At 67.2% G+C, this 45,185-nt stretch carries 51 protein-coding genes; 20 read left to right on the plus strand and 31 right to left on the minus strand.

The genetic code is table 11. The features are described 5' to 3' along the window. Nucleotides 1-95 precede the first annotated feature (95 nt). Nucleotides 96-650 carry an SMI1/KNR4 family protein gene (locus tag DXK21_RS11745; protein ID WP_114817966.1) on the plus strand — a complete coding sequence of 185 codons (555 nt, stop codon included), beginning with the start codon at nt 96-98 and terminating at the stop codon, nt 648-650. Nucleotides 651-762: 112 nt separating this feature from the next. Here DXK21_RS11745 and DXK21_RS11750 read toward each other — a convergent pair whose 3' ends face one another. Both DXK21_RS11750 and DXK21_RS11755 read right to left on the minus strand, forming a co-directional pair. Then, on the minus strand, nt 763-1,407 hold the full coding sequence (locus DXK21_RS11750) for a YoaK family protein (RefSeq protein WP_114818012.1): 645 nt from the start codon (nt 1,405-1,407) through the stop codon (nt 763-765). Between the two features lie 53 nt (nt 1,408-1,460). Next, nucleotides 1,461-1,952 (minus strand): winged helix-turn-helix transcriptional regulator, encoded by a 492-nt coding sequence (locus tag DXK21_RS11755; protein ID WP_114817967.1) that lies wholly within the window; start codon nt 1,950-1,952, stop codon nt 1,461-1,463. A 180-nt stretch (nt 1,953-2,132) separates the two neighbouring features. Here DXK21_RS11755 and DXK21_RS11760 point away from each other — a divergent pair, with 180 nt between their 5' ends. The 4 genes from DXK21_RS11760 (at nt 2,133) to DXK21_RS11775 (ending at nt 5,351) form a co-directional block, all read left to right on the plus strand. Beyond that, nucleotides 2,133-2,960 (plus strand): acyl-CoA thioesterase, encoded by an 828-nt coding sequence (locus tag DXK21_RS11760; protein WP_114817968.1) that lies wholly within the window; start codon nt 2,133-2,135, stop codon nt 2,958-2,960. Nucleotides 2,961-3,041: 81 nt separating this feature from the next. Then, entirely contained in the window at nt 3,042-4,232 is a 1,191-nt protein-coding gene (locus DXK21_RS11765; RefSeq protein ID WP_114817969.1) for a thiolase family protein, read from the plus strand. Between the two features lie 46 nt (nt 4,233-4,278). Further along, a complete protein-coding gene (gene eco, locus DXK21_RS11770; protein ID WP_114817970.1) occupies nt 4,279-4,791 on the plus strand; it encodes a serine protease inhibitor ecotin in 513 nt (170 codons plus the stop codon). A gap of 227 nt (nt 4,792-5,018) precedes the next feature. Next, entirely contained in the window at nt 5,019-5,351 is a 333-nt protein-coding gene (locus tag DXK21_RS11775; protein WP_114817971.1) for a VOC family protein, read from the plus strand. 8 nt (nt 5,352-5,359) lie between these two features. On the opposite strand, the gene DXK21_RS16800 is transcribed toward DXK21_RS11775, so the two are convergent. The 3 genes from DXK21_RS16800 to thiE form a co-directional block, all read right to left on the minus strand. Further along, nucleotides 5,360-6,130: a hypothetical protein gene (locus DXK21_RS16800; protein ID WP_162790656.1), complete on the minus strand. Its 771-nt coding sequence runs from the start codon at nt 6,128-6,130 to the stop codon at nt 5,360-5,362. A gap of 32 nt (nt 6,131-6,162) precedes the next feature. Then, on the minus strand, nt 6,163-7,839 hold the full coding sequence (locus DXK21_RS11790) for a sensor histidine kinase (RefSeq protein WP_114817974.1): 1,677 nt from the start codon (nt 7,837-7,839) through the stop codon (nt 6,163-6,165). A gap of 64 nt (nt 7,840-7,903) precedes the next feature. After that, entirely contained in the window at nt 7,904-8,563 is a 660-nt protein-coding gene (thiE, locus tag DXK21_RS11795; RefSeq protein ID WP_114817975.1) for a thiamine phosphate synthase, read from the minus strand. Nucleotides 8,564-8,685: 122 nt separating this feature from the next. Here thiE and DXK21_RS11800 point away from each other — a divergent pair, with 122 nt between their 5' ends. Beyond that, on the plus strand, nt 8,686-8,871 hold the full coding sequence (locus tag DXK21_RS11800) for a (2Fe-2S)-binding protein (RefSeq protein ID WP_114817976.1): 186 nt from the start codon (nt 8,686-8,688) through the stop codon (nt 8,869-8,871). Between the two features lie 167 nt (nt 8,872-9,038). Continuing rightward, the gene (gene bfr / locus DXK21_RS11805) at nt 9,039-9,539 is read left to right on the plus strand and encodes a bacterioferritin (protein ID WP_114817977.1); all 501 of its coding nucleotides are present in this window, start codon (nt 9,039-9,041) and stop codon (nt 9,537-9,539) included. 64 nt (nt 9,540-9,603) lie between these two features. On the opposite strand, the gene DXK21_RS11810 is transcribed toward bfr, so the two are convergent. Both DXK21_RS11810 and DXK21_RS11815 read right to left on the minus strand, forming a co-directional pair. Further along, nucleotides 9,604-10,329, minus strand: coding sequence for an ABC transporter permease (locus DXK21_RS11810; protein ID WP_114817978.1), 726 nt, complete (start codon nt 10,327-10,329; stop codon nt 9,604-9,606). Further along, the gene (locus DXK21_RS11815) at nt 10,329-11,264 is read right to left on the minus strand and encodes an ABC transporter ATP-binding protein (protein ID WP_114817979.1); all 936 of its coding nucleotides are present in this window, start codon (nt 11,262-11,264) and stop codon (nt 10,329-10,331) included. Before DXK21_RS11815 ends, DXK21_RS11810 begins: the two co-directional genes overlap by 1 nt. A 92-nt stretch (nt 11,265-11,356) precedes the next feature. Here DXK21_RS11815 and DXK21_RS11820 point away from each other — a divergent pair, with 92 nt between their 5' ends. The 5 genes from DXK21_RS11820 to DXK21_RS11840 all read left to right on the plus strand — a co-directional run bounded on the left by DXK21_RS11820 (nt 11,357) and on the right by DXK21_RS11840 (nt 14,335). Next, nucleotides 11,357-11,854: a DUF2975 domain-containing protein gene (locus DXK21_RS11820; RefSeq protein ID WP_114817980.1), complete on the plus strand. Its 498-nt coding sequence runs from the start codon at nt 11,357-11,359 to the stop codon at nt 11,852-11,854. Beyond that, nucleotides 11,854-12,099 carry a helix-turn-helix domain-containing protein gene (locus DXK21_RS11825; protein ID WP_114817981.1) on the plus strand — a complete coding sequence of 82 codons (246 nt, stop codon included), beginning with the start codon at nt 11,854-11,856 and terminating at the stop codon, nt 12,097-12,099. Before DXK21_RS11820 ends, DXK21_RS11825 begins: the two co-directional genes overlap by 1 nt. Nucleotides 12,100-12,153: 54 nt before the next feature. Next, complete coding sequence (locus DXK21_RS11830) at nt 12,154-12,699, plus strand: TspO protein (RefSeq protein WP_114817982.1); 546 nt, start codon at nt 12,154-12,156, stop codon at nt 12,697-12,699. 127 nt (nt 12,700-12,826) lie between these two features. Beyond that, nucleotides 12,827-13,393, plus strand: coding sequence for an elongation factor P (gene efp, locus DXK21_RS11835; protein ID WP_114817983.1), 567 nt, complete (start codon nt 12,827-12,829; stop codon nt 13,391-13,393). 135 nt (nt 13,394-13,528) lie between these two features. Beyond that, entirely contained in the window at nt 13,529-14,335 is an 807-nt protein-coding gene (locus DXK21_RS11840; protein WP_114817984.1) for an inositol monophosphatase family protein, read from the plus strand. A gap of 42 nt (nt 14,336-14,377) precedes the next feature. Here DXK21_RS11840 and phoB read toward each other — a convergent pair whose 3' ends face one another. From phoB to DXK21_RS11870, 6 genes are all read right to left on the minus strand, one after another. Further along, on the minus strand, nt 14,378-15,067 hold the full coding sequence (gene phoB, locus DXK21_RS11845) for a phosphate regulon transcriptional regulator PhoB (protein WP_114817985.1): 690 nt from the start codon (nt 15,065-15,067) through the stop codon (nt 14,378-14,380). Nucleotides 15,068-15,110: 43 nt separating this feature from the next. After that, nucleotides 15,111-15,860 carry a phosphate signaling complex protein PhoU gene (phoU, locus tag DXK21_RS11850; protein WP_114817986.1) on the minus strand — a complete coding sequence of 250 codons (750 nt, stop codon included), beginning with the start codon at nt 15,858-15,860 and terminating at the stop codon, nt 15,111-15,113. Nucleotides 15,861-15,870: 10 nt separating this feature from the next. Further along, nucleotides 15,871-16,701, minus strand: coding sequence for a phosphate ABC transporter ATP-binding protein PstB (pstB, locus tag DXK21_RS11855; protein ID WP_114818013.1), 831 nt, complete (start codon nt 16,699-16,701; stop codon nt 15,871-15,873). An 85-nt stretch (nt 16,702-16,786) separates the two neighbouring features. Next, nucleotides 16,787-18,094: a phosphate ABC transporter permease PstA gene (pstA, locus tag DXK21_RS11860; protein WP_114817987.1), complete on the minus strand. Its 1,308-nt coding sequence runs from the start codon at nt 18,092-18,094 to the stop codon at nt 16,787-16,789. Further along, nucleotides 18,087-19,517 carry a phosphate ABC transporter permease subunit PstC gene (gene pstC / locus DXK21_RS11865; RefSeq protein ID WP_114817988.1) on the minus strand — a complete coding sequence of 477 codons (1,431 nt, stop codon included), beginning with the start codon at nt 19,515-19,517 and terminating at the stop codon, nt 18,087-18,089. Before pstC ends, pstA begins: the two co-directional genes overlap by 8 nt. 138 nt (nt 19,518-19,655) lie before the next feature. Continuing rightward, nucleotides 19,656-21,077: a sensor histidine kinase gene (locus tag DXK21_RS11870; protein ID WP_114817989.1), complete on the minus strand. Its 1,422-nt coding sequence runs from the start codon at nt 21,075-21,077 to the stop codon at nt 19,656-19,658. A 147-nt stretch (nt 21,078-21,224) separates the two neighbouring features. Between DXK21_RS11870 and DXK21_RS11875 the strand changes: the two genes are divergently transcribed. Next, nucleotides 21,225-23,513: an ATP-binding protein gene (locus DXK21_RS11875; protein ID WP_114817990.1), complete on the plus strand. Its 2,289-nt coding sequence runs from the start codon at nt 21,225-21,227 to the stop codon at nt 23,511-23,513. A gap of 13 nt (nt 23,514-23,526) precedes the next feature. On the opposite strand, the gene DXK21_RS11880 is transcribed toward DXK21_RS11875, so the two are convergent. Beyond that, nucleotides 23,527-23,736 carry a hypothetical protein gene (locus tag DXK21_RS11880; RefSeq protein ID WP_114817991.1) on the minus strand — a complete coding sequence of 70 codons (210 nt, stop codon included), beginning with the start codon at nt 23,734-23,736 and terminating at the stop codon, nt 23,527-23,529. A 15-nt stretch (nt 23,737-23,751) separates the two neighbouring features. Then, complete coding sequence (gene aceA, locus DXK21_RS11885; protein WP_114818014.1) at nt 23,752-25,029, minus strand: isocitrate lyase; 1,278 nt, start codon at nt 25,027-25,029, stop codon at nt 23,752-23,754. Between the two features lie 153 nt (nt 25,030-25,182). On the opposite strand from aceA, the gene DXK21_RS11890 reads away from it, so the two are divergent. Continuing rightward, nucleotides 25,183-26,628, plus strand: coding sequence for a helix-turn-helix domain-containing protein (locus DXK21_RS11890; RefSeq protein ID WP_114817992.1), 1,446 nt, complete (start codon nt 25,183-25,185; stop codon nt 26,626-26,628). Between the two features lie 146 nt (nt 26,629-26,774). On the opposite strand, the gene DXK21_RS11895 is transcribed toward DXK21_RS11890, so the two are convergent. From DXK21_RS11895 to DXK21_RS11905, 3 genes are all read right to left on the minus strand, one after another. Further along, the gene (locus DXK21_RS11895) at nt 26,775-27,608 is read right to left on the minus strand and encodes a universal stress protein (RefSeq protein WP_114817993.1); all 834 of its coding nucleotides are present in this window, start codon (nt 27,606-27,608) and stop codon (nt 26,775-26,777) included. A gap of 77 nt (nt 27,609-27,685) precedes the next feature. After that, nucleotides 27,686-29,119, minus strand: a complete 1,434-nt coding sequence (locus DXK21_RS11900; RefSeq protein WP_114817994.1) for a hypothetical protein — start codon at nt 29,117-29,119, stop codon at nt 27,686-27,688. Nucleotides 29,120-29,186: 67 nt separating this feature from the next. Then, nucleotides 29,187-30,176, minus strand: a complete 990-nt coding sequence (locus DXK21_RS11905; RefSeq protein ID WP_245945201.1) for a helix-turn-helix transcriptional regulator — start codon at nt 30,174-30,176, stop codon at nt 29,187-29,189. Nucleotides 30,177-30,269: 93 nt separating this feature from the next. Between DXK21_RS11905 and DXK21_RS11910 the strand changes: the two genes are divergently transcribed. Next, a complete protein-coding gene (locus DXK21_RS11910; RefSeq protein WP_114817995.1) occupies nt 30,270-30,518 on the plus strand; it encodes a hypothetical protein in 249 nt (82 codons plus the stop codon). Between the two features lie 71 nt (nt 30,519-30,589). Further along, complete coding sequence (locus DXK21_RS11915) at nt 30,590-31,168, plus strand: HdeD family acid-resistance protein (RefSeq protein WP_114818016.1); 579 nt, start codon at nt 30,590-30,592, stop codon at nt 31,166-31,168. A gap of 30 nt (nt 31,169-31,198) precedes the next feature. Here the strand turns inward: DXK21_RS11915 and DXK21_RS11920 are convergent, their stop codons facing one another. The 12 genes from DXK21_RS11920 to DXK21_RS11975 form a co-directional block, all read right to left on the minus strand. Then, nucleotides 31,199-31,615 carry a DUF1801 domain-containing protein gene (locus DXK21_RS11920; RefSeq protein WP_114817996.1) on the minus strand — a complete coding sequence of 139 codons (417 nt, stop codon included), beginning with the start codon at nt 31,613-31,615 and terminating at the stop codon, nt 31,199-31,201. After that, nucleotides 31,608-32,018: a cupin domain-containing protein gene (locus DXK21_RS11925; RefSeq protein WP_114817997.1), complete on the minus strand. Its 411-nt coding sequence runs from the start codon at nt 32,016-32,018 to the stop codon at nt 31,608-31,610. The genes DXK21_RS11920 and DXK21_RS11925 overlap by 8 nt, the downstream gene beginning before the upstream one ends. A 52-nt stretch (nt 32,019-32,070) precedes the next feature. After that, on the minus strand, nt 32,071-32,472 hold the full coding sequence (locus DXK21_RS11930) for a hypothetical protein (protein ID WP_162790657.1): 402 nt from the start codon (nt 32,470-32,472) through the stop codon (nt 32,071-32,073). A 42-nt stretch (nt 32,473-32,514) separates the two neighbouring features. Next, on the minus strand, nt 32,515-33,249 hold the full coding sequence (locus DXK21_RS11935; RefSeq protein ID WP_114817999.1) for a hypothetical protein: 735 nt from the start codon (nt 33,247-33,249) through the stop codon (nt 32,515-32,517). 68 nt (nt 33,250-33,317) lie between these two features. Next, nucleotides 33,318-34,739 (minus strand): NAD(P)(+) transhydrogenase (Re/Si-specific) subunit beta, encoded by a 1,422-nt coding sequence (locus DXK21_RS11940; protein WP_114818000.1) that lies wholly within the window; start codon nt 34,737-34,739, stop codon nt 33,318-33,320. Nucleotides 34,740-34,781: 42 nt separating this feature from the next. Continuing rightward, nucleotides 34,782-35,159, minus strand: coding sequence for a hypothetical protein (locus tag DXK21_RS11945; protein WP_114818001.1), 378 nt, complete (start codon nt 35,157-35,159; stop codon nt 34,782-34,784). A gap of 11 nt (nt 35,160-35,170) precedes the next feature. Continuing rightward, nucleotides 35,171-35,455, minus strand: a complete 285-nt coding sequence (locus DXK21_RS11950; protein ID WP_114818002.1) for a hypothetical protein — start codon at nt 35,453-35,455, stop codon at nt 35,171-35,173. Further along, nucleotides 35,452-35,778 carry an NAD(P) transhydrogenase subunit alpha part 2 gene (locus tag DXK21_RS11955; RefSeq protein WP_114818003.1) on the minus strand — a complete coding sequence of 109 codons (327 nt, stop codon included), beginning with the start codon at nt 35,776-35,778 and terminating at the stop codon, nt 35,452-35,454. The genes DXK21_RS11950 and DXK21_RS11955 overlap by 4 nt, the downstream gene beginning before the upstream one ends. A 2-nt stretch (nt 35,779-35,780) precedes the next feature. After that, a complete protein-coding gene (locus DXK21_RS11960; protein WP_162790658.1) occupies nt 35,781-36,254 on the minus strand; it encodes an endonuclease domain-containing protein in 474 nt (157 codons plus the stop codon). 53 nt (nt 36,255-36,307) lie between these two features. After that, nucleotides 36,308-37,441 (minus strand): Re/Si-specific NAD(P)(+) transhydrogenase subunit alpha, encoded by a 1,134-nt coding sequence (locus DXK21_RS11965; RefSeq protein WP_114818005.1) that lies wholly within the window; start codon nt 37,439-37,441, stop codon nt 36,308-36,310. A gap of 229 nt (nt 37,442-37,670) precedes the next feature. Continuing rightward, nucleotides 37,671-37,919, minus strand: a complete 249-nt coding sequence (locus tag DXK21_RS11970; RefSeq protein WP_114818006.1) for an aa3-type cytochrome c oxidase subunit IV — start codon at nt 37,917-37,919, stop codon at nt 37,671-37,673. Nucleotides 37,920-38,007: 88 nt separating this feature from the next. Then, nucleotides 38,008-39,816 (minus strand): M3 family oligoendopeptidase, encoded by a 1,809-nt coding sequence (locus DXK21_RS11975; RefSeq protein WP_114818007.1) that lies wholly within the window; start codon nt 39,814-39,816, stop codon nt 38,008-38,010. Between the two features lie 325 nt (nt 39,817-40,141). On the opposite strand from DXK21_RS11975, the gene DXK21_RS11980 reads away from it, so the two are divergent. The 4 genes from DXK21_RS11980 (at nt 40,142) to DXK21_RS11995 (ending at nt 44,580) form a co-directional block, all read left to right on the plus strand. After that, nucleotides 40,142-41,944, plus strand: a complete 1,803-nt coding sequence (locus tag DXK21_RS11980; RefSeq protein WP_114818008.1) for a DUF4153 domain-containing protein — start codon at nt 40,142-40,144, stop codon at nt 41,942-41,944. A 114-nt stretch (nt 41,945-42,058) separates the two neighbouring features. Further along, on the plus strand, nt 42,059-43,516 hold the full coding sequence (locus DXK21_RS11985; protein ID WP_114818009.1) for a sigma-54-dependent transcriptional regulator: 1,458 nt from the start codon (nt 42,059-42,061) through the stop codon (nt 43,514-43,516). A 69-nt stretch (nt 43,517-43,585) separates the two neighbouring features. Beyond that, nucleotides 43,586-44,353 (plus strand): 7-alpha-hydroxysteroid dehydrogenase, encoded by a 768-nt coding sequence (gene hdhA / locus DXK21_RS11990; RefSeq protein ID WP_114818017.1) that lies wholly within the window; start codon nt 43,586-43,588, stop codon nt 44,351-44,353. Nucleotides 44,354-44,385: 32 nt separating this feature from the next. Then, nucleotides 44,386-44,580 (plus strand): hypothetical protein, encoded by a 195-nt coding sequence (locus tag DXK21_RS11995; RefSeq protein WP_114818010.1) that lies wholly within the window; start codon nt 44,386-44,388, stop codon nt 44,578-44,580. Nucleotides 44,581-44,647: 67 nt separating this feature from the next. On the opposite strand, the gene DXK21_RS12000 is transcribed toward DXK21_RS11995, so the two are convergent. Continuing rightward, complete coding sequence (locus DXK21_RS12000; protein WP_114818011.1) at nt 44,648-45,091, minus strand: acetyltransferase; 444 nt, start codon at nt 45,089-45,091, stop codon at nt 44,648-44,650. Between the last annotated feature and the right edge of the window lie 94 nt (nt 45,092-45,185).

Below are 45,185 nucleotides of genomic sequence, written 5' to 3' on the forward strand. Positions count from 1 at the left end.
GACCTCAGAAGGCTAACCTAATTCGCTCGAGCTGGAGGCGTTTTCACACAGCCTCTACCCATTGCAGACATTGCTTGCGCGGCTAGGATCAAGGCATGCGCCTTCCCTCATCGCTTGCGGCCGTCCTAATTGTGGGCATGACTGCGCTGTCTCCCGTGGACGCAGCAAGCTGTGAGGTGGCTATGAAAAATGATCCAGCGGCTTGGCTTGGCGCTTTTAGTCAACGCTGGTCTCACGAGGACTATCCACCAGTTGAGGTGCGCCCGGTCGCCCTGGAACAGGCGGAGAAGGCTTTGTCCTACACCTATCCTGACTCCTATCGCAGCGCGGTCCTAGCCATCGGCCTGCCGAGACCGACCACCGAACTATGGGACGCAATAGACGAGAGATCGGATCTTCCGCACCTGGGCGACTTCCTGACACCAGACGAGGCTGTCGAGGCTACCAGAGATTGGAGGCCGCTCGGTTATCCTGATGATCTGGCCCCTTTCGCGACCGATAGCTCGGGCAACCTACTCTCGTTTCGCATGAGAGATCGCAGTGACGCCGTCTACATTTGGGATCATGATTTCGACACGGTCGAGCAGGTCGCTCCGTCCTTTGCTGCATTGCTGGAGGCCTATTGCCGCCTACCAGAGAGTACGGAGTAGGACCGCAAACCACCCTTTGCTGCCGTTAACAGCATCCCGCTAGCCGGCCTGAAAGCCAATCTCGGCTCGGCGCCAAAGCCAGAACTGAAATCGGTCGGTTGCGGACCCAAGCTTATCGGAGCCTGCCTCTGTCGGCCGCAATGGAGGCCATGGTCAGCAGCAGCATCGCCACGACAGCCGCCGCCAAGGCGCTGGGGCCAAAACGGGCGAAGGTCAGCGCGCCCAGGATTGCGCCGGTCAACAGCCCCGCCCACAGCAGAAGATAGGGAAGCCACCCCAAAGGCGGGCCGCCCCACAGCGAGGCTGTCAGCCGCTTGCCGAACTTGACCAATGTGCCGGTCATGTAGGTCAGGCCCACTCTGACTTCGCCGTTTTCCGCGAAGACCGTGTTCTGCGCTCCCATGGCCAGAGCCAGCGGAAGGACGGCCCACACGCCCAGGCCGAGCCCATGCATCACAAGGGCCAGCGCCAGAAGGCCGGTCACAAGGGCCAGAATAGCCGGTTCCTTGTGCGCCTTTGCGAGGCGACCGACGCTAGCGCCCAAGACCACGCCCGCCATGAAGGTGAGGATCAGGCCGCCGGCGACGCCGACAGTCGAACTTCCTTCGGCGATGCCGACGCCCAGTCTTGTCGAATTCCCGCTCATGAACGAGACGAAAAATCCGCCGGTCATCAGGAAGCCGACAACATCAACAAAGCCTGCCACCGCCGAAAAGCAGGCGGCGAGCATCTTGGTTCTTAGGTCGAGCTGGACCATCATCTCTCATGAAACCCGAGCCAACCGGCCCGGTGACGAGCAGGCCGCCCGCCTTAAGCCGCGTCTTCCTTGGGCATCATGTCGCCGACGGTGGGCCGGTTCTCGGCCCAGGTGACTTCGATGTCGCGGGGTTTGACGATCTCGTTGCAGTGGCCGCAGGCGATGCGGGGTTTCAGGTCGTGGCCGCAGGTCTTGTGGATCATGGCGACGCCGCTGTCGGCCTCGCCATAGACGTGTTTCTCGCCCCAGGCGTGCAGCGTCACCAGGACCCCGTACAGGTCCTTGCCCTTGGGCGTCAGGACGTATTCGTTGCGCGGCGGACGTTCGGAATAGAGCTGCGGCTCCAGCACTCCGTGCTGCACCAGCGACTTCAGCCGCGCGGCCAGGACGTTGCGGGCCACGCCCAGCCGCTCCTGCCACTGTTCGAACCGGCGCACGCCGTTGAAGGCGTCGCGGATGACCAGCAGGGTCCACGGATCGCCGATCACCTCCAGCGTGGCGGCGATCGAGCAGCTCTGGCGGCTATAGTCGGCGGTGCGTCCCATGCAGCGGAAAGTGACCCCGCGTCAGGCTTTTGACAAGTGGGTTGCCAATCGCGACGCAGTTTGTCAGTTTCTTTAGGCAACGAACTAGCGGCTCCCCCGTGGTTCCTGCATCCCTCGACTTGCGGGCGGCGACGCTTCAGTTTCCGCCCGCGCCTCTTTCGCCTGCTGTTGCGTGGACCGATGACCGAAGCCGACCTGCTGCACGACGCCCTGACTCTGACGCCCGACGAGCAAGGTCTCGCCGCCCACCTGTCGGGCGAATTTTCCAACGGTCCCATCGTCGCCCCGCCCGAGGCGGGCTTTCCCTTCGGCGGTCTGCTGGCGGCCCTGTGCGCCGGGGCCATGCGTCAGGGCCTGGACCTCAAGGCGCCCTTACGCAGCCTGACCGTCCAGTATCTGGCCGCCGCCAAATACGGCCAGCCGATCCATTTTCGCCCGCGTCTGCTGCGCGGCGGCCGCAACGTCGCCTATGCCGTGGTCGAGGGCGGGCAAGGCGCGCGCCTGACCCACCACGCCAGCGCCACCTATGGCGCAGACGGCGACAGTGTCGAAACTCTCAGCCCGCTGCTCGCCCCGCCGCCCGTGCTGGACAGCGACGCGCCGGGCCTCAGCGGCCCCATGGCCCCGCGCTTCTCGCAGCATGTCGATTATCGCTTCGACGGCGGCCCCAATATCCTGGGCGGCAATGAAGGCAAGCCCGTCATCGAGCGAGTCTGGATGCGCACCCGCGACGGCGCGCCCCTGGACGAGCTGCGGCTGGCCTACCTGCTGGACGCCCTCTATCCGCCTGCCTGGACCGCCTTCAAGGCGCCGCCGATGATGACCAGCGTCGATCTGCGCTACGACTTCATCAACGATCCGACGCCCGAGACCGCGCCCGACGGCTGGGCCTTTTTCGAATACCGGCTGCTGGATCACGGCCTCGGCTGGTCGATGGACGAGGCTGTCGCCTGGGGCGTGGACGGTCGCCCCTTGGCCCTGGCCCGGCAGCGCCGCAAACTGCTCTGACCCCTCTTCGCTGGCTATGCTTGCCAGCGGCCCCTCGCCTCCCCTAATCCCCCCGAAACGATCCATACTGGAAACGCCCTCATGACCGCCGCATCCGATCCCGTCGTCATCGTCTCCTTCGCCCGCACGCCCATGGGCGGCTTCCAGGGCGCCCTGTCCACGGTCAAGGCCACCGACCTGGGCGCCGCCGCGGTCAAGGCCGCCGTCGAGCGCGCCGGCCTCGCCCCTGAAAAGGTCGAGCAGATCTACATGGGCTGCGTCCTGCCCGCCGGTCTGGGCCAGGCCCCGGCGCGTCAGGCCGCCATCGGCGCAGGCCTGGGCAAGCACGTCGAGGCGACGACCGTGAACAAGATGTGCGGCTCTGGCCTCCAGGCCGCCATGATGGCGCATGACGCCCTTCTGGCCGGCACCGCCGAGGTCATCGTCGCCGGCGGCATGGAGTCGATGACCGGCGCCCCCTACCTGATGAACAAGCACCGCGGCGGCGCCCGCATCGGCCACGACATCATCGTCGACAGCATGATGATGGACGGTCTGGAAGACGCCTATTCCCCCGGCAAGGCCATGGGCGTCTTCGCCGAGGACACCGCCGCCCAGTACCAGTTCACCCGTGAACAGATGGACGAATACGCCATCGAAAGCCTGACCCGCGCCAAGGCCGCCATCGCCTCGGGCGCCTTCAAGGCCGAAATCGTCCCGGTCGAGGTCGCCACCCGCAAGGGCCCCGTCACGGTCAGCGAAGACGAGCAGCCCGGCAAGGCCGACCCGGCCAAGATCCCCACCCTGCGCCCCGCCTTCACCAAGGACGGCGGCATCACCGCCGCCAACGCCTCCTCGATCTCAGATGGAGCCGCAGCCCTGGTCATGACCCGCGAAAGCACGGCCAAGGCCCTGGGCCTGCCCATCGTCGCCCGCGTCGTCGCCCACGCCGCCCACGCCCATGAGCCGGGCCTGTTCACCACCGCCCCCGTCCCGGCCATGCAGAAGGCGCTGAAGAAGGCCGGCTGGTCGGTCGAGGACGTGGACCTGTGGGAGATCAACGAAGCCTTCGCCGTCGTCGCCATGATCGCGCAACAGGAACTGGGCATCGACCGCGCCAAGCTGAACGTCAACGGCGGCGCCACGGCGCTGGGCCACCCCATCGGGGCGTCGGGCGCGCGCATCCTGTCCACCCTGCTGGCGGCGCTTCAGGCGCGCGGCGGCAAGAAGGGCGTGGCCTCGCTGTGCATCGGCGGCGGCGAAGCCGTGGCCATGGCCGTGGAACTGCCCTGAAGCTGTGGCGTTCTCCACGGTCACGCTAATCTTGGCCGTGGAGACTATGCCTTTGAAAATCCTCCCCTCCCTCTTCGCCGGCGTCGCCGCCCTGACCCTGGCGGCCTGCGCCACCGCTCAGGCGGGAAGCCCTATGGCCGACAGCACGCCCAGCGCCCAGACCAGCGACGCCCTTAAGGCCTTCCCCGCCGCCAGCGCGGGTCAGACGCGCCACGTCATCACCCTGCCGGCCCAGGCCGACGAAAGCGCGCTGAAGGTCGAGTTGATCTTGGGCAAGACCCAGACGGTGGACTGCAACCGCCAGTTCTTCGGCGGTCGACTGGAGACTCGCACAGCCGAGGGTTGGGGCTATGACTATTATGTCCTGCCGGCCCTGGGGAACGCCGCCAGCACGATGATGGGCTGCCCTCCCGGCTCTGAGCGCCAGGCCTTCGTCACCACGCAGGAACAGCCGCTGATCCGCTACAACTCGCGTCTGCCGGTGGTGGTCTACGCCCCGTCGGACGTCGAGGTGCGCTATCGCGTGTGGCGTGCGGGCGAGACCCAAACGGCGCGCTGATCGCCGTCATTGATGGACACCAGACGCGGGCGTCGGTCGTTTTCGACCGGCGCCCGTTTCGTTTCCCGCCCCGCGCATCGCTCCGCGTCGCGCATGAGCGAAGCCAGCGAGGCGCATCCGGCGCTCAGGACGATCATGGGCCGACTCCTGCATTTGCGAACCATTTGCAGATTTGCGCAGGATCGTCCGTCGTGCAAGCGTCCGCCTCCATTTTCTGGAGAGTCGCCATGCGCGAAGACGGCAAGCTGGACTACCTCGAACTGCCCGCCACCGACATGGCGGCGCACAAGGCCTTCTATGCCTCAGCCTTTGGCTGGGTGTTCCAGGATTACGGCCCTGATTATGCGGCGTTTGGCGAAGGGCTGGACGGCGGCTTCACCACCGAGGCGATGACGCCAAAGCCCCTGCCCATCCTCTACGCCCAGGACCTTGAAGCCATGCTGGCGAAGGTGCAGGCGGCAGGTGGCGAAATCACCCACCCGATCTTCGCCTTCCCCGGTGGACGGCGCTTCCACTTCCGCGACCCGTCCGGCAACGACCTGGCCGTCTGGTCAGAGTAGGCCGGGGCCTATTTGGGATCGACCGATTGGGCGATCCGCTCGGCGGCGTCGCGGTCGGCGCCGTCGAGGCTCATCAGCCAGACGTGGATTTCCTGCGGAGCCTCGGGCCGCTGGAACAGATGTTCCATGGCGATCCGGCGCGTCCCCTCCGGCACGATGACCGAGACGCGGCCCGCCGCTGTCACCTGCTCGCCGTCATAAATGGGAAACTGCGACGACGGCCCGGCGTAGATCATGGCCAGGGTCTTGCCCGCCTTGCGCACGGACCAGACCTTGGCGTCCGGCGCTCCCCGTCCCTCGACCATCTGGAACCCGGTCGGCAGGTCGATGCGGAACGGCAGGGCGGCGACCGCCGCCTGGCTGAGCACGACCGCCGCAGGCGAAGCCGCCGGAGCGGGTGCGGGGGCCGGAGCGGGGGCCGAAGCGGGCACGGAGGCCGGGACGGCCGTCGGAGCTGCTGACGGCGTCGGCGCGGGCGTCCGAGCCGGTGCGACCGGCGTGGCGGCAGCCGGGGCGCGGACGGGCGCAGTGGTCGTCGAGGCGGGCGCAGCGCGTGGCGTCGGCGCTGGAGTGACTCTGGCCGGGGCAGCCGGAGCCGCCTGAACAGGCGGGGGCGCCGCAGCGGGAGCGGGCGCTGTCGCCGGACGCGACGCAGCCGGGGGGGCGCCGTTCAGCAACCGGGTGAGTTCCTCGGCGCTCTGGGATTGGGCCTGAGATTGGGCCTGGGCCGCCACGGGAGCGGCGCTCAAAAGGACGGAGGCGAGAAGCACGGTTTTCATGCCGTGACCTTGCCTCCCGTCTTGCGCGACGGTCAAGCCGCCGCCAGTTCGACCCAGAAGGTCGCCCCCTCGCCCGGCGCCGATATGACGCCGATCTCGCCGCCCTGAAGTTCCGTCAGGCGCTTGGCCAGGGCCAGGCCGATGCCGTGCCCTTCAATGGCTGAACGCTCCAGCCCCAGCCTGTTGAACGGCTCGAACAACTGGGCCTGTTTCTCCGGGGACAACCCCGGCCCGTAGTCGATCACTTCGATCCGCACGCGGTCGTCGGCCCAGGCCGCGCGCAGTTTCACCCGCCCGCCCGCTGCGCCGTACTTGACCGCATTGCTGGCCAGGTTGCCGATGACCTGCGCCAGACGTTGGGAATCCGCCTGGGCGACCAAGGCGTCTCCCTCGATCAGAACGTCAATCGACAACCCCCTGACCTCCGGCTTCAGAATCAGAGCGCGGCGCACGTCTTCCAGAAGACCCGCCACATCGGTCGGCCGCAACTCGACCTTGACCGCGCCGGACTCCGCGCGCGCCACGTCCAGCAGATCATGAGCGAGGGTCTCCACCTGACGCGCCGTCTTGACCAGCATCTGCGCCATCTCGACCTGATCGGGCGAGGTCGCGCCCAGTTGGCCGCCGGCCCACAGCTCGCCGATGCCGATGATGCCGCTGACGGGACTCTTGATCTCATGGGCCACGTTGGCCAGCAGGCGTGACTTGGCCGCCGAGGCGCGTTCGGCGCGCTCGCGCCCTGCGCGGGCGCGCTCCGCCAGGCGGTCGCGCTCTTCCAGCAGGGCCGCGACCATCAGGATCGGCATATAGCCCAGCAAGACCAGAAGCTGCGCCAGCAAGGCCCGATTTTCGGGAGCAAATGAATGATAGGGGCCGTTGCCCGCCATCGTCCCGCCGACGGCCATGACCGTCACCAGAACCAGGGCTGAGGCGATGCCGACGACTCTGAACCGCACCGCTATCATCAGCAGCAGCGGCATCAGCAAGAAGCCGTAGGGCAGGCTCAGTTGGGAGAAGATGGCGTAGCAGGCGCCCCCGATCAGCCCCAGCAGGGCGATCCCCTCGGCCAGACGCGCCGGTTCGCGCACGATCGACAGATGGCGACGCTGCACGGCCAAGCCAAAGGCGCCCACGACGGCGAAGCCCAGGGCGTGACCGCACCACCAGACCCGCGCGCCGTCAAGAAAGTCTGAGCCGACCATGAGGTTCAGCGCCAGGGCGCTCAGCACCGCGCTCGGCAGGGCGGCGATCGCGCAAACGCCCAGGAACCGCATCAGGCCCTCGACGGAGTTGACGCTCAGTCCGGGCACGAAGCGTCGTGCCAGGACGACCGCCAGACCAATCTCCAGCAGGTTCATCACGGTGAACATGGCCGACAGGGCCGGCCCGTTGCCGACCAGGAACTCGCCTGCCAGGACGCCGGTCGTCACCAAGGTCCCGAAGGCGAGATCATAGGTCAGGCCCCGCCCGCCCCGCAGCCAGACCGCCGCTCCCAGGCCGCCCGCGCCCCACAGGGCGGCGACCAGGCCGTTGGTCCGCGCGAAGCTGATCGCCAGCACGACCAGAATGGTCACGCCGACCGCCGTCAGGATCGGCGCGAGAGGCTGTCGGAAAAAGGCGGCGTTAGGCGCAGTTACGACGACGCCGCCTTCCGCAGAAGCGGCGTCGAGAACGGGTTCAGCCCTGTCGAGCGCTCGGCTCATCGTCATGATCGGGTCCGGTGTACGCGACTAACGCCCCATGCTGCCCGAGCTTCCTAAACATCCTCTGAAGTCAGAAGGCGCTTTCGAGAACAGCGTTGAACGCCCGAACCGCCGCCGCCGGCCCTTGCGGATGGTTCCAGACGCCCGCGCTGACGGCGACGAAATCGGCGCCCGCAGCGGCCACTTCAGCGGCGTTGTCGACCGTGATGCCGCCGATAGCCACGCAGGGCGTCTCCATCGTTTCCTGCCAGATGGTCAGTTCAGCCAGTTCGGGCCGATGCGTGGTTTCCTTGGTCTCGGTCGGGAAGAAGGCGCCGAAGGCGACGTAGTCTGCGCCTGCCTCAGCAGCTTCCATGCCCAGATGACGACTGTCATGGCAGGTGGCGCCGATCATGGCGTCCGGCCCCATGATGCGCCGCGCCTCGGCCACCGGCGTGTCGTCCTGGCCCACATGCACGCCGTCGCAGCCGGTGGCTTTCGCCAGATCCGGCCGGTCGTTCAGGATCACCGCCACGTCACGGGCTTGCGCGATCGGCGCCAGTCGCGCCACCGCAGCCCTGATCTGATCATCCGAGGCGTCTTTCAGCCGGATCTGCAAGGCCGCGACCTCGCCGGCCTCCAGCGCCTGCTCCAGCAGACCGGCGAAGGCCTCCAGATCGGCGATGGCCGGCGGCGTGATCAGATACAGCTGGCAGGGCGGGCGGGGCGTGAGAGCAGGTTGACGGGCCATGTCCCCGCCCTGCCCGTCCTCGCGCCGCGCGTCAATGTCGCAGCCCTATGCGAACGATTTGCACTCGCCTTAAGAAATGCTATAGCGAGCCATTCTCAGTAACTGCCTCGGGGCTTGCCGCCTTGTACGTCTGCAACTGTAACGGCCTTCGCCAGCGTGACGTCGCCCAAGCCATCGAGGCGGGCGCCACACGCCCGCGTGAGATTTTCGCATCCAATCAATGCACTGCCCAGTGCGCGAAATGCGTCTGCGAAATGCGTCAGATGATCCAGGACACCCAGCAGGCCTTCGCGCTCGCCGCTGAGTAGTCGACGCATCTGACAGCGAAATTCACTCGCACTATCAATGCAGTGATAAATACTCGCAAATGAACCACGCGGCCTTTGCCGTGGTAAAAGCCTTCGCATCCGGCAGCGTTTGAGTCTGGAGCGCCGCTCCGGCCTCCCTTCGCCGCCCATGACGAAAGGCGACGACCATGAAGGGCGATCCGGCGATCATCCGCACCCTCAACGCGGTGCTGACCAATGAGCTGACGGCGGTCAACCAGTACTTCCTGCACGCCCGCATGTTCGAAAGCTGGGGCCTCAGCCACCTCGGCAACGTCATCTATCAGGAATCGATCGGCGAGATGAAACACGCCGACATGCTGATCAAGCGCATCCTTTTCCTGGACGGCCTGCCCAACCTGCAGGATCTGCACAAGCTCAAGGTCGGTGAAGAGCCGATCGAATGCCTGGGCGCCGACCTGCAACTGGAGATCGACAGCCGCGCCACCACCAGCGCCGCCGTCACCCAGTGCGAGGAAGCTCGCGACTACGTCAGCCGCGACCTGCTGATGAAGATCCTGGCCGATACCGAGGAGCACATCGACTTCCTGGAAAACCAGCACAAGCTGATCGAGCTTCTGGGCGCCCAGAACTATCTTCAGTCGGCCATGAGCGAGATCAAGACCGACGGCGCCGCCACCGGCAACTGATCGCTTTCAGCGCCATCATCAAGGAAGGGGGCGGTCGAGGTTCGATCGCCCCCTTTTTCTCGGCCTAGAGCACCTCGCGCCGCGCCAGGTGCGCCACGGCCAGGATCAGCACCAGCAGGCCCAGGCCGCCGCCCAGGCCCAGCGCCGTTTGCACACGCCAGGATTCGGTCGCCAACATATTGACCGGCATCTGCCACGGCATGAAGACGCCCTGCTTGGCCGACGCGGCCACCACGGCGAAGAAGGTCCCGCCGATTCCCAGCGCCAGCGCGGGCACGAAGCTGGCGAAGCGCATCGCCGTCCAGAACTGGATCGCAATCATCAACAGCCCGGCCGCGAACATAGCCGCCAGTTGCCCGGCGTACTTCCCGGCCGCAAACACGCCGGTCGGCGCCAGTTCGGGCTTGATCTGCACCCCCGCCGTCACCGCCCCCCAGGTCATTCCCATGACCAGCACCGACATGAGGCCCACGAGGCCCAGCACACAAAGCGCCTTGGCCCCGTAAAGGCTCGAGCGCGCCCGCGGCAAGGCCCGCAGCTGGTCCCAGGCTCGGGGTCCATGCTCCATGTGCGCAACCAGCGCCGTCATCGCCGTCACCGTCATCGGCAACATGAAGATGGCCCACATGGCGTTGGCGTTGACCATCCACATGTCCCACGGTTGCGGCGCTTTCTGGCGCAGCAGATTGAAGAAGACGAACAGGGCGATCAGCCCCGGCGCCGCCAGGGCCAGCAACAGGGCCAGCGAGCGGTTCAGCTTGCGAACCTCGACAGACAGGACAGACAACATCACGCGGCCTCCGGCAGGGATTGGGTGTTTTCGGTCACCTGGCGGTAGAGCCCCTCCAGCGAGCGTTCGCGGGCGCCGAAGGCGAAAACCCTGACCCCCTGCTCCACCAGCGCCCGATTCAGTCCAGCGGCGACCTGGTCGTGATCCTGACCGGGCCACAGGCGCGCGATCATGCCGTCAGCGCCTTCAACCAGGGTCAGATCCCATCGCCGCAGCACCGCCGCCGCGCGCTGGGGGTCGTCGACCCGGAGGGTGATCTCCGACGCCTCCGCCGCCTTCAGGGCGGCCAGTTCGCCCTCCAGCACCAGCCGTCCCTGATGGATCACCCCGACGTGTGTGGCGATCTGCTCGATCTCGCCCAGCAGGTGGCTGGATAGGAGGACGGTCGCGCCGGTCCGCCCCGGCAGCCCCCGCAGAAAGCCGCGCATCTCGGCGATGCCGTCCGGGTCCAGACCATTGGTCGGCTCATCCAGCACCAGCACCGGCGGTGCCCCCAACATGGCCCGCGCCAGCCCCAGCCGTTGCCGCATCCCCAGCGAATAGCCCGCGACGCGGCGCCCGGCGTCCGCACGCATCTCGACGACGGCCAGCACCCGGTCGATCTCGCTCGGCGGCAGGCCCAGAAGCCGGCGGCTCAGGTCCAGGTTCTCGCGCCCGGTCAGGTTGCCGTAGAAGCCGTGCGCCTCCAGCAGGGCGCCGACCTTGCGCGCTGCGCCGATGCGGTCGCGCCCCACGTCCACGCCGCCGACCCGGGCCGTCCCCGCCGTCGGTCGGATCAGGCCCAGCAACATCTTCAGCGTCGTCGTCTTGCCCGCGCCGTTGCGGCCCAGAAACCCATAGACCGCCTGATCCGGCACGGTCATCGACACCGCCTCCACCGCCGTCCGCGCGCCGAAGCGCCGCGTCAGCCTTTCCGTCTCGATCATTCTGACCATGACCGCCCTCCATTCGTTTAACTCTTAGATAAAGTTGCGAAGCGGCGATCTTTAAGTCAAGATTAAAGATCAGTCAGATTCGGAACCGCCAGATGCCCCACGATCCCGACCGCTTTCGTCGCCTGTGCGGCCAGTACCGCTGGCTGGCCGTCTTCATGGTGGCCAGCGTAGGCCTGCTGCTGACCCTCGCCCACCTCATCGCCCCGATCGTCCAGTGGGGGCGCACGCCGACCCTGACGGGCGGGCGCGATGTCGCCGCCTCGCTGATCTGGATCGCGCCCGCCCTCTGCTACCTGTTCGGGGTCTGGTCGATCGGTAGCGGCATGGGGCAGTTGGCGCGGGGGCGACTGATCCAGCCCACCCTGGCCTCGACCCTGCGCCGCGTCGGTCTGGCGCTCGGCGTCGGCGGGGTGATCAGCGTCTTCGTCGTCACCAACCTGTTGCGGCTGATCGGCCACGCCAAGGGGGGCTACCTGCATTTCGACGTGGCGGGCATGACCCTGGGCATGATCGGCGGCGCCCTGTTCCTGCTGGGCCGGGTGGTCGATCAGGCAGGCGCCGTCCAGGCCGAGCTGGACGAGATGATCTGATGGCGGTTCGCGTCACCCTCGACGCCCTGATCGTCGCCAAAGGGATCAAGGCCCGCGACCTGGCCGCCCAGGTCGGGCTCAGCGAAACACAGCTCTCCCTGTTCCGTTCAGGCAAGGTCAAGGGCATCCGCTTTCGCACCCTGGCCCGGCTGTGCGCGGCCCTGGGCTGCCGACCGGGCGACCTGCTGGACTATGATCTCGACCCGGCGGACCTGGCTCCGCCCGACACGGCCGAGGCGGACTGACGGAACCGCCCCGGCGGCGCGTCATTTGATGTCCTGAACTGTTCAGGAACCGCCATGCCCATCGAAGACGCTCTCGACACCGCCCGCGATCAGGCCGCCGACTTCCTCAACGCCGAGGGGCGGGACTGGACCCACGTCGCCCTGGGCCTGGCCCTGACGGCGGGTTTCGCCCTGGCGGCGACCACGGCGGCCTCGAAGCTGATCCGCCCGCAACCGCGCCACGCCCTGCAGCCGCTGGGCGGCGACGCTCCGATCACCGAGCGCCCACGCGGCCCGATCAGCCTGATCCTGCCCGCCATGTTCTCGGCCACCACCCTGTCCGCCGTTCGTGTCTGGAACGCCCCGGCCCGCCCCGAGCGCCGCACCGCCATGGCGCTTTGGGTTGCGGCACAGGCCGTCAGCGCGATCTGGCTGGCCGTTCGACCAACCCGGCTGACCACACAGATTTTGGCCGCCACCTCCTCAGCCGGCCTGGCGGCGGCCTTCGCCCACGAGGCCCGCAAGCTGGACCCCGGCGCGGGCAAGCTGGCCTCGCCGATGGGCATGGGCGTTCGCCTGGCCAACCGGGCCGAGGCCGGACTGGACCGTATGACCCGCTAGATCCGCAGACCGGCGATCAGCGCCCCCATTGCCCTTTTTCCGCTGTTCCTCTACGGCTCGCCGCGATTTCGCGCGCCCGCCCACGAGCGGCCGGGCCGCCCCCAGCCCTCAGACCCCAGCGGTTTTTATGAAAATCAACGGCAACACCATCAAGCCCGGCATGGTCCTGCAACACAACGGCGGCCTCTGGGTCGTCACCAAGGCCAGCCACGTCAAGCCCGGCAAGGGCGGCGCCTTCGCCAACGTCGAGGCCAAGAACCTCGAAACCGGCAACAAGCTGAACGAACGCTTCCGTTCGGAAGACAAGGTCGAGCGCGTCACCCTGGAACAGAAGGACTTCTCCTACCTGTTCGACAACGGCGACAGCCTGGTCTTTATGGACGACGCCACCTACGAGCAGATCGAACTGCAAAAGGACTGGGTCGGCGACGAACGCATCCCCTATCTGCAAGAGGGCATGAAGGTCGTCATCGAGATGCATGAAGACCGCCCGATCGGCCTGGAGCTGCCGGAGCAGGTCACGCTGGAAGTCGCCGAGACCGAGCCCACCGTGAAGGGCCAGACGGCCTCGTCGTCCTACAAGCCGGCCAAGGCCAACAACGGCGTCCGCATCATGATCCCGCCCTACATGGGCGTGGGCGAGCGCATCGTCGTCGACACCACGACGGGCGAATACGTCCGCCGCGCGGACTAACAAAGACCGTCTTTTCCGGCCAAGGTCGGGCGCTTAAGACGTATCTACAGGGGCGCGGATGGTCCGCGCCCCTTTTGCTTCTCCGTCTCTCCGGGCCGACAGGGCCTTCAAGGACAGCCGGACCAGGAGAACCCCATGGCCCTCGCTTCTGCTCTCGTTCAGGTCATCATCGCTGCCGTGCGCAAGACCGCACGCCCCATGCTTCGCGATTTCGGCGAAGTCGCCCAGCTTCAGGTTTCGCGCAAAGGGCCCGGCGATTTCGTCACGGCCGCCGACCTGAAGGCCGAAGACACCCTTTTTGAACTGCTGATGAAGGCGCGCCCCGGCTACGGCTTCCTCGGCGAGGAACGCGGTCTGGTCGAAGGCACCGACAAGTCGCACACCTGGATCGTCGACCCGATCGACGGCACCACCAACTTCATGCACGCCATGCCCCACTTCGCCATCACGGTGGGCCTGGAGCGCAAGCACCCCGACGGCTCGTCAGAGATCGTCGCCGGCGTCACCTATAACCCGGTGATGAACGAGCTGTTCTGGGCCGAAAAGGGCAAGGGCTGCTATCTGAACGACCAGCGCATCCGCGTCTCGGGTCGCCGCGACCTGTCCGAGAGCCTGATCTCGACCGGCCTGCCCTTCATCGGCAAGGCTGGACACTCGCAGGCCATCAAGGACATCCACGCGGTGGGCCAGCGCGTCGCCGGCATTCGTCGCCTGGGCGCCGCCTCGCTGGACTTTGCCTGGGTGGCCGCTGGCCGCTACGACGCCTATTTCGAGCGTAATCTGCAGCCCTGGGACGTCGCGGCGGGCATCCTGTTCGTCACCGAAGCCGGCGGCACGGTCACGACCATCGACATCGACGGCGACCCCAAGAACGGCAAGCAGATCGTCGCTTCTAACCCGGAACTGCACCCGCAGCTGCGCAAGATCCTGCAAGCGGCGTGATCCAAGAAGCGCCCTTCCCTTTTGGGGGAGGGCGATTTCTTTTTAGCTGTTCAGATCCAGCGAATAGCCCGCCGAGCGCACCGTGCGGATCGGGTTGACCGTCCCCTCGACGTTCAGGGCCTTGCGCAGGCGGCCGACGTGAACGTCCACCGTACGGGCCTCGACATAGACATCCGAGCCCCAGACGGCGTCCAGCAGCTGCTCGCGGCTGAACACCCGCCCCGGGTGCTTCATCAGGTGATCCAGCAGGCGGAACTCGGTCGGCCCCAGATGGACCTCCTTGCCCGCCCGACGGACGCGGTGAGCGACGCGGTCGATGACGATGTCGGCGTGGTTGATGCGGTCGTCGGCCAAGCCCGGGCGAATGCGGCGCAGCACGGCGCGAATGCGCGCTGTCAGCTCCGTCATCGAGAAGGGCTTGGTCATATAGTCGTCGGCGCCGGTGTCGAGGCCGCGCACGCGGTCCGACTCTTCGCCGCGCGCGGTCAGCATGATGATCGGCAGGTTGCGGGTCTCGGCCCGGCCGCGCAGACGACGGCAGACCTCGATCCCTGACAGCTTGGGCAGCATCCAGTCCAGCAGCACCAGATCCGGCAGGCGCTCGTCGACCTGCAACAGGCCCTCCTCCCCGTCCGCCGCCACGGTGACGTCATAGCCTTCCTTCTCCAGATTGTACTGGAGCAGGGTGGCCAGGGCGTCCTCGTCTTCCATCACCAGAATATAGGGTTGCACGTCAGGCTCTCCGGGCAGTCGAAGTCGTCAGCAGGAAGGGAAGTCAGTCGTCCGTCAGATCGGACGGCAGGGTCGAGATATGCGGCGTGGACGTCTGCTCCTCGCCGGGACCGGGCACGGCCTTGGGCCGCTCGCCCAGCATTTCCTCGCCGGTGATCTCATAGTGGACGGTCTCAGCGATGTTCGTGGCGTGGTCGCCGATCCGCTCCAGGTTCTTGGCCATGAACAGCAGATGGGTGCAGGCCGTGATCGTGCGCGGGTCGCCCATCATGTAGGTCAGCAGTTCGCGGAACAGGGCGTTGTAGTGCTCGTCCACTTCGTCGTCGGTGCTCCACACCGACAGGGCGCGCTCGATCTCCGACGCCGTATAGGCGTCCAGCACGTCGCGCAGCCGGGTCGAAACCAGCCGCCCCATCCGCTCGATCGAGCGGGTCAGGGGCTGCATGGGCTCGCCTTCCGCCAGGATCAGCGCCCGCTTGGCGATGTTCTTGGCCAGGTCGCCGGTGCGCTCCAGATCGGAGGCCAGCTTCATGGCCCCCAGGGTGCGGCGCAGGTCCGACGCCACCGGCTGACGCAGGGCGATCAGGCGGATCGACTTCTTCTCGATGTCGCGATGCAGGGCGTCCAAACGAATGTCGCGCTCGACCACCGCCTTCGCCAAGGCCACGTCGCGACGGGCGACGGATTCGATGGCGTCCGCCACCTGGGCCTCGGCCAGACCGCCCATGCGGACGACCTCAGCCGTCAGCTGGTTCAGTTCGTCGCCGTAAGCCTTGACCGTGTGCTGGTTCATGCTCGCGCCCTTAGCCGAAGCGGCCGGTGATATAGTCGAGCGTGCGGCGCTCGCGGGGATTGGTGAAGATCTCTTCGGTGTCGCCGGTCTCGACCAGCTTGCCCATGTGGAAGAAGGCCGTGCGTTGGGACACGCGAGCCGCCTGGGCCATCGAGTGGGTGACGATGACGATGCAGTAGCGCTCGCGCAGTTCGTCGATCAGCTCCTCGATCTTGGCCGTGGCGATCGGGTCCAGCGCCGAGCAGGGCTCGTCCATCAGGATGACTTCGGGTTCGACCGCGATGGCGCGGGCGATGACCAGACGCTGCTGCTGGCCGCCCGACAGGCCGGTGCCCGGCGAGTGCAGGCGGTCTGCGACCTCCTCCCACAGACCCGCGCGTTTCAGCGCCTTCTGGACGATGTCGTCCAGCTCGCCCTTGGACGTGGCCAGGCCGTGAATCTTCGGCCCATAGGCGACGTTCTCGTAGATCGTCTTGGGGAAGGGATTGGGCTTCTGGAACACCATGCCGACCTGGGCGCGCAGCAGCACGGGGTCGATCTTGCGGTCGTTGATGTCGCCGCCGTCCATCTCGATCTCGCCGGTGACGCGGCAGCCCGGAATGGTGTCGTTCATGCGGTTCATGGTCCGCAGGAAGGTCGACTTGCCGCAACCCGACGGGCCGATCAAAGCCGTGACGGTCTTGTCCGGGATGTCCAGCGAGACGTCGAACAGGGCCTGCTTGTCCCCATAGAAGACCGAGACGCCGCGCGCGGCGATCTTGATCGGACCCAGGGGCGCCGAAGCATGAGCGCCAAGGGTCGGCGCGCGGGTCAGGGATGCAGGTTCGGCGGAGGCGGTCATGGCGGGGGTCTCAGAAGCAGCAGCAGGCTCGTTCGAACCGCCGGATTGGCCGTCGGGAGCGCGGAAAATGTTGAACTTCATCAGACTACCACCGGCGTTCGAACCGCCGACGCAGCAGGATCGCGGCGGCGTTCATGACGATCATGAAGGCTAGGAGCACAAGGATGGCGGCGGCGGTCCGCTCGTGGAACGCGCGCTCCGAGGCGTTCTCCCAGATGTAGATCAGCGAAGGCAGGGCGCCGACCGGCTCGTCGATGGCGTGGGGCACGCCGGGGACGAAGCTGATCATGCCGATCAGCAGCAGGGGCGCGGTCTCGCCCAGGGCGTGGGCCATGGCGATGATCGAACCTGTCATGACGCCCGGCATAGCCAGGGGCAGGACGTGGCCGAACACGGTCTGGGTGCGGCTGGCGCCCATGGCCAAGGCGGCTTCGCGGATCGACGGCGGCACGGCCTTCAGCGACGAGCGCGTGGCGATGATCACCGTGGGCAGGGCCATCAGCGCCAACACCAGACCGCCGACCAGCGGACTGGCGCGCGGCAGGTGCAGGAAGTTGATGAACAGGGCCAGACCCAGCAGGCCGTAAACAATCGACGGCACGGCGGCGAGGTTGTTGATGTTGACCTCGATGATCGCGGTCAGGCGGTTGCGCGGCGAGTATTCTTCCAGCCACACGGCGGCGCCGACGCCGACCGGAATGGCGATCAGGGCCGTGACCAGCAACATCAGGGCCGAACCGACCACGGCGCCCAGCAGGCCCGCCAGCTCGGGCTGGGTCGAGTCGCCCTTGGTGAACAGGGCGCTGTTGAAGTGGGCGCGAACCGAACCGGACGCCTTCATCCTATCCAGCCAGGCCATCTGCTCATTGCTGATGCGACGCTGGTCCTCTGGCGTGGCCTGGGAAATCTTTCCCTTCAAATAGAGGTCGGCGTTGTCGGCCAGGGGCGCCGTGACCGGGACCGTCTGACCCAGCAGGCTAGGCTGGCGCGCGATCATGCCCGCCGCCTGGAACTTCAGCTCCGACGAGAACAGGGCCTTCATGGCTGCGGTCTTGGAGCCCTGGGCGTCGTCCTGAATGCCGAGGCGACGCAGCTGCTGTTCCGCCACGATCTGTTCGAAGTTCGCGCCCTGAGGATAGGCGCGGTCAATGCGCGACGCGTCCATATAGACCGGCAGGGTCACGCTGTGGCTGTAGAAGGCGGTGCGGCCCTGCATGATGATGCTGCCCAGCAGGATCACCAGGAAGACCAGGGCGAAGCCGATGGCCGCGCGGCCATACCATTTGAAGCGGACCTCGCGGGCATAACGGCCGCGCAAGCGGGCTTGCAGACGCTCGGTCCGGGAGCTGACGGCGTTCGTCTTCACGCCAATGTCGACGGGCGCGTCAGTCATATTGTTCCCGATAGGCTTGCACGATGCGCATTGCGACGATGTTGAGCAGCAGGGTGACGACGAACAGGGTCAGGCCCAGACCGAAGGCGGCGAGCGTCTTGGGGCTGTTGAACTCCTGGTCCCCGGTCAGCAGGGTGACGATCTGCACCGTGACGGTCGTGACGGTGTCCAGCGGGTTCAGCGTCAGCTTGGCGGCCAAACCGGCGGCCATGGTCACGATCATGGTCTCGCCGATGGCGCGCGAGATGGCCAGCAGGAAGGCCCCGGCGATGCCCGGCAGGGCGGCGGGCAGAAGCACCCGCTTGACCGTCTCGGACTTGGTCGCGCCCATGGCGTAGGAGCCGTCGCGCAGGGACTGAGGCACCGCGTTCATGATGTCGTCGGACAGGGAGCTGACGAAGGGGATCAGCATGATCCCCATGACGGCCCCGGCCACCAGGGCCATCTGGTTCTGCACCAGCAGCAGGTATTGGCCGATCCCGTCCAGCGGTCCGCCGACCAGCCAGCCGCCGATGGTGTTGAAGAAGACGCGGAAGGCCGGTCCTACCGTCAGGGCGGCGAAGAAGCCGTAGACCACGGTCGGCACGCCCGCCAGAACCTCAAGCAGAGGCTTGACCACTGCGCGGGTGCGACGTCCGGCGTATTCCGACAGATAGATGGCCGAGAACAGACCAATCGGTCCCGCCACCATCATAGCGATCATCATGATCAGGAAGGTGCCGGCGAACAGAGGCACGGCGCCGAAGGCGCCCGACGACCCGATCTGGTCGGCGCGGATCGCCATCTGCGGGCTCCACTTGGTCCCGAACAGGAATTCGGTGATCGGCACCGAGTTGAAGAAGCGAAGGCTGTCCCAGACCAAGGAGAAGATGATGCCCAGGGTCGTCAGCACGGCAACGACCGAACAGGCGAACAGGGCGATGCTGATCCAGCTTTCGACCCGATTGCGGGCGCGCAGGTCGGGACGGATGCGCACGAAGACAAAGATCCCGCCCAGGATGGCCGCGATCAGGGCCGCGACGCCGCCGCCCCAGCTCAGAGCCGAAGAGATACGGTGGGCGCGACGGCCCTCAGCCGGCAGTTCCTCGGCATAGGGGGCGGGCCAGATCTGCTGGGCCTCAAGGCCGTCGCCGATGCGGCGCGCGTCCGAGAAGAAGGCCTCGCGGCGGAAGGGCTCCAGCTGGGTGACGCTGTCCGGCGCGCCGGCGGCCAGCATCTGGCGCTCCAGCGGGGTGGAGAAGATCGAGGCGGCGATCAGCACGACCAGAGCCGGCATGCCGACCCAGATCAGGGCGTAGAGGCCATGCTGGCCCGGACGCGAGTGCGCCCTGACGCCCGCGCTGCGGCGCGTCGCCAGCCGACGTCCGCCCAGATAGGCGAGCCCCGAGAAGGCGATCAGCAATAACAGGAAAATCCAGATCATCCGGGTCCGTGCGCGCGTGAATCATTAACGTGCCGGGTCCGGCGCGTTTCGGTCGGGAAACTGCCTGTGATTGGCGAGCGGATTAAGACGGGCGCGTGACACTTCTGTTACGACGCCCATCCTTCGTGTCGCAGGGCTTCATGTCGCGGGGGCGCCCTCGACCGCATCCCGCACGGGCGCCAGGGGGAAACAGGCGGCGAAAATCGCGCCCTGGCCCAGGGCGCTGTCCACGCTCAGGCCGCCCCGGTGGCGGATGATGATGTGGCGCACGATGGCCAGACCCAAGCCCGTGCCCTGGCGCTCGCCGCTCTTCTGGCCCTCGACGCGATAGAATCGCTCGGTCAGGCGCGGCAGGTGCTCGCGCGCCATGCCGGGGCCATGGTCGCGCACGGTGATCACGGCGTACTTCTGGCCCGCTTCGCGGTCGGGCGTCGCCAGCGACAGACGCGTGCCCTCCGGCATCCGCGCGACCATGGCCTCGTCCAGGGTGCGGTCGCGATCGATCGACAGCTCTACGACGCCGCCGTGACTGGAATATTTCAGGGCGTTGTCGATCAGGTTCTGGATGACCTGAACAATCTCGTCGCGGTCGCCCGAGACCGTGGCGCCGCCCTGCCCCAGGTCCGCCTTGATGGTCACGCCGCGCTCGCGCGAGATCACGCTGACAGCGTCCACCACGTCCGAGGCTGCGCGCGCCAGGTCGACCCGGCCCAGCGGCGCGATGTGCTCGTTCAGCTCGATCCGGCTCAGCGACAGCAGGTCGGCGACCAGCCGCCCCATGCGGTCGGCCTGGATCGCCATGATGTCGAGGAACTTGTCGCGCGCCTTGGGGTCGTCCTTGGCGTGCCCCTTCAGCGTCTCGATGAAACCTGACAGCGAGGCCAGGGGCGTGCGCAGCTCGTGGCTGGCGTTGGCCAGGAAGTCGACGCGCATCATCTCCATGCGTCGGGTGTCGGTCTCGTCGCGCAGCGCCAGCAGAGCCAAGGCCCCGGCGCCCCACAGATGAGCGTCACGCTCGGGCAGCGGTCGCACGAAAGCCCGCCAATGCCGTTCCTGGGCGCCGCCGCCGACATAGTCGACCGTACTGCTGAAATTCCCGAACAGGGCCTCGTCCACCGCTTCCAGCACCTTGGGATCGCGGATCACCGAGACCAGCAGCCCCGCCCCCGTGCCGTTCAGTCGAAACAGGTCGCGCGCGGCGGCGTTGGCCAGGGCGATGCGGCGACCGGCGATGTCGTCCGCCTCGCCCCCGCTGATGATCAGGATCGGATCGTCCAGCGCCTCGAACACATCCCCCAGCAGGGCGCCGTCGGGCGCCAGATCGACCGGCCCGCTGCGATCCAGTTCGCTGATGCTGACGAGGGCCGGGGGGCGACGATTCACCAGCCAGGTCGCCAGGGCCACGGCCACGGCGCCCGCCGCCAGCCAGCCGGCCAGTTCCGGCTTCATCACCGCGAGCGCCGCCATGACCAGAATGGCCACGCCGCCGCTGGCCCCGGCGGTCCAGAGCCTGGACGAGGCGGTCGGCGCGACCGGCGAAGGCGAATGCTCATACGGCATGGAGATCGACGTTATCTCATTATTCAGCGACTGAGCCTAAAATGGCCGCGTCTCGAAGGGGGACCGCAAGGCGGAAGATTTCGCGCATAGCGTAGTTTGTTCACCGATTTGCGGCAGTCTTTTCGGCAGGTTGGAGGGGCTTGTGACGTGAATACGATCCTGAACTGCCTGGTTCAGCAACATGACTGGCGAATCGTGCCGTTCGCCCTGCTCGTCTCCATATTCAGCCTGCTGATCGCCCTGTCCCTGTTCGACCGCGCCCGTAATGTCGCGCGGCGCTCGCGCCGGGTCTATCTGATCGCCGTTCCTCTGGTGGCCGGGCTCGGCGTCTGGAGCACCCACTTCATCGCCATGAAGGCCTATGATATCGGCGTGCCGGTGCGCTATGCCGTCGGCGAAACCGCCGCCTCCCTGGCCATCGTCGTCGTCGCCTTCTATGTCGCCATGCACCTGGCCCTGGCGGATGTCGGTCGCCTGGGCCGCCTGGTCGCCGCCCTGACCTGCGGCCTTGGCGTCGCGGCGATGCACTTCCTCGGCATGTCGGGACTGCGCCTGTCCGGCGCCGTCCTGTCGTGGAACGCCCCCCTTGTCGTGACAGCGGTCATCGGCGGGATGCTGCTGGTCAGCGCCATCGCCCTGCTGCCCTGGCGGGTCGGCGCCAAGCGGGTGATCGTCGCCACCATTCTGGCGGCGCTGGGCGTCTGCTGGCTGCATTTCGTGGCCATGAGCGCCGTGGTCGTCACCCCTACGCCCGGCGTGCTTCTGCCCGTCGCCGCCGCCGCCGAGACGACCCTGACCCTGTGGATCGGGGCCAGCGTCGGTCTGCTGTCCATCATCGCCGCCTTCCTGACCGGCATGGTCTGGTGGTCGCGACACAGCGCCCTGGGCCAACTGCGCGAGGCCATCGAGGCCATGCCCGACGGCCTCGGCTTCTATGACGCCGACGACCGGCTGGCGATCTGGAACCAGCGCTACGCCGAGGTGAACCCTGAAATCGCCGCCGCGCTCAAGGTCGGCGTCACCTTCCGCGAAATCCTCGACGCGGGCCTGAGGGCCGGCATATACCCTTGCGCTGTGGGTCGCGAGCAGGCCTGGATCGCCGAGCGAATGGCCAATCGCCGCCGTCCCCAGGGCGCCATGGAGCAGAACGTCGGCGACCGCTGGCTGCGGGTTCAGGACCGCCGCACCGCTGAAAAAGGCACCGTCACCGTCTGCTCCGACATCACCGACCTGAAACGCGACGCCCAGGCCTTGGCCGAAGCCAAAGACGCCGCCGACACCGCCAACCGCGCCAAGAGCCAGTTCCTGGCCAATATGAGCCACGAAATCCGCACGCCGCTGAACGGCGTCATCGGCGTGGCTCAGGCCCTGGCCCGCACCGATCTGGACGAGAACCAGCGCGAAATGCTGGACCTGATCCACTCCTCCAGTCGCACGCTGCAGACCCTGCTCAGCGACATCCTCGATCTGGCTCGCGTCGAGTCGGGCCGGCTGGAGTTGAGCGATCAGCCCTATGACCTGGCCCGCGCGGTCGAGGAAGCCGCGCAACTCTACGCCGCCGCCGCGCGCGACAAGGGGCTGCAGTTCTTTGTCGAGGTCGCGCCGGAGGCCCGGACATGGATTTACGGCGACGCCGTGCGCCTGAAGCAGATCCTGACCAATCTCGTCTCCAACGCCGTCAAGTTCACCGCCTCGGGCTTTGTCAGCCTGACGGTCGACGCCGGGCCGCAGGGCCTGCGCTTCGTGGTTCAGGACACCGGCATCGGCTTTGACGCCGAGACCCGCGACCGGCTGTTCAGCCGCTTCGAACAGGCCGACGGCGACATCACGCGGCGCTTTGGCGGCTCGGGTCTGGGCCTCGCGATCAGCCGCGAACTGGCGGCCATGATGGGCGGCGGTCTGGGCTGCGAGAGCGAGCCGGGCGGCGGCGCCGCCTTCATCCTGACCCTGCCCCTGCGCCCGGCCGAAAAGCCCGCTGCGCCGACGCCGACGGTCGTCACGTCGGAAGACTCACTCTTTGTCGAGAACGCCCGTCGCCTGCGTATCCTGGTCGCCGACGACCATCCCACCAACCGCCGCGTGGTCGAACTGATCTTGGACCAGGAAGCCGTCGATCTGGTCTCGGTCGACGACGGGGCTCAGGCGGTCGAGGCCTGTCGCGCCGCGCCCTTTGATCTGGTGCTGATGGACATGCAGATGCCGGTCATGGACGGGCTGACCGCGACCCGCGAGATTCGTCTGCACGAGGTGGCCATGGGGGCGCCGCGCACGCCGGTCGTCATGCTGACCGCCAACGCCCTGCCCGAGCATATCGCGGCGGGGCTGGACGCCGGGGCCGACCGCCATCTGGCCAAGCCGTTCAGCGTCGAGGCCCTCCTGGCCATGGTGCAGGAGCTGACCACGGACGCGCCTCAGGCCGCTGTTCAAGCGGCCTGAGGGTCTTCGTCTTCTATTCGTAGCCGTGGGCGGCTTCGTTGATCACCTGTGACGGCATCGTCGAGAAGTCGATGCTGACGGGCTTCACCGCCTTGGCCTGAAACGTCTTGATGACGTGGTCCAGGCGCTTGCGGACCTCCTTCGTCGCCTCGGCGTCCGGGTCGAGACCCAGCGGCGCCAGGCAGAATTCGATGATCGCGTGGGGTCGGTTCAGAGGTTCCATAGGCTCATTCCTTTCCTAAGCGGCGTGGAACTGGGCGGTTTCGGTGGAGTCTTTCAGGGCCGTGGTCGAGGACTGGCCGTTCGAGATCACCGTGGCGACCTGATCGAAATAGCCGGTGCCGACTTCGCGCTGGTGGCGGGTGGCGGTGTAGCCGGCCGCCTCGTTCGAGAACTCGCGCTGCTGCAGCTCGGAATAGGCCGCCATGCCGCGATCGCGGTAGCCGTCGGCCAGCTCGAACATCGAATTGTTCAGGCTGTGGAAGCCGGCCAAGGTCACGAACTGGAACTTGTAGCCCATGGCCCCCAGCTCGCGCTGGAACTTGGCGATGGTGGCGTCGTCCAGCTTGGCCTTCCAGTTGAAGGAGGGCGAGCAGTTATAGGCCATCAGCTTGCCCGGATGCTCCTTCTGGATCGCCTCGGCGAACTTCTTGGCGTCGTCCAGATCGGGGTGCGAGGTTTCCCACCACAGCAGGTCGGCAATATTGGCGTAAGACAGGCCGCGCGCGATGCAGTGGTCCAGGCCGGTGCCTTCCTTCAGGCGGAAGAAGCCCTCGGGGGTGCGGTTTTCGCGGTCGATGAAGGGCTGGTCGCGCTCGTCGATGTCCGAGGTGATCAGTTGGGCGCTCTCGGCGTCGGTGCGGGCGACGGTGATGGTCGGCGTGCCCATGACGTCGGCGGCCAGACGGGCGGCGACCAGATTGCGGATATGGGCCTGGGTCGGGATCAGGACCTTGCCGCCCAGGTGGCCGCACTTCTTCTCCGACGCCAGTTGGTCCTCGAAGTGAACGCCCGCGGCGCCCGCCTCGATGAAGGCCTTCATGATCTCGAAGCTGTTCAGCGGCCCGCCGAAGCCAGCCTCGGCGTCGGCGACGATGGGGGCGAACCACTCACGCTTGGCGCCGCCCTCGGCGTGCTCGATCTGGTCGGCGCGTTGCAGGGTGCGGTTGATGCGGCGGCACAGCTCTGGTGCAGCATTGGCCGGATAAAGCGACTGGTCGGGATACATGGCCCCGGCGGTGTTGGCGTCGGCGGCGACCTGCCAGCCCGACAGATAGATGGCCTTCAGACCGGCGCGAACCATCTGCATCGCCTGATTGCCGGTGACGGCGCCCAGGGCGTTGATGAAGGGCTCGGTGTGCAGCAGCTCCCACAGACGGTTGGCGCCGCGCTCGGCCAGGGTATGGGTGATCGGCACCGAGCCGCGCAGGCGCAGGACGTCCTCCGGCGTATAGGGGCGTTCGATGCCGTCGAAACGGCCGGCGGGCGAAGGAACCAGATCGGCGAAGGTCGTCATGTTCGTCTCGGCTTTGAAAGGCGCGGCCGCAGCCGCCGTCACCAGACCCAAACACGCCGCCGTCATGATTGACACAGCCAGAGACCTACCATTCAAGTCAAACAGTCACATCATGACACTTGCCAATTAGTCATATCGTGACATCATCGCGTCATGAACGCCGCCGCTGATCGCAAACTCTTCCTCGGCGGCCGCCTGAAAAGGCTGAGACGCGACCTCGGCCTGTCGCAGACGGCGATGGCGGGCGACCTGGGCGTCTCCCCCTCCTATCTGAACCATATCGAGCGCAATCAGCGCCCCGTCTCGGCCCAGCTGCTGCTGCGTCTGGCCGAAACCTATGACGTGGACTTGCGAAACCTCGGCCAATCCGGCGGCCCGGCGTCCGAGGCCGAACTGGCCGAGGCCTTCGCCGACCCCCTGTTCCAGGGTCTGGCCGTGCCGCGCCACGAGATCGTGCAACTGGCCGAGGATCAGCCCGCCGCCGCCGACGCCATCCTGCGCCTCTACCGCGCCTTTTCCGACCGCCGCGTGCGCGATCGAGCCGAGGCCGAGGTCGCCGGCGCCGCCTCTCCCGCCGACAGTCCCTCCGAATGGGTGCGCGAATACATCCAGGCCCGGCACAACCATGTCCCCGAACTGGATGCCCTGGGCGAGGCCCTGCACGAGGCTTTGAGGGCTGAGGCGTCTTCGCCCGACGAAAGCTTCGAGGCCCTGGCCCGCGCCCGGCTGTTCGCCCGTCACGGCCTGACGGTCCGCACCCTGCCCGCCGAGGTCATGGTCGAATGGACCCGCCGCTTCGACCCGCACCGGGGACGACTGCTGCTGTCCGACACTCTGGGCCCGTCTTCGCGCGCCTTCGCCGTCGCCTGCCAGCTGGCGCTGATGGAGCATGGCGCCGAGCTTCAGGCTCTGACCGAGGCGGCCAGCGCCCCCGATGACCCGACCCGCAACCTTCTGAAGACCTCGCTGACCAACAGCCTGGCCGCCGCCATCCTCATGCCCTACGCCGCCTTCCAGCGCACGGCGGAAGAGACCGGCTATGATCTGGCCCGGCTTCAGGCCCGCTTCGGCGTCGGGTTCGAGCAGGCGGCGCACCGGCTGACGACGCTGTCACGCCCGACGGCGCGCGGCGTGCCCTTCTTCCTGATGCGGGTCGATCAGGCGGGCAATGTGTCGAAACGCTATGCCTCGGGCGCCTTTCCCTTTTCGCGCTTCGGCGGGTCCTGCCCGCGCTGGCGGCTGCATTCCGCCTTCCGCACGCCGGGCCGGATCGTCACCCAGATCATCGAGACGCCAAGCCAGGACGGAAAAGAGGGATCGCGCTGGTTCACCCTGGCCCGCACCGTCGACCGCCAGGGCCAGGACGCCTTCACCGAAGGACAGGACCTGGCCATCGGCCTGGGCTGCGAGCTGAAGCACGCCCACCGCCTGATCTATGCGCGCGGCCTGGACCTGCAAAAGCCCGAGGTCACGCCCATCGGCCCGGCCTGCCGTCTATGCGAACGCCACCCCTGCGCCGAACGCGCCGCCCCGCCGGTCGGGCGGGCGCTGACGGTGGACGACTGGTCGAAGTCGGTCAGTCCCTATCCGTTTGCCTGACCAATCTCTTTCCTCCCCATTTCATGGGGAGGGGGACCGCGTAGCGGTGGAGGGGGCGGCGCAAACGGCTCCCGTCGAGTCCCCCCCTCCGTCACGTCGCCTTCGGCTCCGCGCCACCTCCCCATAAAATGGGGAGGAATGCTCGTTCAGTGCGCCAGCAGCAGGGCCACCGGGCTTTCCGTAATCAGTGTCTGCGTCACCCCGCCGAAGATCCACTGACGCATCCGGGCGTGACCCCAGGCGCCGCCGACGATGGCGCCGGCCTTCATCTCGGCGGCGCAATCCAGCAGGCGACGGCCCGCCGAGCGATCATCATGGGCGCGGGCCTCGGCCTCGGCCTTGACGCCATGACGCGTCAGCCAGGCGACGACGTCGGCGGTGCGCAGACGCGCGCCGTCCATGTCCTCGGGATCGCAGAGCTCCAGCACCCGCACGCTTTCGGCCTCGCGCAGCATGGGGATGGCGGCGACGGCGGCCAGACGGCTTTCGCGACTGTCGGTCCAGGCCAGCAAGACCGGAGCCCCGACCACCGACCGCGCCGGATTCGGCGGCACGATCAGGATCGAGCGCCCCGCCCGCATGGCCAGATCAGCCGGATGCGGCGCCCGCCAGCCGCTGGCGTTGGCCGCGTCGCGCCCGACGATCAGCACGTCGGCGGCGCGGGCGTGCTTGATCAACAGGCTGGTCGGATCGCCCACGTCGGCGCGCCATTCGCACGACACGCCCGCGCGGGTCGCGATCTCCCGAAAGCGATCCTCTGCGCCCTTCAGCGCCTTCTCTGCGCGTTCGTGCTGCTCGATCAGCACCTCGCCGAGCAGGATGCCCGCCCCATAGGCGTCGGCCACCGGCGTCTCGGGCGCACAGGCCGACACCCCGATCAGATGCGCCCCGTGCGCCTTGGCCAGGGCGGCCGCCTGCTCAATCCGTTGGATGTTGTCGGCTTCATCATCGACATAGACGATCAGGCTGGACCAGGTCATCGCGACTTCCTCTCGTTCCAGAACGATAGAACGCCTGAGCGGAACTTCGGTCCTTGATCCCGATCAAATAACAGCGATCAAGTCAGGATGACCTTGCCGTTCTCGACCCGGTGCGGAACCCCGGTCCTGCGGAACAGGCTGGCGATTTCGGCGGCGGGATCGGCCGCGCCCTGATCCAGCATACGCTCGATGCTCTCCGCCAGAGACGGATCGCCCGAGACGCGGGTCAGCGCGTCCAGCCATTCAACACGGCTCAAGACCCCGTCTTCCCGGTTGGCCGCCAGCACCGGGCGCAGGAAGTCGAACCAGTCGCCTCCGTCGCGCCGCTTCTGCGCCCCTTCCGCCGCCATGGCGAAGACAGCCCCGCAGGCGTAGTAGGCTCGGTGCTCGCCCCGGTCGCCCGCCTCAGCCAAAGGTTTGCGACTCAGGTCGATGCAGTCGTTCACCTCGGTCTGCAGTTCCGCACGGTCGTCATATGCTGGGTCCAAGGCCTTCAGCGCCCTCACCGCCATCAGGTCGGCCCCGCCCTCGGTGATCCAGGCGTCGCGCGCGAATTCATAGCGAACCGCCTGCCCCAGCCAGAAGTGCGCGCTTTCGTGGCCGATGAACCAGCGCGAACGCTCCAGCACCTGCTGAGTGGGATTCAACACGCCGACGCCCTCGAAATTCATGACGATCAGGCCCGGCAGGACGCTGCCGCCCATGCTGGACAGGCGCTCGGTCGGGCCATTCCAGCTGACCATGACGGTCGAGGTCTCGCTGCCGACGCCGGGCGCCCCAAGGCGGCGCAGGTAGTAGTCCCCGACATGGGGGGCGAAGCTGCGGATTTCCTCACCGATCCAGGGCGGCAGGTTGGGGTCTATGACCGTGGTCAGACCCTCGCCGGGCGTCACCCGCGCCTGGCCCAGCAGGACGTAGGAGCGCTCCCCCGTCGTGGTCAGATTGGTCTGCCGCTTGCCGTTGAACAGCACCGGCCCGGCCGTGTCGCGCCAAGTGACGGTAGAGGCCCCGCCTTCCAGATCAATGCCGTTCAGTTCGGCGGGCATGGCCTCGGCCGCCTCGACCGATGACAGGGCGAAGACGTCGAACTGGCGGATCGGCAAGGCCACCGCACCATCTGAGAAGGTCAGCGTGCCGTATTCCGCCTCCAGATAGACCGCCTTGGGCTTGATCGAAAAGCGGACGTGTCGGGGCACAGGGCCGCCGTCCAGACTGCGGATCACGTCATAGTGGCCGCGCCGCTCCATGACGACGCCGCGCGTCTCGACCGTCCACTGGGTCGGACGCCACGGCTGACGCACGTCGGTCATCAGGGCCGAATCCATGAAGGCCCAGACCTGTGCGTTGCGATTGAAGACATAGTCCGCGGTCCAGCGGTCGCCGTCGCGCACGACCTCGACCACCGGCGCGGCCCGCGCGTCCCAGGTGCCCGGCGGCAGGGGCGCGGCGGCGCAGGCGCCCAGCAAGGCCGTAGCCAGGACAGTCGAGGCGGCGAGGGCTTTCAGACGCAAGGCGGAAACTCCGAACGGTTCAGCTTGAGCATAGGCGACGCGGCGTCCGCGTCAGCTTACGGTTTGCTCACGATTGCGCCCGTGAAAGGGCGCGGCCCGCCGCCGCCAGTTCGCCGGCCATCACCGCCTTCAGCCGCTGCGGCGCCTCGATCGTCACCTGCTCGCCCCAGCTGAACAGGTGCCAGGCCAGTTCACGCATGCCCGAGGCGCGGAACCTCACCACCACCGATCCGTCCGGCTGATCCTCCAGCGTCTGCGTCGGGTGCCAGCGCCAGCCGCGCGCCTCGGTCGCGCCCTGGGGCGTGACGCGCAGGACCACGTCTTCAATCTCGTCCTGATAGATGCCGAAGGACTGGCTGGCGAAGGCGGCCAGGTCAAAATCAGCCGGCGGCGTCGCCACCCCGTCGCCGGCTTCGACCGAGGTCATGCGATCAAGGCGAAAGGTCTGAATGCGTCCGCTCTCGCGATCCGCCGCCACCAGATAGTTGGCCCGGCCGAACATGACGCCGCACGGCGCGACGCTGCGGCTGCGGGCCTCGGCCCCCGGTCGCGAATAGATGAAGCTCAGGGGCCGGCCCGCCAGCACCGCCCCGCGAATCTCGGCCAGTACGGATTCGTCCGCCGAGGGACGCGGCCCGGCCTGGACGGCGATGGTCTCGGCCCGCACGAGGGCCTCCAGATCGGGGGCCAGCCGGTTCAAGGTGGTCGAGCGCATCGCCGCCTTCACCTTGCGCTCCAGACCCTCCAGCGCCGCCGCCCGCCCCGCCTCGCCCGCGCCGCGCAGACCCGCCGCCGCCTTGGTCAGCTCCAGCATCTCGGTCGCGGTCGGCGCCTGCTCGAACGCCGACAGGCCGCCGCGAATGCGCCAGCGCTTGGTCGGCGGGTCCGACACCTCCTCGACCTGCGGGAACAGCATCAGTACCGCGTCACGCATACGCTCCGCCGTGCGCCGACCGACACGCAGCTGCCCCGCCATCTCGTTCAGCGTCAGCCCCTCGGCGCTGGCCGCCATGCCGCGCGCCAGATCGATGACCATCGCCGCCTTGTCGTGCCGCAAGAAACTTCTCCACAAGCCTACGTCCGAAACTGGCGTAATGCTGTCGCATCCTCTCAACATCAGCAAGAGGCAATCGCTTCAGGAGATCACCACATGGCCTTCGCTCGCACCCCGACGGTTCAAAAGCCCGCCCGCAAGACCTTCGCCGACCGCTACATGATCGTGCCGTGCGAAGCCGAAGGCGCCTCGGACCTCGCAGTGATCTGGGACCGTCAGGAAGAACAGGTCGTGGACGTCATCTCGGCCTCGGCCAGCAGCCGCTACTCGGACGAGGACGCCCTGTGGGACGAGTTCCACGCTGCGCCTATCGCCGCCCATTCCGATTGGCGCCTGGCGGCCTGAGGGAACTCGCGGAGCCTAACAGCGTTCGGCCAGACGCGGGCTTTAAGGTCACGCCAGACGGGGAGTTGTTGATGACGTCGTCCCACACCGCCGCGCCTTCGCTCGAAGGGATCGTGAAATCGGCCCTTCATCGGTCATGGTGGCTGTTGCTGCTGCGCGGGATCATCGCCATCGCCTTCGGCGTCGCGACCTTCGTCTGGCCGCAGATCAGCCTGCTGAGCCTGATCCTTGTCTACGGAATCTACGCCATGGCGGACGGAATTCTGGCTCTGGTCGCCGCGATCCGAGGCGGCGGGATCGCGCCGCGCTGGTGGCTGGCCCTGTCGGGCGTGGTCAGCCTCCTGGCCGGCGGCCTGGCCTTCGCCTGGCCTGGTCTGACCGCCCTGGTGCTGATCTATCTGATCGGTTTCTGGTCGATCATGCGCGGCATTATCGAGATCATCGGCGCCATTCGCCTGCGCAAGGAAATCGAGAACGAATGGACGCTGATCGCGGCGGGCGCCCTGTCGGTGATCTTCGGCCTGATCCTGGTCTTTGCGCCAGGCAGCGGGGCCCTGGGCCTACTGTGGCTGATCGCGGCATGGGCCATCCTGTTCGGCGGCCTGCTGATCTTCCTCGCCTTCAGGGTCAGGAAGCTGGCGGCGGCCTGACGTTCGATCTGGCCGGGGAAACCCCGCCCATCAGGGATAGCGCCGCTTCGTCTCGGCCACCGACCATTGGCACAGCGCGCGCAAGGCCCCCAGGTCGATCCGGTCCAGACGCGTGATGTAAAGGCAGGACACGCTAGTCGTGTGCGGCCCCAGCCGCTCCAGCAGGTCCGCCTGAGCCTGAAAGCCGGGCATGATGTAGAGGGTCAGCGCCGCCTTGCGCGGCGAGAAGCCGATGACGGGCCAATCAGCAGGCTTTTTAGTCGTGTTGACGTAGGTGTAGCGGCCAAAGCCGACGATGGACGGCCCCCACAGAACCGGCGCCTCGCCCGTGATCTCGCGCATCAGGGCGCAAACGGCCAAGGCGTCCTCGCGCCGTTGCGCTGGTTCGACGGCGGCCAGAAAGTCCTCGACCGAGGCCTCGGTCGGCTGGGTCTTGAGGTCAGACACTCGGCGTCTCCACAGCATCCGCCGCCAGCCCCGGCGCCGTCGAACAACTGGCCAGGGTCCAGTCGCCCAGACTGCGCAACCTGCGCCACGCGCCCTGCGGCGCCGCCGCCTGCGGACAGTCAGGGCTCAGAACCCGCGGACGCAGCCCCTGATCGGTCACGATCTCCAGCGACAGCGGCGCGCCCATATAGAAGGCCCAGATCTCGGTCGTGTCGACGAACCGCCACTCGCCCTCCTCGCCCGCCGTCACCAGACGATAGTCGGTGGACGCTTCAGATCCGCAGCCCGCCATGCCGGAATCGCGCGCCATGGTGCGGAAATGCCCGCCCTCGGTATGCGGCGCCAGCGACAGGTTGGCGATGATCTCGTCCGCGCTGAACACGATCTCCCCCTCCTCCGTCATGGCCGCCCCGCTAGGTGTTTCAGGGCCTTGATGGCGCTGTTCGCGATTGGACTCAACGACCGGGCACGAAGGACGGCGCGGACCGCCACTCACCGTCCTCGAAGATGAAATCTCCCCCGCCCCTCCAGGGCGCTGCGGCGGGCCAGCCCGTCCAGCCATAGCCGACGACAGAATAGCGCACGCCGGGCTTCAGCGCCTGCGCCGGGACGTCAGCGACAAACCCGTCAGGCGCCTGCCCATAGACGACCTGCTTCAGCCTGCGGCAGTCGCGGCCATTCGCGCTTACGGTCCAGACAGGCCGCATCATGGCGTTGGTCGTCTCATGCACGGTCAGGCCGCCGAGGCAGGCCTTTTCGCGCTTCCCTGGGTCGACGCCGAAGGTCGCCGTCGGATGCTCAAGAGAACCGCTGATGGTCACAGGGATCATGGCCGAGCAGGCGGCCAAGCCGGCCATCGCCATCGCCATCGCCAGGGCTGCCCCAGGCCGCACGCCGCGTCAGCACCGGCCGTAGGGGACGTAGCCGACCTCGATCTCGTCGATGCGGACCTTCTCCAGTTCGCGCACAGCCATCTGGTCGAACTCGCTGCTGCAGTTGAACCCGGTGTCGATCATATAGTCCTCTCCCCTCGCCGCCTTGATGGCGTCGCGGATGCGGAAGGAGGCGTCGATGGTGGCGTCGCTGACCATCACGGCCGAGGCGCGGATGCCCGGCGAAACGCGCGGTCCGGCGCTTTCCAGATACACCCACGGATCGGCCGCATTCCCGCACATGGTCAGGCAGTCGGCCTTGAAGTCGGCATTGCCGCGCGCGGCGGCGAACTCGCCCATGGTCAGAGTGATCTTTTGCGGCAGATCATAGGTCTTCAGCGTCGCCAGGGCCTGCGTCGAACAAGCATGGGTCATCGGCACGGCGTAGCCGACGACTTCCCCGCTCTCAGCGCTGACCCGCACAGTGCAGCCGCCGATCTCATAGGTTCGTTCCCTGCCCTGAACCGTGCGGGCTGGTCCCAGCTTGGACTCCAGGTAAGCAATCTGGACGCCCATCATCTGATCGATCAACGGGGCGCCGCCCGCTGCGGAGGCCGGCGTGGCCACAGGCGCGCTCGCCTCCGCAGCGGGGCCTGGCGCCACGTCGGCTCTACCTGCCGCGTTGTCGCCCTGCCCGCAAGCGGCCAGTCCCGCGATGACGCAGAGGGCGGCGGCGGCCTTCAATCCTTGAAATGCGGTCATGATTTCTCCACGGCCCAGTTTAGCGTCGCAAGCCCATGTGCCGGCAGGCGATCAGTCGCTCGCGACGGCTAGAGCGCCTTCACGATCCCCTCGACCATCTTCTTGGCGTCTGCGAACAGCATCATGGTGTTGTCGCGGAAGAAGAGCTCGTTCTCGACGCCGGCGTATCCCGCCGCCATGCCGCGCTTGATGAAGAGGACGGTGCCCGCCTTCTCCACGTCCAGAACCGGCATGCCGTAGATGGGCGATTGCGGGTCGGTCTTGGCGGCGGGGTTGGTGACGTCGTTGGCGCCGATGACGAAGGCTACGTCGGCGGAGGAGAACTCGGAGTTGATGTCTTCCAACTCGAACACCTCGTCGTAGGGGACGTTGGCCTCGGCCAGCAGGACGTTCATGTGGCCTGGCATCCGGCCCGCGACGGGATGGATGGCGTACTTCACCTCGACGCCCTCTTCCTTCAGCTTGTCGGCCATTTCGCGAAGCGCGTGCTGGGCCTGGGCCACGGCCATGCCGTAGCCGGGGACGATGATGACCTTCGACGCATTCTTCATGATGAAGGCGGCGTCCTCGGCCGAGCCCTGCTTGACGGGGCGGGTCTCGACGGCGCCCGAGCCGCCAGCTGCTGCTGCATCCCCGCCGCCGAAGCCGCCGAGGATGACGCTGATAAAGCTGCGGTTCATGCCCTTGCACATGATATAGCTGAGGATGGCGCCGGACGAGCCGACCAGGGCGCCGGTGATGATCAGGGCGATGTTCTCCAGCGTGAAGCCCAAGGCCGCTGCAGCCCAGCCGGAGTAGGAGTTCAGCATCGACACCACGACGGGCATGTCGGCGCCGCCGATGGGGATGATCAGGGTCGCGCCGAGAACGAGCGCAATGGCAAAGACGCCCCAGAAGGCCCAGATGGCCGTGCCGCCGGTGCCGATCAGCACCCCGATCAGGAAGACCAGGGCCAGGGCCAGGCCGATGTTGATCAGGTGCCGCGCCGGCAGCAGGATCGGCGATCCGCTCATCCGGCCGTCCAGCTTGGCGAAGGCGATGACCGAGCCGGTGAAGGTAATGGCCCCGATGGCCACGCCCAGCGACAGCTCGACGATCGACAGGGTCTTGATGCCGCCCTCTGCGGTCATGATGCCGAAGGCGTCGGGCGCATAGACGGCCCCGACCGCCACCAGACAGGCGGCCAGACCCACCAGGGAGTGGAAGGCCGCGACCAGTTGCGGCATGGCCGTCATCGGCACGCGCTTGGCGATCAGCGCCCCCGCGCCCCCGCCGACCACGACGCCGCCGCCGATCAGGACCAAAGTCGCCATATCCAGCGCGCCCGAGGTTCCCAGCGTCAGCAGGGTCACGCCGACGGCCAGACCCATGCCGATCATGCCCAGGCTATTGCCCCGGCGGCTGGTCTCGGGACTGGACAAGCCCCTGAGCGAGAGGATGAACAGGACCCCCGCAGCCAGATAGGCCAGCGCGGCTAAAGATGCGTTCATCAGATCCCCTCCCCCAGGGTCATGTCAGTCGGTCATTTCAAGTCAGAAGACGTTGACGACGGCCGGCGTCGCCGCGTCGCGGGTGCCGGCCGAGGTGGCCGTGCCGTTCTTGACAACGGCGACGCCGACGCCGCCCTCGCCGCCCGTCTTGGTCACGCGGCAGCTGCCGTTGTCGCCCGGCAGGCGACCGGCCATGCGGCCCGTGCCGGTGTGGTTGATGCGGTTCATGTGGATGCCGCGCACGGTCACGGGCGCGAACTGGCACTGGAGCGCCCAGGTCGCGCCTTGCGGCGCGGCGACGGACCAGTGCAGGCCGCCGTAAGGGTTCTGGCCGACCTCTTCGGTCTTCTGGGCCGAGGCGGCGCCCGATGCGGCGACGGCGGCGGTCAGGACGGCGGCGAAAATCAGGGTGGTTTTCATCACGATTACTCTTAGCGTTTGGTCAGACCTTGGGTGCGGGACAGTCGCCACAGCGCGGCGGCGATGAACAGCGGCCCCAAGAATATCATGGCCCAGTCGAAGACGGTCATCTCGCGGTTCTGGATGACGATCCGCGTCAGCACGGCGGCGAAGACCAGCACCACGCCGCAGTCCTGAAACCGCAGCTTGCCGATGGGGTCCTTGACCCGCACCCAGCTCCAGATCCACAGGGCCACGCCCAGGCCGGTGACGGCCCAGGAGACATAGAAGGCGAACAGAACCGGCGAAAAGATCACGAGGCCTTGGGCCTTTCTTTCTTCTTGTACATGGCCAGCATCCGTCGCGTGACCATGAAGCCGCCGAAGATGTTGACGCTGGCGAGCGTCACCGCCGCCACGCCCGCACCCTTGGCGATCCAGGCGTTCGGGCCAGCGGCCTCGGGGCTAAGCGCGGCTGCGGCGATCAGGCCGCCAACGATGATGACGCTGGAAATGGCGTTGGTCACAGCCATCAGCGGCGTGTGCAGCGCAGGCGTCACGCTCCACACCACATAATAGCCGACGAAGATCGCCAGCACGAAGATGGCCAGGCGGAAGACGGTGGGATCGACGTGTTCCATGTTTAGATCACCTTTCCTATGCGGTTCGAGGCGAGATTTTGAATACGGGTCACGACCCCGTCCATGTCGGCCTCGACCTCACGGGTCGATACCCTCAGCGTAACGTAGCCTTGGCCTTCAAACCACGCATCGCGCTTCAGATCGCGTAGCGCCACGTCCGTCAGATTGTGCACGTCGCCATCGACCTCGACCACCAGTGAGGCACGATGGCATATGAAGTCGGCCACATACGGACCAACCGGACCTTGACGCCGAAAGCGCACGGGCAGTTCGCGCAGGCGCTCCCACAACTTCGCTTCCGTCCAGGTCGGCTCGGCGCGCAAACGACGCGCGCGCTTAACCGTCCGTGTCGGCGTCCTATTCCGCTCAAAGCCCTCCCCCTCGATGGGGGAGGGTTGGGTGGGGGTGAAGGCAGACGGTTTCAAGATGGGTGAAGGCGACGCCTCACCAGTCTCGCCGGCGACGTGCGCGTTCACACCCCCATCCCCAACCCTTCCCCCATCGAGGGGGAAGGGAGCATATTCGCTGATCATCCCTTCACGCCCTCATGCACGACGGCCCCGCCGTGGGTCACGACAGCGGCCTTGAGGATTTCGTCTTCCAGATCGAGCGTCACGACGCCGTCCTTCAACATCAGCCCGACGAAGGCGGTCAGGTTGCGCGCATAAAGGGCGCTGGCGTCCGCCGCGATCCGGCCCGGCAGGTTGGTGTAGCCGACGATGGAGACGCCGTTCGCCGTGGTCACGACCTCGCCCGCCTTGGCGCCGGCGACATTGCCGCCCGCCTCGACCGCCAGATCAATCAGGACCGAGCCGGGCTTCATCGACGCCACCTGCTCGGCGCTGACCAGCACCGGCGCCGCGCGACCGGGGATCAGGGCGGTGGTGATGACGATGTCCTGCTTCCTGATGTGTTCGCCGGTTAGAGCGGCCTGCTTGGCCTGGTACTCGGGGCTCATCGGCTTGGCGTAGCCGCCAGCGGTTTGCGCGTTCTTGAACTCTTCGTCCTCGACGGCCAGGAACTTAGCGCCCAGGCTCTCGACCTGTTCCTTGGTGGCCGGACGGACGTCGGTGGCGGTGACGACCGCGCCCAGACGCCGGGCCGTGGCGATGGCCTGCAAACCCGCGACGCCGACGCCCATGACGAAGACCTTGGCCGGGGCGACCGTGCCCGCCGCCGTCATCATCATCGGGAAGCCCTTGCCGAAGGCGTAGGCCGCCTCGATCACCGCGCGATAGCCGGCCAGATTGGCCTGGGACGACAGCACGTCCATGACCTGGGCGCGGGTGATGCGCGGTACGAATTCCATGGCGAAGGCGGTGACGCCGGCGCCCTTCAGCGCCTCGACCGTGTCCTTCTCGCGATAGGCGTCCAGCATGGCGATGACGATGGCGCCGGGCTTGAGCGCGCTGGTCTCCTGCGCCGTGGGGCCGCGCACCTTCAGCACGATGTCGGCGCCCTCCAGCACCGCGCGGGTGTCGGGCTTCACCGTGGCGCCGGCCTCGGCGTAGTCAGCGTCGGGAATGGACGAACCGACGCCCGTCCCGGCCTCGACCGAGACGGTCGCGCCCAGGGCGATCAGCTTCTTCACCGTTTCCGGCGTTACAGCGCAACGCGTTTCGCCTTCACGGCGCTCGCGGGTCACGGCGATGGCGACAGCCAAGCGAATCCCTCCCAAGTCCCCCAGAGCCCGAACGTTAGGACGAAGCCGAAGGGCGCGTCAAAGTCGAAATTGCTGCAACTGCGTGATTTCTTTGCGCCAGCACTGCCTCTTGACGCAAGGAGAGGCAAAATCGTGCCGCGGCCCGCGCCTAATTCCAAAAGAAAAGCCCGTCGAACGCGGGTCCGGCGGGCTTTTCAAATATCGCAGCGCCGCAAGCGCGGCGCGGTCGTCAGTGGGCGGGCTTGGAACGTAGGGCGAAGAAGCCGACCACACAGAGCGCCACAGCACTGATCGCGCCAGCCAGGAAGCCCGCGCCTACCGCGAACCAGACGGTCAGCAGCAGCAGGACCGCGGCCATGGCCAGCGAGCCCCACTTGGCCAGGAAGAGGAACAGATGCCAGGTCGAAACCTGTTCCGAGATTTCCATCGAGCCGTGCACATAGGCGTGTTCGGCGTGGTCTGCGTGCTGGTCGGCCATTCAGGTCTTCCGAAAAAGAGTCAAGATTTCGACGGCTCTTATAGCGACGCCCGCGTGGGGCTCAAGCCCACGCGGCGTCTTGCCTCGCTCAGTCTTGGGCCGACAGGGCCTCGAATTGATCGACTAGGCGTTCCAGGCGCCGGGTGCCGATGGTCCAGAAGGCCGGGTCGCGCGGGTTCAGGCCGAAGGGCTTCAGCGCCTCGACATAGGTATGAGCCCCGCCGCCCGACAGCAGGTCGCGATACAGCGGCGTGAAGGCCTCAGGGTCCTTGGCGCGCGTCTCCATCAGGGCCGCGACCAGCAGGTCGCCGAAGGCGTAGGCATAGACGTAGAAGGGCGAGTGGACGAAGTGGCTGACGTAGGCCCACCAGTTTTCATAGCCGGGGTTCAGCGTCACCGCCGGGCCGAGGCTGGCGCCCAACTTCTGCATCCAGATTTCGCCGATGCGTTCGACCGGGACCTCGCCCGCCGCGCGTTCGTGGTGGAAGCGGGTCTCGAAGCGGTGGAAGGCGATCTGGCGCACCACCGTGTTCAGGCCGTCCTCGATGCGACCGGCCAGAAGGGCGCGCTGGTCCTGGGGCGTCGCCTCGGCCAGCAGGCGGTCGAAGGTCAGGCCCTCGGCGAAGATGGAGGCGGTCTCGGCCAGGGTCAGCGGCGTGTCGGCCAGCAGCGAGCCTTGCGCCGCCGCCAGGGTCTGATGCACCCCGTGGCCCAGTTCGTGGGCCAGGGTCAGCAGGTCTCGCCGCTCGCCCATCCAGTTCAGGAAGACGTAGGGATGGCGGTCCGCCGTCACCGGGTGGGCGTAGGCGCCGGACTGCTTGCCGGGTCGCGCCCGTGCGTCGATCCACGGCCGGTCGAAGAACCAGGCCGCGCGCTCCGCGAAGTCACCGCCCAGATCATTGAAGCTGGCCAACACCACCTTGCGCGCCTGTTTCCAGTCATAGGTGCGCGGCGGCGTCGCCTCGATGGGGGCGTTGCGGTCCCAGTGGTTCAGCGTCGTCTTGCCCATGGCCTTGGCCTTGAGCGCGTAATAGCGGTGCGAGATGCGCGGATAGGCCTCGGCCACCGCCTCGGCCATGGCGTCCACGCTCTCGCCGTCGACTTCGTTGCCCAGGTGGCGGCTGTCGGCGGGGCGTTTGAAGCCGCGCCACTTGTCTTCCAGAGCCTTGTCGGCGGCGACGGTGTTCATGACCATGGCCATGGTCTGGGCCTTGTCGGCGAAGGCTTTCGACAGGCCCTCGGCGGCGGCCTTGCGTTTGGCGGCGTCGGCGTCGCTGAGGCGGTTGAGGGCCTCGGACAGGGTCAGGCTCTCGCCGTCGGCGTCAGCCCGCAGGGCGGCCAGGGTCTCGTCGAACAGGCGCGGCCACTGAGCCTGAATCGGGCCTCGCTCGGCGATGAAGGTCTCAAGCTCAGTGGACAGTTCATGCGGCTTCATCGCCCGCACCCGGCGCAGCCAGGGCGACCAGCGTGCGGCGGTCGGATGGGCGGAAAGCGCCGCGGCGATCTCGGCCTCCTCCAGCTGATTGATCTCCAGCGTCAGCCAGACGGTCGGCGTGGCGATGACCGTCATCTTCTCGCGGATATTGGCCTCGAAGCCCTGCGCCCCCGCATCGTCGCGCGCCGTCGACGCGGCGAGGAAGGCGTAGGCGCCCAAGCCCCCCATGACGTCCGCCGCCTGCTCGTACAGGGCGATGGTCTGATCCAGCGCCGCGCCCAGCGCCGTCGCGTCGCCGCGCTGGCCGACCAGTTGGCCCTGGAAGGCGTTCATCCGGTCCACCAAGGCCTTGGCGCGGTCGAGGTCGGCGCCGATGCGCGTATCCTCGCGCGAGGCGTAGAGGTCGGACAGGTCCCACAGCGGGGCGTCGGTCAGGTCGGGGGTCTTGATGGGGGCGTTCATGGTCAAGTTGTGGGGAAGCGGACGGACGGGCGCAAGCGGGCGCCTGCGGATAGAGATGCTCAAGCAGCCTAAAGAACGATCGCAAGCCAAGCGCCCTTCTCCCCTTGCGGGAGAAGGTGGCCCGTCAGGGCCGGATGAGGGGTTTCTGGCGGGCAGATGAAGGCCGGTCGGAGGCGAGCGTGGCGAGACCCCTCATCCGTCAGCCCCCGGATCAAGTCCGAGGGCTGCCACCTTCTCTCGCAAGGGGAGAAGGAAGGATGAGGTGGGCGCTTTCCCTTCTCGCCGTCCCGGTCCACCCTGTCCGCCAAGCGCAAGGGGCCATGCCATGACCGACCCGTACAACGATCAGACCGGACGCACCTCGCTGGGCGGGACGAAGGGGCTGGCGGTCGCGCGACTGGGGATAGGGCTGGTTCAGGGGCTGCTGCTCTACGCCCTGTATCGCAGCGGCGCCTCGCATGACGCCCTGACCTGGCCTGCGACCCATCCGCCCTTGTTCGGGGCGCTGATCCTGGCCGTCAGCTTTACGCCGGTCATGCTGCTGGCGGGGGTCGGGCGGCTGTCGGTCAAGGCGCTGGCGATCTGGGGGCTGATCGCCGCCGCCGTGCTGATGCTGCTGGGCTGGCACGACGTGGCGCAGCAGGCGACGGACGGACGCTTTTATCCGCCCTATCTGCGTTTCCCAGTCATCGCCTTCGCCGCCGCCGCATTGTTCATCGCCCATCACCTGATCGTTCCGGCGGTCGCGTCACGACGATGGATCGCCGACTTCGACGACTATTTCGACACGGCGTGGAAGGCGGGGGTGCAGTTGGCCCTGTCGCTGGGCTTCACCGGCGCCTTCTGGCTGCTGCTGTTCCTGGGCGCGGCCCTGTTCCGCATCATCGGTCTGCGGTTCCTTGAAGACCTGATCGGCGAGGAGTGGTTCTCCATCCCCGTCACCTGCCTGGTCTTCGCGGTCGCGGTGCAGTTGACCGACGTGCGCAGCGGTCTGATCCGGGGCGTGCGGACCGTGGCCCTGATGCTGCTGTCCTGGCTGCTGCTGGTCATCACGGTGCTGGTGGCGAGCTTCCTGCTGGCCCTGCCCTTCACCGGGCTAGACGGATTGTGGAAGACGGGCAGCGCCACGGCCCTGGTGCTGTCGGCGGCGGCGGCCCTGATCATCCTGATCAACACCGCCTATCAGGATGGGCGCGAGGACAATCTGCCGCCGGTCGTGTTGCGCGTCGCCGTGCGGGTCGCCTCCGTCCTGCTGACGCCGCTGATCCTGATCGCGATCTGGGGGCTGTCCTTGCGCATCGGCCAGCATGGCCTGACCCCGGACCGGATCATCGCCTCGGCCTGCGCCCTGGTCGGGGTCATCTATGCGGCGGGTTACGGCTGGGCGGCGCTGTCGCCCTTCTGGAAGAAGACGGCGTGGATGAAGCCGCTGGAGCGAACCAATGTCGCCGCCGCCGTCCTGACCGTCGGCGTCATCCTGGCCCTGTTCAGCCCCCTGCTGGACCCCGCCCGCCTGTCGGTCGGGGATCAGGTCGCCCGGCTGAAGCGGGGGGCCGTCAGCGCGGCCCTGTTCGACTACGGCTTCCTGCGCTTTGAGGCCGGCAAGCCGGGTCGCGCGGCCCTGGCCGATCTGGCCAAGTCGTCAAACGCCGAGATCGCGCGTCGGGCCAAACAGGCGCAGGCGACCGACAATCGCTATGACCTGAAGCAGAAGGACGACTCCCTTCCGCCCCGGACGCCGCGCGTCGGCGTCTGGCCCGAAGGCGCGACCTTGCCCGCTGGGTTCGTGACGCCGGTGCGGCGGGACGATCCTCGCTATGACTGTGAAGACGCCGTCGAATGTCTGGCGACCGCGCGCGACCTGAACGGCGACGGCAGGACCGAGGTGCTGCTGGCCGACCGCTTCCGCATCGCCCTGTTCGCGCAAGGGCCGGACGGGGTCTGGACGCATCAGGGCGACTATCGGGTCGTCTTCTGCGGATCGGGTTCAAACGACGTGCGCGAACTGCTGAAGAACCCACAAACGGCGCCGGTCGCCCCGGCCTGGCCCGACCTTTCCACCCCGCGCGGCGAGGCTCGTTTCACGCCCGAACAGGACTGCCCCGCCCCCGTCGCCGTTAACCCCTGACTCAGTTCTCCGAAACCCGATCTTCACCCCCTGCCTGTTATGGGTCAGCTGGAAACGAGCCGATCCCGAGCAACGAGGACGGTCGTGACGGTGATGTTTTAGGGTGTGTTTCACATGGCCAAGACCGTTCTGGTCGTCGACGATGATCCCACGCAGCGCCGCCTGATTCAGGCGGTGCTGGACCGCGAAGGCTACGCCGTCGTCCACGCCGAGAGCGGGGGTGAGGCTATCGACCGCCTGACCAAGGGCGGCGGCGCCGATGTGGTCCTGCTGGATCTCGTCATGCCGGGCCTGTCGGGTCTGGAGACGCTGGCGGAAATCCGCACGGCGGGCGTGGCTGTGCCGGTCATCGTCCTGACGGCCAACGGCGGCATCGAGACCGTGGTCAAGGCCATGCAGGCCGGGGCCCAGGACTTCTTCGTCAAGCCAGTGGGGCCGGAGCGCCTGCTGATCGGGGTGCGCAACGCCCTGCAGTTGACGCAGCTGTCGGCCGAGATCGGCCGCTTGAAAAAACACGTCTCGGGCCGGACCTCGTTTGACGACATCGTCGGCGACAGCCCGCCGATGCGGATGGTCAAGGCTCTGGGCGTACGCGCCGCCAAGTCCGGCATTCCGGTGCTGATCACCGGCGAAAGCGGCGTGGGTAAGGAAGTCATCGCCCGCGCCCTGCACGGCGCCTCGGACCGAGCCGGCAAGCCCTTCGTGGCCGTCAACTGCGGCGCCCTGCCCGCCAATCTGGTCGAATCCATCCTGTTCGGTCACGAGAAGGGCAGCTTCACCGGCGCCACCGACAAGCACCTGGGCAAGTTCATGGAGGCCAACGGCGGCACCCTGTTCCTGGACGAGATAGGCGAACTGCCGCTGGACATGCAGGTCAAGCTGCTGCGCGCCTTGCAAGAGGGCGAGATCGACCCCGTCGGATCGAAGCGCGCGGTCAAGGTCGACGTCCGCATCGTCTCGGCCACCAATCGCGACCCGGCCCAGCAAGTCAAGGAAGGCGCGTTCCGCGAGGACCTGTTTTATCGCCTGAACGTCTTCCCGATCGAGGCCCCGGCCCTGCGTGAACGGCGCGAGGACATCCCGGCCCTGGTCGAGCACTTCATCGCCCGCTTCAACGTCGAAGAAGGCAAGCGCGTCGCCGGCTGCGCCGTCGAGACCATGGCCTTGCTGCAGGCCTTCGACTGGCCCGGCAACGTGCGCCAGCTGGAAAACGCCATCTATCGCGCCCTGGTGCTGGCGGATTCGCCGCTGTTGCAGCCGCACGACTTCCCGGCCATCTCGGGGGTGGCCATGCCGCTGACCTCGGGCGGCGCCATCTCGCACGACCGCGCCGAGACGCCCGCCAGCGAAGCGACCGGCGAGGCCCAGCCTGACAGTCCTGTCCGCATCATCGACGCGCGCGGCCATCTGCGCACCCTGGAAGAGATCGAACGCGACCTGATCCAGCACGCCATCGAGGTCTATTCCGGCCACATGAGCGAGATCGCGCGGCGCCTCGGCATCGGCCGCTCGACCCTGTACCGCAAGGTCCGCGAACAGGGACTGGAAGAGCAGCTGAAGGAAGCGGGCTGAGGCTCCAAGGAACCTGATCGCCCAAGCTGAGCTTTACCTCTGACCCCCTTGGGCTGGACGGAGGACGCCATGGCGATAGAGAGCGCTTTTCGGCTGGACGGCGACGTCGCCATCGTGACCGGCGGGGCCGCCGGCATCGGTCGCGGCATCGCCGAGACCTTTGCTCGGGCCGGGGCGGCCGTGGTCGTCACTGACCTGAACAAGGACGGCGCCGATGCGGTGGCCGAGGGCATCGTGGCGGCGGGCGGCCGGGCCATCGGTCTGGAATGCAACGTCACCGACGAGGCCCAGCGACAGGCCGCGATCGACGCCGCGCTTCAGGCCTTTGGCAAGATCACCCTTCTGGCCAATAACGCCGGCGGCGGCGGGCCCAAGCCCTTCGACATGCCGATGCGCGATTTCGAATGGGCGTTCCAGCTCAACGTCTTCGCCATGTTCCGCTTCATGCAGATGGTCGCGCCCCACATGGAGCAGGCGGGCGGCGGGGCGATCCTGAACATTTCCTCGATGGCCGGCGAGAACAAGAACAGCCGCATGGCGTCCTATGGGTCGTCCAAGGCGGCGGTCAATCACCTGACGCGCAACGTCGCCTTCGACCTGGGGCCCAGGGGCGTCCGCGTCAACGCCATCGCGCCGGGGGCGATCAAGACCGACGCTCTGGCCAAGGTGCTGACGCCCCAGATCGAGGCCGCCATGCTGAAGCACACGCCGCTGGGGCGACTGGGCGAGACCCAGGACATCGCCAACGCCGCCCTCTTCCTGTGCTCGCCTGCCGCGTCCTGGGTCAGCGGCCAGGTCCTGACCGTCTCGGGCGGCGGGGTTCAGGAACTGGACTGACCCCTGCCCTTTCGACGTGCTAGGCTGTCGGCATGAGCGATCTTCACGACGACACCCCCGCCGCAGCCGCCGCCGAGGGTCCGGGCGAAACGCCCCTGCAACGCGCGCTTCGCCAAAAGAAGGAAGCGCTCGACGCCCGCCCGAAACCGCCGCGCGGCGGCCGCTTCCAGCGCGAACAGGCCGCCCGCATCAAGACCGGGGCGGCGCGCCCTTGGATGAGCAAGTAGAGGGATGAGCAAGTAGGGCGAGCGGCGAAGCGGACAGGGCGAATGTCGGCCCTGGGCGGAGGTCCTCTCAGCTATCGACTCGGCGCCGGAGATGTATGAGCGGATAAGGCCTTCCCTGACCATCCTGAGCAGATAGCCCGATACGTTCGAAGCCTAGATGTTCGTAAAAGCCGAGGGCCTTCGGGTTCTGCGCGTTCACATCGACCGTCAGGTCTGGATGCGCGGCAAGAGCCTCATGAACAAGGGCCTTGCCAATACCTCTGCCATGTTGATCCGGGTCCACAAAAAGCGCCTCCAGATGCCCTTCATGCAAGAACATGAAGCCGAGCGGCGTATCAGAACCATCAACGGCAAGACGCAGAGATACCTGCGGGAAAAAGCCTAGAAGCTCAGCCTCGATGGCGTCGCGGTCGTCTGCGGCAAGGAAGTCGTGGGTCGCGTCAACGGCCGCGCGCCAGATCTCCATGACGCGAGGCAGATCGGACGGGATGGAAGGGCGAAAATCCAACATGCCGTGTCTTTACCCGTACCCCTATTCGTCCGCCATGGGTCGAGGCTGTGTGAAAACGCCTCCAGCTCGAGCGAATTAGGTTAGCCTTCTGAGG

Source organism: Brevundimonas bullata (assembly GCF_003350205.1).
Taxonomy (GTDB): Bacteria; Pseudomonadota; Alphaproteobacteria; order Caulobacterales; family Caulobacteraceae; genus Brevundimonas; species Brevundimonas bullata.

Excerpts from the sequence above, each read along its gene's own strand:
- DXK21_RS11870 (WP_114817989.1), bottom strand. The coding sequence starts at position 21,077 with ATGCCGTATGAGCATTCGCCTTCGCCGGTCGCGCCGACCGCCTCGTCC.
- DXK21_RS11810 (WP_114817978.1), bottom strand. The coding sequence starts at position 10,329 with ATGTTGTCTGTCCTGTCTGTCGAGGTTCGCAAGCTGAACCGCTCGCTG.
- DXK21_RS11760 (WP_114817968.1), top strand. The coding sequence starts at position 2,133 with ATGACCGAAGCCGACCTGCTGCACGACGCCCTGACTCTGACGCCCGAC.
- DXK21_RS11930 (WP_162790657.1), bottom strand. The coding sequence starts at position 32,472 with ATGGCCGGCTTGGCCGCCTGCTCGGCCATGATCCCTGTGACCATCAGC.
- DXK21_RS11765 (WP_114817969.1), top strand. The coding sequence starts at position 3,042 with ATGACCGCCGCATCCGATCCCGTCGTCATCGTCTCCTTCGCCCGCACG.
- DXK21_RS11935 (WP_114817999.1), bottom strand. The coding sequence starts at position 33,249 with ATGACCGCATTTCAAGGATTGAAGGCCGCCGCCGCCCTCTGCGTCATC.
- DXK21_RS11915 (WP_114818016.1), top strand. The coding sequence starts at position 30,590 with ATGACGTCGTCCCACACCGCCGCGCCTTCGCTCGAAGGGATCGTGAAA.
- DXK21_RS11895 (WP_114817993.1), bottom strand. The coding sequence starts at position 27,608 with ATGACCTGGTCCAGCCTGATCGTCTATGTCGATGATGAAGCCGACAAC.
- DXK21_RS11790 (WP_114817974.1), bottom strand. The coding sequence starts at position 7,839 with ATGACGATGAGCCGAGCGCTCGACAGGGCTGAACCCGTTCTCGACGCC.
- DXK21_RS11840 (WP_114817984.1), top strand. The coding sequence starts at position 13,529 with ATGGCCCTCGCTTCTGCTCTCGTTCAGGTCATCATCGCTGCCGTGCGC.
- DXK21_RS11910 (WP_114817995.1), top strand. The coding sequence starts at position 30,270 with ATGGCCTTCGCTCGCACCCCGACGGTTCAAAAGCCCGCCCGCAAGACC.
- efp (WP_114817983.1), top strand. The coding sequence starts at position 12,827 with ATGAAAATCAACGGCAACACCATCAAGCCCGGCATGGTCCTGCAACAC.
- DXK21_RS11970 (WP_114818006.1), bottom strand. The coding sequence starts at position 37,919 with ATGGCCGACCAGCACGCAGACCACGCCGAACACGCCTATGTGCACGGC.
- DXK21_RS11945 (WP_114818001.1), bottom strand. The coding sequence starts at position 35,159 with ATGAAAACCACCCTGATTTTCGCCGCCGTCCTGACCGCCGCCGTCGCC.
- DXK21_RS11995 (WP_114818010.1), top strand. The coding sequence starts at position 44,386 with ATGAGCGATCTTCACGACGACACCCCCGCCGCAGCCGCCGCCGAGGGT.
- DXK21_RS11890 (WP_114817992.1), top strand. The coding sequence starts at position 25,183 with ATGAACGCCGCCGCTGATCGCAAACTCTTCCTCGGCGGCCGCCTGAAA.
- pstB (WP_114818013.1), bottom strand. The coding sequence starts at position 16,701 with ATGACCGCCTCCGCCGAACCTGCATCCCTGACCCGCGCGCCGACCCTT.
- DXK21_RS11880 (WP_114817991.1), bottom strand. The coding sequence starts at position 23,736 with ATGGAACCTCTGAACCGACCCCACGCGATCATCGAATTCTGCCTGGCG.
- DXK21_RS11775 (WP_114817971.1), top strand. The coding sequence starts at position 5,019 with ATGCGCGAAGACGGCAAGCTGGACTACCTCGAACTGCCCGCCACCGAC.
- DXK21_RS11925 (WP_114817997.1), bottom strand. The coding sequence starts at position 32,018 with ATGACGGAGGAGGGGGAGATCGTGTTCAGCGCGGACGAGATCATCGCC.
- pstA (WP_114817987.1), bottom strand. The coding sequence starts at position 18,094 with ATGACTGACGCGCCCGTCGACATTGGCGTGAAGACGAACGCCGTCAGC.
- DXK21_RS11830 (WP_114817982.1), top strand. The coding sequence starts at position 12,154 with ATGCCCATCGAAGACGCTCTCGACACCGCCCGCGATCAGGCCGCCGAC.
- DXK21_RS11975 (WP_114818007.1), bottom strand. The coding sequence starts at position 39,816 with ATGAACGCCCCCATCAAGACCCCCGACCTGACCGACGCCCCGCTGTGG.
- DXK21_RS12000 (WP_114818011.1), bottom strand. The coding sequence starts at position 45,091 with ATGTTGGATTTTCGCCCTTCCATCCCGTCCGATCTGCCTCGCGTCATG.
- pstC (WP_114817988.1), bottom strand. The coding sequence starts at position 19,517 with ATGATCTGGATTTTCCTGTTATTGCTGATCGCCTTCTCGGGGCTCGCC.
- phoU (WP_114817986.1), bottom strand. The coding sequence starts at position 15,860 with ATGAACCAGCACACGGTCAAGGCTTACGGCGACGAACTGAACCAGCTG.
- eco (WP_114817970.1), top strand. The coding sequence starts at position 4,279 with ATGCCTTTGAAAATCCTCCCCTCCCTCTTCGCCGGCGTCGCCGCCCTG.
- DXK21_RS11955 (WP_114818003.1), bottom strand. The coding sequence starts at position 35,778 with ATGGAACACGTCGATCCCACCGTCTTCCGCCTGGCCATCTTCGTGCTG.
- DXK21_RS11750 (WP_114818012.1), bottom strand. The coding sequence starts at position 1,407 with ATGGTCCAGCTCGACCTAAGAACCAAGATGCTCGCCGCCTGCTTTTCG.
- bfr (WP_114817977.1), top strand. The coding sequence starts at position 9,039 with ATGAAGGGCGATCCGGCGATCATCCGCACCCTCAACGCGGTGCTGACC.
- hdhA (WP_114818017.1), top strand. The coding sequence starts at position 43,586 with ATGGCGATAGAGAGCGCTTTTCGGCTGGACGGCGACGTCGCCATCGTG.
- DXK21_RS11745 (WP_114817966.1), top strand. The coding sequence starts at position 96 with ATGCGCCTTCCCTCATCGCTTGCGGCCGTCCTAATTGTGGGCATGACT.
- DXK21_RS11755 (WP_114817967.1), bottom strand. The coding sequence starts at position 1,952 with ATGGGACGCACCGCCGACTATAGCCGCCAGAGCTGCTCGATCGCCGCC.
- DXK21_RS11980 (WP_114818008.1), top strand. The coding sequence starts at position 40,142 with ATGACCGACCCGTACAACGATCAGACCGGACGCACCTCGCTGGGCGGG.
- DXK21_RS11940 (WP_114818000.1), bottom strand. The coding sequence starts at position 34,739 with ATGAACGCATCTTTAGCCGCGCTGGCCTATCTGGCTGCGGGGGTCCTG.
- DXK21_RS11985 (WP_114818009.1), top strand. The coding sequence starts at position 42,059 with ATGGCCAAGACCGTTCTGGTCGTCGACGATGATCCCACGCAGCGCCGC.
- DXK21_RS11825 (WP_114817981.1), top strand. The coding sequence starts at position 11,854 with ATGGCGGTTCGCGTCACCCTCGACGCCCTGATCGTCGCCAAAGGGATC.
- aceA (WP_114818014.1), bottom strand. The coding sequence starts at position 25,029 with ATGACGACCTTCGCCGATCTGGTTCCTTCGCCCGCCGGCCGTTTCGAC.
- DXK21_RS11815 (WP_114817979.1), bottom strand. The coding sequence starts at position 11,264 with ATGGTCAGAATGATCGAGACGGAAAGGCTGACGCGGCGCTTCGGCGCG.
- DXK21_RS16800 (WP_162790656.1), bottom strand. The coding sequence starts at position 6,130 with ATGAAAACCGTGCTTCTCGCCTCCGTCCTTTTGAGCGCCGCTCCCGTG.
- thiE (WP_114817975.1), bottom strand. The coding sequence starts at position 8,563 with ATGGCCCGTCAACCTGCTCTCACGCCCCGCCCGCCCTGCCAGCTGTAT.
- DXK21_RS11820 (WP_114817980.1), top strand. The coding sequence starts at position 11,357 with ATGCCCCACGATCCCGACCGCTTTCGTCGCCTGTGCGGCCAGTACCGC.